52 protein-coding genes and 1 pseudogene (1 of these 53 running past the window's edge) are annotated in these 55,502 nt (G+C 71.4%); 27 read left to right on the forward strand and 26 right to left on the reverse strand.

The window, feature by feature from the left end:
• Together ACWD4J_RS32605 and ACWD4J_RS32610 are read left to right on the forward strand one after the other, a co-directional pair.
• Positions 1 to 120, forward strand: a pseudogene (locus ACWD4J_RS32605) (electron transfer flavoprotein subunit alpha/FixB family protein); the annotation flags it as partial.
• A 200-nt stretch (positions 121 to 320) separates the two neighbouring features.
• Entirely contained in the window at positions 321 to 1,619 is a 1,299-nt protein-coding gene (locus ACWD4J_RS32610) for a DUF6986 family protein (protein ID WP_451399077.1), read from the forward strand.
• A 46-nt stretch (positions 1,620 to 1,665) separates the two neighbouring features.
• Here ACWD4J_RS32610 and ACWD4J_RS32615 read toward each other — a convergent pair whose 3' ends face one another.
• Complete coding sequence (locus ACWD4J_RS32615; protein ID WP_451399078.1) at positions 1,666 to 2,703, reverse strand: LacI family DNA-binding transcriptional regulator; 1,038 nt, start codon at positions 2,701 to 2,703, stop codon at positions 1,666 to 1,668.
• A gap of 236 nt (positions 2,704 to 2,939) precedes the next feature.
• Here ACWD4J_RS32615 and ACWD4J_RS32620 point away from each other — a divergent pair, with 236 nt between their 5' ends.
• On the forward strand, positions 2,940 to 3,917 hold the full coding sequence (locus tag ACWD4J_RS32620) for an ROK family protein (RefSeq protein ID WP_451399079.1): 978 nt from the start codon (positions 2,940 to 2,942) through the stop codon (positions 3,915 to 3,917).
• A 100-nt stretch (positions 3,918 to 4,017) separates the two neighbouring features.
• On the opposite strand, the gene ACWD4J_RS32625 is transcribed toward ACWD4J_RS32620, so the two are convergent.
• Together ACWD4J_RS32625 and ACWD4J_RS32630 are read right to left on the reverse strand one after the other, a co-directional pair.
• Complete coding sequence (locus ACWD4J_RS32625) at positions 4,018 to 4,362, reverse strand: hypothetical protein (RefSeq protein WP_451399080.1); 345 nt, start codon at positions 4,360 to 4,362, stop codon at positions 4,018 to 4,020.
• Positions 4,363 to 4,385: 23 nt separating this feature from the next.
• Positions 4,386 to 4,565, reverse strand: a complete 180-nt coding sequence (locus ACWD4J_RS32630) for a hypothetical protein (RefSeq protein ID WP_451399081.1) — start codon at positions 4,563 to 4,565, stop codon at positions 4,386 to 4,388.
• A gap of 156 nt (positions 4,566 to 4,721) precedes the next feature.
• On the opposite strand from ACWD4J_RS32630, the gene ACWD4J_RS32635 reads away from it, so the two are divergent.
• Entirely contained in the window at positions 4,722 to 5,762 is a 1,041-nt protein-coding gene (locus ACWD4J_RS32635) for an NUDIX hydrolase (RefSeq protein WP_451399082.1), read from the forward strand.
• A gap of 152 nt (positions 5,763 to 5,914) precedes the next feature.
• Here ACWD4J_RS32635 and ACWD4J_RS32640 read toward each other — a convergent pair whose 3' ends face one another.
• Positions 5,915 to 7,270, reverse strand: a complete 1,356-nt coding sequence (locus ACWD4J_RS32640; protein ID WP_451399083.1) for a M20/M25/M40 family metallo-hydrolase — start codon at positions 7,268 to 7,270, stop codon at positions 5,915 to 5,917.
• Positions 7,271 to 7,504: 234 nt separating this feature from the next.
• Here ACWD4J_RS32640 and ACWD4J_RS32645 point away from each other — a divergent pair, with 234 nt between their 5' ends.
• On the forward strand, positions 7,505 to 8,725 hold the full coding sequence (locus ACWD4J_RS32645) for a geranylgeranyl reductase family protein (RefSeq protein WP_451399084.1): 1,221 nt from the start codon (positions 7,505 to 7,507) through the stop codon (positions 8,723 to 8,725).
• Between the two features lie 54 nt (positions 8,726 to 8,779).
• On the opposite strand, the gene ACWD4J_RS32650 is transcribed toward ACWD4J_RS32645, so the two are convergent.
• Positions 8,780 to 9,229: a nitroreductase family deazaflavin-dependent oxidoreductase gene (locus ACWD4J_RS32650; RefSeq protein WP_451399085.1), complete on the reverse strand. Its 450-nt coding sequence runs from the start codon at positions 9,227 to 9,229 to the stop codon at positions 8,780 to 8,782.
• Positions 9,230 to 9,433: 204 nt separating this feature from the next.
• Between ACWD4J_RS32650 and ACWD4J_RS32655 the strand changes: the two genes are divergently transcribed.
• On the forward strand, positions 9,434 to 10,210 hold the full coding sequence (locus ACWD4J_RS32655) for a TetR/AcrR family transcriptional regulator (RefSeq protein ID WP_451399086.1): 777 nt from the start codon (positions 9,434 to 9,436) through the stop codon (positions 10,208 to 10,210).
• On the opposite strand, the gene ACWD4J_RS32660 is transcribed toward ACWD4J_RS32655, so the two are convergent.
• Complete coding sequence (locus ACWD4J_RS32660) at positions 10,103 to 10,423, reverse strand: BTAD domain-containing putative transcriptional regulator (RefSeq protein WP_451399087.1); 321 nt, start codon at positions 10,421 to 10,423, stop codon at positions 10,103 to 10,105. The genes ACWD4J_RS32655 and ACWD4J_RS32660 overlap by 108 nt on opposite strands.
• Positions 10,424 to 10,465: 42 nt before the next feature.
• Between ACWD4J_RS32660 and ACWD4J_RS32665 the strand changes: the two genes are divergently transcribed.
• Together ACWD4J_RS32665 and ACWD4J_RS32670 are read left to right on the forward strand one after the other, a co-directional pair.
• Positions 10,466 to 11,761: a sensor histidine kinase gene (locus ACWD4J_RS32665; RefSeq protein ID WP_451399088.1), complete on the forward strand. Its 1,296-nt coding sequence runs from the start codon at positions 10,466 to 10,468 to the stop codon at positions 11,759 to 11,761.
• Positions 11,758 to 12,423, forward strand: coding sequence for a response regulator (locus ACWD4J_RS32670; protein WP_451399089.1), 666 nt, complete (start codon positions 11,758 to 11,760; stop codon positions 12,421 to 12,423). Before ACWD4J_RS32665 ends, ACWD4J_RS32670 begins: the two co-directional genes overlap by 4 nt.
• 151 nt (positions 12,424 to 12,574) lie before the next feature.
• Here ACWD4J_RS32670 and ACWD4J_RS32675 read toward each other — a convergent pair whose 3' ends face one another.
• A complete protein-coding gene (locus ACWD4J_RS32675; RefSeq protein WP_451399090.1) occupies positions 12,575 to 14,080 on the reverse strand; it encodes an MFS transporter in 1,506 nt (501 codons plus the stop codon).
• Positions 14,081 to 14,166: 86 nt separating this feature from the next.
• Between ACWD4J_RS32675 and ACWD4J_RS32680 the strand changes: the two genes are divergently transcribed.
• Positions 14,167 to 14,571: a MarR family winged helix-turn-helix transcriptional regulator gene (locus ACWD4J_RS32680; RefSeq protein ID WP_451399091.1), complete on the forward strand. Its 405-nt coding sequence runs from the start codon at positions 14,167 to 14,169 to the stop codon at positions 14,569 to 14,571.
• 45 nt (positions 14,572 to 14,616) lie between these two features.
• On the opposite strand, the gene ACWD4J_RS32685 is transcribed toward ACWD4J_RS32680, so the two are convergent.
• From ACWD4J_RS32685 to ACWD4J_RS32705, 5 genes are all read right to left on the reverse strand, one after another.
• Positions 14,617 to 15,348, reverse strand: a complete 732-nt coding sequence (locus ACWD4J_RS32685) for a maleylpyruvate isomerase family mycothiol-dependent enzyme (RefSeq protein WP_451399092.1) — start codon at positions 15,346 to 15,348, stop codon at positions 14,617 to 14,619.
• 48 nt (positions 15,349 to 15,396) lie between these two features.
• A complete protein-coding gene (locus tag ACWD4J_RS32690) occupies positions 15,397 to 16,248 on the reverse strand; it encodes a carbohydrate ABC transporter permease (protein ID WP_451399093.1) in 852 nt (283 codons plus the stop codon).
• The gene (locus tag ACWD4J_RS32695) at positions 16,245 to 17,219 is read right to left on the reverse strand and encodes a carbohydrate ABC transporter permease (RefSeq protein ID WP_451399094.1); all 975 of its coding nucleotides are present in this window, start codon (positions 17,217 to 17,219) and stop codon (positions 16,245 to 16,247) included. Before ACWD4J_RS32695 ends, ACWD4J_RS32690 begins: the two co-directional genes overlap by 4 nt.
• Before the next feature lie 82 nt (positions 17,220 to 17,301).
• Positions 17,302 to 18,549 (reverse strand): sugar ABC transporter substrate-binding protein, encoded by a 1,248-nt coding sequence (locus tag ACWD4J_RS32700; protein WP_451399095.1) that lies wholly within the window; start codon positions 18,547 to 18,549, stop codon positions 17,302 to 17,304.
• Positions 18,550 to 18,686: 137 nt separating this feature from the next.
• The gene (locus ACWD4J_RS32705) at positions 18,687 to 20,678 is read right to left on the reverse strand and encodes a glycoside hydrolase family 127 protein (RefSeq protein ID WP_451399096.1); all 1,992 of its coding nucleotides are present in this window, start codon (positions 20,676 to 20,678) and stop codon (positions 18,687 to 18,689) included.
• 309 nt (positions 20,679 to 20,987) lie between these two features.
• Here ACWD4J_RS32705 and ACWD4J_RS32710 point away from each other — a divergent pair, with 309 nt between their 5' ends.
• The 5 genes from ACWD4J_RS32710 (at position 20,988) to ACWD4J_RS32730 (ending at position 26,109) form a co-directional block, all read left to right on the forward strand.
• A complete protein-coding gene (locus ACWD4J_RS32710) occupies positions 20,988 to 22,010 on the forward strand; it encodes a LacI family DNA-binding transcriptional regulator (protein WP_451399097.1) in 1,023 nt (340 codons plus the stop codon).
• Between the two features lie 214 nt (positions 22,011 to 22,224).
• On the forward strand, positions 22,225 to 23,115 hold the full coding sequence (locus tag ACWD4J_RS32715; protein ID WP_451399098.1) for an SIS domain-containing protein: 891 nt from the start codon (positions 22,225 to 22,227) through the stop codon (positions 23,113 to 23,115).
• A 49-nt stretch (positions 23,116 to 23,164) separates the two neighbouring features.
• Positions 23,165 to 24,064, forward strand: coding sequence for a class II fructose-bisphosphate aldolase (locus ACWD4J_RS32720; protein WP_451399157.1), 900 nt, complete (start codon positions 23,165 to 23,167; stop codon positions 24,062 to 24,064).
• Between the two features lie 64 nt (positions 24,065 to 24,128).
• Positions 24,129 to 24,791, forward strand: a complete 663-nt coding sequence (locus ACWD4J_RS32725; RefSeq protein WP_451399099.1) for an alpha-ketoglutarate-dependent dioxygenase AlkB family protein — start codon at positions 24,129 to 24,131, stop codon at positions 24,789 to 24,791.
• Positions 24,792 to 24,864: 73 nt separating this feature from the next.
• Positions 24,865 to 26,109: an ROK family protein gene (locus ACWD4J_RS32730; protein ID WP_451399100.1), complete on the forward strand. Its 1,245-nt coding sequence runs from the start codon at positions 24,865 to 24,867 to the stop codon at positions 26,107 to 26,109.
• Between the two features lie 44 nt (positions 26,110 to 26,153).
• On the opposite strand, the gene ACWD4J_RS32735 is transcribed toward ACWD4J_RS32730, so the two are convergent.
• Together ACWD4J_RS32735 and ACWD4J_RS32740 are read right to left on the reverse strand one after the other, a co-directional pair.
• Positions 26,154 to 26,738 carry a DUF4865 family protein gene (locus ACWD4J_RS32735; protein WP_451399101.1) on the reverse strand — a complete coding sequence of 195 codons (585 nt, stop codon included), beginning with the start codon at positions 26,736 to 26,738 and terminating at the stop codon, positions 26,154 to 26,156.
• A gap of 19 nt (positions 26,739 to 26,757) precedes the next feature.
• On the reverse strand, positions 26,758 to 27,339 hold the full coding sequence (locus ACWD4J_RS32740; RefSeq protein ID WP_451399102.1) for a TetR/AcrR family transcriptional regulator: 582 nt from the start codon (positions 27,337 to 27,339) through the stop codon (positions 26,758 to 26,760).
• A gap of 193 nt (positions 27,340 to 27,532) precedes the next feature.
• Between ACWD4J_RS32740 and ACWD4J_RS32745 the strand changes: the two genes are divergently transcribed.
• Genes ACWD4J_RS32745 through ACWD4J_RS32755 form a run of 3 tightly spaced genes read left to right on the forward strand, consistent with a single transcriptional unit; the run spans position 27,533 to position 31,205 of the window.
• Positions 27,533 to 27,850 (forward strand): SHOCT domain-containing protein, encoded by a 318-nt coding sequence (locus ACWD4J_RS32745; protein WP_451399103.1) that lies wholly within the window; start codon positions 27,533 to 27,535, stop codon positions 27,848 to 27,850.
• On the forward strand, positions 27,847 to 28,644 hold the full coding sequence (locus tag ACWD4J_RS32750; RefSeq protein WP_451399104.1) for an ABC transporter ATP-binding protein: 798 nt from the start codon (positions 27,847 to 27,849) through the stop codon (positions 28,642 to 28,644). The genes ACWD4J_RS32745 and ACWD4J_RS32750 overlap by 4 nt, the downstream gene beginning before the upstream one ends.
• A complete protein-coding gene (locus tag ACWD4J_RS32755) occupies positions 28,641 to 31,205 on the forward strand; it encodes an ABC transporter permease (RefSeq protein ID WP_451399105.1) in 2,565 nt (854 codons plus the stop codon). Before ACWD4J_RS32750 ends, ACWD4J_RS32755 begins: the two co-directional genes overlap by 4 nt.
• Before the next feature lie 108 nt (positions 31,206 to 31,313).
• Here the strand turns inward: ACWD4J_RS32755 and ACWD4J_RS32760 are convergent, their stop codons facing one another.
• The gene (locus ACWD4J_RS32760) at positions 31,314 to 31,877 is read right to left on the reverse strand and encodes an ATP-binding protein (protein WP_451399106.1); all 564 of its coding nucleotides are present in this window, start codon (positions 31,875 to 31,877) and stop codon (positions 31,314 to 31,316) included.
• A gap of 211 nt (positions 31,878 to 32,088) precedes the next feature.
• The gene (locus tag ACWD4J_RS32765; protein WP_451399107.1) at positions 32,089 to 32,412 is read right to left on the reverse strand and encodes a hypothetical protein; all 324 of its coding nucleotides are present in this window, start codon (positions 32,410 to 32,412) and stop codon (positions 32,089 to 32,091) included.
• A 311-nt stretch (positions 32,413 to 32,723) separates the two neighbouring features.
• Here ACWD4J_RS32765 and ACWD4J_RS32770 point away from each other — a divergent pair, with 311 nt between their 5' ends.
• On the forward strand, positions 32,724 to 33,857 hold the full coding sequence (locus ACWD4J_RS32770; RefSeq protein ID WP_451399108.1) for a PLP-dependent cysteine synthase family protein: 1,134 nt from the start codon (positions 32,724 to 32,726) through the stop codon (positions 33,855 to 33,857).
• Positions 33,858 to 33,910: 53 nt separating this feature from the next.
• Here ACWD4J_RS32770 and ACWD4J_RS32775 read toward each other — a convergent pair whose 3' ends face one another.
• Positions 33,911 to 34,390, reverse strand: a complete 480-nt coding sequence (locus ACWD4J_RS32775; protein WP_451399109.1) for an SRPBCC family protein — start codon at positions 34,388 to 34,390, stop codon at positions 33,911 to 33,913.
• 187 nt (positions 34,391 to 34,577) lie between these two features.
• On the reverse strand, positions 34,578 to 35,408 hold the full coding sequence (locus tag ACWD4J_RS32780; RefSeq protein WP_451399110.1) for a DeoR/GlpR family DNA-binding transcription regulator: 831 nt from the start codon (positions 35,406 to 35,408) through the stop codon (positions 34,578 to 34,580).
• Positions 35,409 to 35,862: 454 nt separating this feature from the next.
• Here ACWD4J_RS32780 and ACWD4J_RS32785 point away from each other — a divergent pair, with 454 nt between their 5' ends.
• A complete protein-coding gene (locus ACWD4J_RS32785) occupies positions 35,863 to 38,118 on the forward strand; it encodes a hypothetical protein (RefSeq protein WP_451399158.1) in 2,256 nt (751 codons plus the stop codon).
• On the opposite strand, the gene ACWD4J_RS32790 is transcribed toward ACWD4J_RS32785, so the two are convergent.
• The 5 genes from ACWD4J_RS32790 to ACWD4J_RS32810 form a co-directional block, all read right to left on the reverse strand.
• Positions 38,088 to 40,526 carry a right-handed parallel beta-helix repeat-containing protein gene (locus ACWD4J_RS32790; protein ID WP_451399111.1) on the reverse strand — a complete coding sequence of 813 codons (2,439 nt, stop codon included), beginning with the start codon at positions 40,524 to 40,526 and terminating at the stop codon, positions 38,088 to 38,090. The genes ACWD4J_RS32785 and ACWD4J_RS32790 overlap by 31 nt on opposite strands.
• Positions 40,527 to 40,641: 115 nt before the next feature.
• Entirely contained in the window at positions 40,642 to 41,247 is a 606-nt protein-coding gene (locus tag ACWD4J_RS32795) for an Rv1733c family protein (RefSeq protein ID WP_451399112.1), read from the reverse strand.
• A 160-nt stretch (positions 41,248 to 41,407) separates the two neighbouring features.
• Positions 41,408 to 42,232, reverse strand: a complete 825-nt coding sequence (locus ACWD4J_RS32800; RefSeq protein WP_451399113.1) for an MOSC domain-containing protein — start codon at positions 42,230 to 42,232, stop codon at positions 41,408 to 41,410.
• A 46-nt stretch (positions 42,233 to 42,278) separates the two neighbouring features.
• Positions 42,279 to 42,710 carry a DUF6643 family protein gene (locus tag ACWD4J_RS32805; protein WP_451399114.1) on the reverse strand — a complete coding sequence of 144 codons (432 nt, stop codon included), beginning with the start codon at positions 42,708 to 42,710 and terminating at the stop codon, positions 42,279 to 42,281.
• Between the two features lie 335 nt (positions 42,711 to 43,045).
• Positions 43,046 to 44,233 carry a glycosyltransferase gene (locus ACWD4J_RS32810; protein ID WP_451399115.1) on the reverse strand — a complete coding sequence of 396 codons (1,188 nt, stop codon included), beginning with the start codon at positions 44,231 to 44,233 and terminating at the stop codon, positions 43,046 to 43,048.
• 58 nt (positions 44,234 to 44,291) lie between these two features.
• On the opposite strand from ACWD4J_RS32810, the gene ACWD4J_RS32815 reads away from it, so the two are divergent.
• Together ACWD4J_RS32815 and ACWD4J_RS32820 are read left to right on the forward strand one after the other, a co-directional pair.
• Positions 44,292 to 45,077, forward strand: coding sequence for a glutamate racemase (locus ACWD4J_RS32815; RefSeq protein WP_451399116.1), 786 nt, complete (start codon positions 44,292 to 44,294; stop codon positions 45,075 to 45,077).
• A gap of 68 nt (positions 45,078 to 45,145) precedes the next feature.
• The gene (locus tag ACWD4J_RS32820) at positions 45,146 to 45,700 is read left to right on the forward strand and encodes a hypothetical protein (RefSeq protein ID WP_451399117.1); all 555 of its coding nucleotides are present in this window, start codon (positions 45,146 to 45,148) and stop codon (positions 45,698 to 45,700) included.
• Between the two features lie 5 nt (positions 45,701 to 45,705).
• Here ACWD4J_RS32820 and ACWD4J_RS32825 read toward each other — a convergent pair whose 3' ends face one another.
• Positions 45,706 to 46,788: an O-antigen ligase family protein gene (locus tag ACWD4J_RS32825; RefSeq protein ID WP_451399159.1), complete on the reverse strand. Its 1,083-nt coding sequence runs from the start codon at positions 46,786 to 46,788 to the stop codon at positions 45,706 to 45,708.
• A 220-nt stretch (positions 46,789 to 47,008) separates the two neighbouring features.
• Between ACWD4J_RS32825 and lnt the strand changes: the two genes are divergently transcribed.
• From lnt to ACWD4J_RS32845, 4 genes are all read left to right on the forward strand, one after another.
• Positions 47,009 to 48,625 carry an apolipoprotein N-acyltransferase gene (gene lnt, locus ACWD4J_RS32830; protein WP_451399118.1) on the forward strand — a complete coding sequence of 539 codons (1,617 nt, stop codon included), beginning with the start codon at positions 47,009 to 47,011 and terminating at the stop codon, positions 48,623 to 48,625.
• A gap of 48 nt (positions 48,626 to 48,673) precedes the next feature.
• Positions 48,674 to 49,147 (forward strand): NUDIX hydrolase, encoded by a 474-nt coding sequence (locus tag ACWD4J_RS32835; RefSeq protein WP_451399119.1) that lies wholly within the window; start codon positions 48,674 to 48,676, stop codon positions 49,145 to 49,147.
• Between the two features lie 60 nt (positions 49,148 to 49,207).
• Entirely contained in the window at positions 49,208 to 50,020 is an 813-nt protein-coding gene (locus ACWD4J_RS32840) for a 3-hydroxybutyrate dehydrogenase (protein WP_451399120.1), read from the forward strand.
• Between the two features lie 225 nt (positions 50,021 to 50,245).
• The gene (locus ACWD4J_RS32845) at positions 50,246 to 52,171 is read left to right on the forward strand and encodes a helix-turn-helix domain-containing protein (protein ID WP_451399121.1); all 1,926 of its coding nucleotides are present in this window, start codon (positions 50,246 to 50,248) and stop codon (positions 52,169 to 52,171) included.
• A 65-nt stretch (positions 52,172 to 52,236) separates the two neighbouring features.
• Here the strand turns inward: ACWD4J_RS32845 and ACWD4J_RS32850 are convergent, their stop codons facing one another.
• A complete protein-coding gene (locus tag ACWD4J_RS32850; RefSeq protein WP_451399122.1) occupies positions 52,237 to 53,622 on the reverse strand; it encodes an MFS transporter in 1,386 nt (461 codons plus the stop codon).
• Positions 53,623 to 53,874: 252 nt separating this feature from the next.
• Here ACWD4J_RS32850 and ACWD4J_RS32855 point away from each other — a divergent pair, with 252 nt between their 5' ends.
• Both ACWD4J_RS32855 and ACWD4J_RS32860 read left to right on the forward strand, forming a co-directional pair.
• Positions 53,875 to 55,014 (forward strand): anion permease, encoded by a 1,140-nt coding sequence (locus tag ACWD4J_RS32855; RefSeq protein ID WP_451399123.1) that lies wholly within the window; start codon positions 53,875 to 53,877, stop codon positions 55,012 to 55,014.
• Between the two features lie 45 nt (positions 55,015 to 55,059).
• Positions 55,060 to 55,287, forward strand: coding sequence for a hypothetical protein (locus ACWD4J_RS32860; protein WP_451399124.1), 228 nt, complete (start codon positions 55,060 to 55,062; stop codon positions 55,285 to 55,287).
• A gap of 91 nt (positions 55,288 to 55,378) precedes the next feature.
• Here ACWD4J_RS32860 and ACWD4J_RS32865 read toward each other — a convergent pair whose 3' ends face one another.
• Positions 55,379 to 55,502: the end of an FCD domain-containing protein gene (locus tag ACWD4J_RS32865; RefSeq protein WP_451399125.1), read on the reverse strand. 278 nt of this gene lie beyond the right edge of the window; 124 of the gene's 402 nt are visible here — the last part of the coding sequence; its start codon lies off the right edge, out of view; the stop codon is at positions 55,379 to 55,381.

A 55,502-nucleotide genomic window follows, 5' to 3' on the forward strand; every position in this document is an offset into this window, starting at 1 on the left:
GTGGCGATCAACAAGGACGCCGAGGCCCCGATCTTCGACCTGGTCGACTACGGCGTGGTCGGCGACCTCTTCGAGGTCGTCCCGCAGCTGACCGAGGAGATCAACACCCGCAAGGGCTGATCAGTTCGGACCTCGCGAGGCCCCTGCGACCGCGTTCGTCGGTCGCGGGGGCCTCGTCGCATGCCGGGCCTGTGGCCCACTCGCTCAGCCCGTCCGGACGAGCGGAAGATGGTGTTGACCAGCGGGAAGTGCCCTGGATAGCTTCGCTCTACGGATTGTTGATTCCGTGACTCGGAAAAGTGTCGACGGAGGGTGTGGACATGGGGCAGCAGGAGAAGGTGGCCACGAGCCTCGCCGGCGCGGTCAGCGAGGCGATCAGCGCCTCCCTCGCCCCGGTGGATGCGGAGCTGCAGCGCCGCTACCCCGGCGACCCCGGCACCCGCCAGCCCGTCCACACGGTCTACGTGCCCGCTGACGTCTTCGCCGCCGACACCATCCGCTCCTGGGGCGACCAGGCGCTGAAGGCCCTCGACGAACATGCCCCGGACGCCGCCGCGTTCGCCGCAGTCCTCGGTCTGAGCGACGAGCTCGCCGTCCCCGTGTACGACCGCGTCCGCGCCAAGCTCCAGTGCGAGCCCATCGAGGACCTGCGCATCGACTTCGAGGACGGCTACGGGCCGCGCCCCGGTACGGAGGAGGACGAGGATGCCGCCCGCGCGGCACGGCTGGTCGCCGACGCGTATGAGAACGGCACCGCAGCGCCGTACATGGGCATCCGCATGAAGTGCATGGAGGCCGCCGTGCGCGACCGCGGCATCCGCACGCTCGACATCTTTCTCACCGGCCTGATGGAGGCCGGCGGCCTGCCCGACGGGCTCGTCCTGACGCTGCCCAAGGTGACGTACCCCGAGCAGGTCACCGCCATGGTCCGGCTGCTGGAGGAGTTCGAGAAGGCCCGCGGCCTGGAGCCCGGCCGGATCGGCTTCGAGATACAGATCGAGACCAGCCAGGCCATCCTCGCCCCCGACGGGACCGCCACCGTCGCCCGGATGATCGACGCCGCCGAGGGCCGCGCCACCGGCCTGCACTACGGCACCTTCGACTACAGCGCGTGCCTCGGCGTCAGCGCCGCCTACCAGGCCAGCGACCACCCGGCCGCCGACCACGCCAAGGCGATCATGCAGGTCGCAGCCGCGGGCACCGGCGTCCGCGTCTCGGACGGCTCCACCAACCTGCTGCCGGTCGGCCCGACCGAGAAGGTCCACGACGCCTGGCGGCTGCACTACGGCCTCACCCGCCGCGCCCTGGCCCGCGCCTACTACCAGGGCTGGGACATGCACCCGGGCCACATTCCGACTCGCTACGCCGCCGTGTTCGCCTTCTACCGGGAGGGTTTCGCGCAGGCCGCGGCGCGCCTCGCCGCGTACGCCAACCGGGCGGGCGGGGACGTCATGGACGAACCCGCGACGGCCAAGGCCCTCAGCGGGTATCTGCTGCGCGGTCTGGATTGCGGCGCCCTCGACACCGACGAGGTGGCCCGGCTGACCGGTCTGACCCGCGCCGATCTGGAGGGGTACGCGGCGCCGCGGCGCGGCGATCTGACGGAGTCCGGCCGGTAGTACCCCTGCCGGTGCGGCCGCGCGGGCGCCGACCTGGCGTCAGCGATCAGCCGGCCGGCGGCAGTTCGCCCGAGCCGCGTGCTACCAGCCGGGTCGGGAGCACGGTGCGCTCGGGGGCGAGGAGCACACCGTCCAGCTGCTGGAACAACCGCTCCGCGGCCGTCCGCCCGAGCTGCGCGGGGTCCTGCGCCACGACGGTCACGCCCGGCTGCAGCAGATCGGCGAGCTCGAAGTCGTCGAAACCGACGAGGGCCACCGGACGGGGCCGTTCGGAGAGTACGCGCACCACCGTCACCGTGACGCGGTTGTTGCCCGCGAAGACCGCGGTCACCGGCTCCGGGCCGTCGAGCATCTCGTCGGCGGCGAGCCGGACCCGCTGCGGATCGGTGGCACCCAGCGATATCCAGGTGTCCTCGACCGGGATCCCCGCGTCCGCCATGGCCGCGTGGTAGCCGCGCAGCCGCTCGGCCGCGGTGTGGATGCCCGGACGGTCGCCGATGAAGCCGATCCGACGGTGTCCGTGTGCGATGAGGTGGGCGACGCCGTTCCGCGCGCCGCCGAAGTTGTCGGAGAGCACGGCATCCGCGTCGATCTTCCCCGCGGGCCGGTCCACGAACACGATGGCGACGCCCGCCTTGATCTCGGGCTCGAGATAGCGGTGGTCGTCGCCTGCCGGGATGACCACCAGCCCGTCGACGCGGCGCGCGCACAGAGCCAGGGCCAGCTCTTGCTCGCGGTCCGGGTCCTCGGCGCTCGAACCGTTGACGAGCAGCGCGCCGTGGGCCCGGGCGACCTCCTCGACGGCGCGGCTGAGCGGGCCGTAGAACGGGTCGGCGAGGTCCTCCAGGACGAGGCCGATGCTGGCGGTACGGCCCTTGCGCAGGACGCGCGCGCTGTCGTTGCGCCGGAAGCCCAGCGCGTTGATCGCCTCCTGGACGCGGCGTTCGGTGTCGGGCGTGACGCCCGGCTCGCCGTTGACCACACGCGAGACCGTCTTCAGACCGACTCCGGCGCGCGCGGCGACGTCCTTCATGGTCGGACGGGAGCCGTAGCGGCTGTCGGGTCGTCGGGCGGTGTGGGCCACGTCTGCGCTGTCCTGTCCTGTCGTCCACGAGGAGCACGGGTATGTCGTATGCGGGGATGGGTGTCGTACGCGGGGATGCGTACTGCGGTCGGATGCATCCTGCACGATGGTGTGCCGCACAAAGATGTGCCGACGAGCATAGGCCCTGGACAACGTTGTCAGAAGCGGTAGAGACTATCCGTCGCCGCATATCGTTCACTCTCTGCTCCCCGTCCTTCACAGGAGACCTCACACAGATGCAGACCGACCTCGCCGCCGCCCTCGACATCGGCGGAACCAAGATCGCCGGAGCCCTGGTGGACGGCGACGGCCGGATCCTTGTGCGCGCGCAGCGCCCGACGCCGGCGCAGGAGGACGGCGAGACGGTGATGCGGGCCGTGGCAGAGGTGTTCGGCGAGCTCACGGCCTCCCCGCTGTGGGCCCGGGCAGGGGCCGTGGGCATCGGCAGCGCGGGCCCGGTCGACGCCTCCGCCGGCACGGTGAGTCCCGTCAACGTCCCGGGCTGGCGCGGTTTTCCGCTCGTCGAAAGGGTGCGGGCGGCTGCCGGCGGACTGCCCGTCGAACTCGTCGGGGACGGGGTCGCCATCGCTGCCGCCGAGCACTGGCAGGGTGCCGCCCGCGGTCACGACAACGCGCTCTGCATGGTCGTCTCCACCGGGGTCGGCGGAGGCCTCATCCTCGGCGGCAGACTCCACTCCGGCCCGACGGGCAATGCGGGCCACATCGGGCACATCAGCGTGGATCTCGACGGTGATCCCTGTCCTTGCGGGGCGCGCGGTTGCGTGGAGCGGATCGCGAGCGGCCCGAACATCGCACGGCGGGCGCTGGAGTCGGGCTGGCGGCCCGGTCCCGACGGCGACACCTCGGCCGCCGCCGTGGCCGAGGCCGCGCGCACCGGTGATCCGGTGGCCCTCGCGTCGTTCGAGCGCGCGGCCCAGGCACTGGCCGCCGGAATCGCCGCCACCGCCACCCTCGTCGAGATCGACATCGCGGTGATCGGCGGCGGAGTGGCGAAGTCCGGCGAACTCCTCCTCGATCCCCTCCGCAAGGCCCTTCGGGACTACGCGACCCTCTCGTTCGTACAGCAGCTGACGGTGGTGCCCGCGCTGATGGGCACCGACGCCGGTCTGGTGGGCGCGGCCGCGGCGGTCCTCGGCTCGAGGGCCGGGGCGGCTGTGCAGGGGTCGGCGGCTGAGGCGCTCCGGCCCGGGTGAACGGGCTGACCGATTCACCACCTGCGAGAACACGCACGCGCCTGCTGCCCGGCACTGAAGTGCAGCAGGCGAGGTCCGGGCGCGAGGAACCCGGCGGCCGTCAGTCGAAGGCGTCCGTCATGCAGTCCCGGCGACAGCCTCCCGCCTCGTAGCGCCGGCGGAGCGCGGCGGCCGCCTGTTCGCGCGGTACGGAGGCGTGACCGAAGTGGCGGGTCGCGACGCCGATCACGTCGTCGATGCGGACGATGACCGGCTCGCCGCGAGCGGCCTGGCGGCGTGCCGCCGAGATCGCCATGTCGGCGGAACGGAGTAGATGCTTCCGGTAGTCGCGTGCCAGCGCCTCACGGGCCCGTCTGCGGGACAAGGGGCGGACGGCGCGTCCCCTCCAGAAAGCCCCCGCTGCGATGAGCACCATGCCCAGCGCGACGAAGCCCAGACCGCTCATGGCCGCACGCGATCCGGGCGCGGCTACGCGGCCTCGCCGACCCTCACGCGGACGGCTGCGGCCCATTCGACGACCAACTGTTCGTACTCCACGCGCTCCTCGGCGGACAGCGTGCCGCCTGCGCGCAGCCACAACTCGCGGATCTGCTCGTTCACCGCGGCGGCAGACCGCACGGAACCAGAAGGCTGTGGGCTCGGGAACATGGAGCAAGCCTAAGGCCAACGACCGGCTTCGGGAACACTCAGCTACCGGCCGGATCCGGGAAGTGATCGCGCGGCCCCGCAGTCCTCATCAGGCGCTGGTTTCCGTGGCAGGGTTGAGCGGGCAAGCCACAGGGGGCCAACAGAAGAGGGGGAAACGTGATCGTCTGGATCAACGGCGCGTTCGGTGCGGGAAAGACCACCACCGCACGGGAACTGATCGACCTGATCCCGAACAGCACGCTCTTCGACCCCGAGCTCATCGGCGGGGAACTGTCGTATCTCCTGCCGCCCAAACGCCTCGCCGAGGTCACCGACTTCCAGGATCTGCCGATCTGGCGGCGGCTCGTCGTCGACACGGCGGCGGCGCTGCTCGCCGAACTGGGCGGGGTCCTCGTGGTCCCCATGACCCTGCTGCGCCAGGAGTACCGCGACGAGATCTTCGGCGGGCTCGCCTCCCGCAGGATTCCGGTGCGCCATGTGCTGCTCTCACCGGCCGAAACGATCCTTCGTACGCGCATAGCCAGCCGTGACGTACCGCCCGACATACCCGACGGCGAGATACGCATACGCCAGTGGTCCTACGACCACATCGAGCCGTACCAGGCGGCGCTCGGCTCCTGGCTCACCTCCGACGCGCATCTCGTCGACAACGGCCCGCTCACCCCGTACGAAACCGCAGTCCGCATAGCCGATGCCGTGCGCACCGGGGACGCGCCCGTCTGCGACATCGTGCAGACCCCCGAGCCGACCGCCGAGACCGTGGCATCGGGCGTACTGCTCTTCGACGAGGAGGACCGTGTGCTGCTCGTCGACCCCACGTACAAGCCCGGTTGGGAGTTCCCCGGAGGCGTCGTGGAATCCGGTGAGGCGCCCGCGCGCGCGGGCATGCGCGAGGTCGCCGAAGAGACCGGCATCCGGCTGCAGGAGGTGCCGCGACTGCTGGTCGTGGACTGGGAGCCGCCCGCCCCGCCCGGGTACGGCGGGCTCCGACTGCTCTACGACGGCGGCCGACTCGACAGCGAAGAGGCCCGGCAGGTGCTCCTGCCGGGCCCCGAACTGCGTGACTGGCGGTTCGTCACCGAAGAGGAAGCGGCTTCACTCCTGCCGCCCGTCCGCTATGAGCGACTGCGCTGGGCCCTGCGGGCGCGGGAACGCGGCGCCGCCCTCTACTTGGAGGCCGGGGTGCCGGTGGGCTGACGCTGACGCGCGGGGCGGTCGGGGCGACCCCTTGCGCGCCGCGGGACCGCGGGCGCTGCCGAGGGACGCCCGCGGCCGCGAGGGCCCCGGCTGCCGAGGGGCCCCATCGGCAAGTCGCCTCGCCGTGCCCTCACGCGGACCCGCCGTTCATCTCAACTCGCCGCGTAGTTGCGCAGGAACAGCGCCTCCGCGACCGACAGCCGCTCCAGCTCCTCCGGCGCCACGCTCTCGTTGACCGCGTGGATCTGCGCCTCCGGCTCGCTCAGGCCGATCAGCAGGATCTCCGCCTCCGGGTAGAGCCCGGCCAGCGTGTTGCAGAGCGGAATGGAGCCGCCCTGGCCCGCGTACTGCATCTCCTCGCCCGGGTACGCGACGCTCATCGCCTCCGCCATCGCCCTGTAGGCGGGGCTGGCGGTGTTCGCGCGGAACGCCTGGCCCTGGCCGATCTGCTCCGTCTGCACGCGTGCACCCCACGGCGTGTGCGCCTCGATGTGGGCCCGCAGCAGCTTCGTCGCCTCGGCCGCGTCCACGCCCGGCGGTACGCGCAGGCTGATCAGCGCCTGCGCGCTCGCCTGCACGGACGGCGTGGCACCGACGACCGGCGGGCAGTCGATGCCCAGGACGGTGACGGCCGGCCGCGCCCAGATCCGGTCGGCGACCGTGCCGGAACCGATCAGCGCGACGCCGTCCAGCACCTTGGCGTCCTTGCGGAAGTCGGCCTCCGCGTACTGCAGTCCGTCCCACGAGGCGTCGGCCTTGAGCCCGTCGACCGTCGTCGACCCGTCCGCCGCGCGCAGCGAGTCCAGTACCCGCACGAGCGCGGCCAGCGCGTCGGGTGCCGCGCCGCCGAACTGGCCGGAGTGCAGGTTGCCTTCGAGGGTGTCGACGCGGACGCGGACCATGGTCATGCCGCGCAGCGTGGAGGTGACCGTGGGCAGGCCCACGCGGAAGTTGCCCGAGTCGCCGATGACGATCGTGTCGGCCGCCAGCAGCTCCGGGTGCTCCTCGGCGTACCGCTCCAGGCCGCCCGTGCCCTGCTCCTCCGAGCCCTCTGCGATCACCTTGACGTTGACGGGGATGCCGCCGTTCGCCTTGAGCGCCCGCAGCGCCAGCAGATGCATGATCACGCCGCCCTTGCAGTCGGCGGCTCCGCGTCCGTACCAGCGGCCGTCCCGCTCGGTCAGGACGAAGGGCGGCGTGGTCCACGCGGCCTCGTCGAGCGGCGGCTGCACGTCGTAGTGCGCGTACAGGAGAACGGTCGGCGCGCCCTCGGGGCCGGGCAGGAAGCCGTACACCGACTGCGTGCCGTCGGGGGTGTCCAGCAGTGCCACGTCCTGGAAGCCCTCGGCGCGCAGTGCGTCCGCCACCCAGCTCGCGGCCTTCTCGCTCTCGCTCCTCGGGAACTGCTCGAAGTCCGCCACCGACTTGAAGGCCACCAGTTCGGTGAGCTCCTCCTTCGCTCGCGGCATCAGCGCGGCGACGGTCTCGGCGATCGGATTCGGCGACATGGGCACGCTCCTCGTAGGTGCGACATTGCGTGCATGGAGCTGCAGGCATCTACGACGTCTGCAGGCACGCATGCATTTGTGTGCGTATTCGGTGTGGTTCGTTCTGGGTGGTTCGCGCGTGCTGGGTGTACGGCGAACGCATTGCCGATCCTCCCACAGCGGTTGTCGGCGGTGTCGGCCGTAGGATGCGGGGGAAAGTGCGGCAGACAGCTGGATCGGGAGCGGCAGACCATCGTGAGCAGCGAGAACTCGGGCGAGAACTCAGCGGACGACGCTCGGCAGGTATGGGACGTCGTGGTGGTCGGGGCCGGGCCCGCGGGCGCCTCCGCGGCCTATGCGGCAGCGGTCGCGGGCCGCCGCGTGCTGATCGTGGAGAAGGCCGAGCTGCCCCGCTACAAGACGTGCGGCGGTGGCATCATCGGCCCCTCGCGCGACGCGCTGCCGCCCGGTTTCGAACTGCCCTTCAGGGACCGGGTGCATGCGGTGACGTTCTCCCTGGACGGCAGGTTCACCCGTACCCGCCGCTCACGGCACATGCTGTTCGGCCTGATCAACCGCCCCGAGTTCGACCAGCAGCTGGTCGAGCACGCGCAGAAGGCGGGCGCCGAGCTGCGCACGGGCGTCACGGTGTCCCGGGTCGAGCAGCACGGGCCGGCCGTACCGGACCGGCGCACCGTCGCCGTCGTGCTGCAGGGCGGCGAGACGCTGTTCGCGCGTGCCGTCGTCGGCGCAGACGGCAGCGCCAGCCGCATAGGAGCCCATGTCGGCGTGAAGCTCGACCAGGTCGATCTGGGGCTCGAGGCGGAGATCCCCGTTCCGCCCACCGTCGCCGAGGACTGGAAGGGCCGCGTCCTCATCGACTGGGGGCCGCTGCCCGGGAGTTACGGCTGGGTCTTCCCCAAGGACGACACGCTGACCGTCGGCGTCATCTCCGCGCGCGGTGAGGGCGCCGCGACGAAGCGGTACCTGGAGGACTTCATCGCGCGCCTCGGGCTCGCCGGCTTCGAACCCGCCATCTCCTCCGGGCATCTGACCCGCTGCCGAAGCGACGACTCCCCGCTCTCCCGCGGGCGCGTCCTGGTGTGCGGCGACGCGGCGGGACTCCTTGAACCGTGGACCCGTGAGGGCATCTCGTTCGCACTGCGCTCCGGGCGGCTCGCGGGGGAGTGGGCGGTACGCATCGCCGAGGCGCACGACGCGGTCGACACCCGGCGCCAGGCGCTCAACTACGCCTTCGCCGTGAAGGCGGGGCTCGGCGTCGAGATGAACGTCGGCAGGCGCCTGCTGACCGTCTTCGAGCGCCGGCCCGGTCTGTTCCACGCGGCGATCACCGGGTTCAGGCCCGCCTGGAAGGCGTTCGCGGGCATCACCCGGGGATCGACCTCGCTGGCCGAGCTCGTGCGGACCCATCCGATGGCAGGACGCGCCCTGACCGCGCTGGACCCGTCCGCGTAGGCGTCCGCGTAGGCCCTGTCCGGCTCGGCTGTCGTTGGCCGCGGCCCTTCCTCGTCAGCTCTTGACCGTGATGCGGAAGACGGGGTGCTTGTGCGCCGCCGCGAGCAGTTCCTCGTCGGTGGAGTCGGCGTTGACGTCGCCGAAGAAGCGGCCGACCTCCCAGCCCCACTTCTTCAGATAGGTGCGGAGGATCAGGGGCTTCTCCTCGTCGGGAAGCTCCACCGCGGTGAACTCCTGGGTCCGGCGGCCGACCTGGAGGAGGCCGCCCCCCGCTGCCCTCATGTTGCGCACCCACTCGGAGTGGCCGCGGGCCGAGATCAGGTAGGGGCCACCCTCGTACGGCAGCGGGTTGACCGGGACGCGGCGCCACTCACCGCTCTTGCGGCCGCGTACGGACAGCTCGGCGTGGCCGAGGAGGCTGATGCCGCGCCGGGCGATCCAGCCGATGAAGCGGTTCATGCCTGCTTCGAAGGCGCCGGGCTTGATGTAGTGCTGCTGTGCCATGGTGACCTCCACCCGTTTAGAGAGCACTGCTCTCGCTTGAGAGCAGTGTGCACGGGATCGGTGATCCAAGGCAAGAGCGGCGCTCTCTTTTTGGTTCGGCGATCTCGAATCAGTGGATCGCTCTCATGAGGAAGCGCTGCTCGCGGAAGTGAGCGCTGCTCTCGTACGTGTGCAGTGCTCCGAAAACGTGGCACACTGCCGTCCATGAGCACCGCACGTGGGGCCCGTGCCCGGGCGCGTACCGAGATCACCGCCGCCATCAAGGACGAGGCGCGCAGACAGCTCGCCGCCGAAGGCGCCGCCAGGCTGTCGCTCCGCGCCGTGGCCCGTGAGCTGGGAATGGTGTCCTCCGCCCTCTACCGCTACTTCCCCAGCCGTGACGATCTGCTGACCGCCCTCATCATCGATGCCTACGACTCCCTCGGTGAGGCGGCGGAGTCGGCGCACGCCAAGGCCGCAGACGCCGAGCCGGTGCAGCAGTGGACCGCCGTCTGCGAGGCGGTGCGCGCCTGGGCGCTGGCCCGTCCGCACGAGTACGCGCTCATCTACGGCTCACCCGTGCCCGGCTATTCCGCGCCAGACTCCACCGTTCCCGCCGCGTCGCGCGTCGGGCTGCTGCTCATCGGTGTCGTCCGCGACGCCCTGGAGGGCCGCGGCATCGCCCGCCCTCCGCTCCCCGCCGAACTGCGGCCCGAGGCCGAACGCATGACGGCGGACCTGGCGCCCGACCTGCCGCCGGAGGTGGTTGCCGCGCTGGTGGCCGCGTGGGCGCAGCTGTACGGGCTGATCGGGTTCGAGGTCTTCGGGCAGTTCCACCGGGTCGTCGAGGACCGTGCGGTGTTCTTCGCGCACGCCGTCACCCAGCTCGCCCATTCAGTCGGTCTGTTGAACCACGGGCGGGCCTCCGGAGCCCCCGCGTCTCGTCGCTCTCCGGCAAAAGGGACGGGGACGGCATCCGGTGGCAGGAGGGCCGGATCCTGACACAGGATTCGCGCATGCAGCATGCAGTGAGCGCAGCGCGGGCCCCGGATCCGCGCCCATCGCGTCGGCGTCGCGCCGCCGCGCCTCCTCGTAGGCGAGCAGCGCGTCCGAGGAGCGGCCGCTGCGCCGTCTGCACCGGCGGTTCGGGATGCGCGAGGCCGCGGTACCCGAGCCGGAGGTACTCCGGCGGGAGTACGTGTGATCACCTCGCATGGCTGACGCCCCGGGCCGCTGTCGGCGTCTAGCGTGGCAGGCATGGAGGAGCAGCGCGCAGGGCGATCCGGCGGCCCGCCGTGGGCGAGCGACGGGCCCGCGCGGTGGTACCGGAACGGGCCACCGGCGTGGTGGCGGCAGGGCCCGCCGTGGTGGAACCCCCATGCCCCCGCCAGCGAGGACGAGGACGTACGCCGCACGCGGTGGCCCTGGCGCTCGACGCTGCTCCTCACCGTGTTCGTGCTCGTCGGATCCCACTTCGCGGCGCGCGAACAGGCAGGCGAACGCGCCGGCCTGGACGCCCTCGCCCTGGTGCTGCTGATCGGGGCGACGGGCCTGTTGCTCTGGCGGCAGCGGCGCCCGGTGCTGGTGACCTTCGGTACGGCGGCGGTCGCGATGGTCTATGTGGGCGCCGGATATCCGTACGGGCCGATCTTCCTGGCCGTGGCCGTGGGCTGCTTCAGCGCGATCGTCTCCGGGCACCGCCGGGCGGCGTGGACGGCGCTCGGCATGCTGTGGGCGGTGCGTCTGCTGGTGGGGCACTGGCTCTACCGCTGGCTGCCCCCGGAGCACGACGGGCCCACCACATGGGGGCAGGAACTGGCCGTGTTCACCTGGACGGTGGCCGTCCTGGCGATCTCCGAGCTCGCCCGAGTGCGCCGTGAGCAGTGGGAGAGCGAGCGTGCCGAGCGCCGGCTGGCCGCCAAGCGGCGGGCGGACGAGGAGCGGCTGCGGATCGCCCGCGAGCTGCACGACGTACTGGCCCACAGCATCTCCGTGATCAACGTCCAGGCGGGCGTGGGCCTGGCGCTGCTCGACTCCGACCCGGAGCAGGCCCGCACCGCGCTGACCACCATCAAGGCCGCGAGCAAGGAGGCGCTGGGCGAGGTGCGCCAGGTCCTCGACACCCTGCGGACGCCCGGAGACGCGCCCCGCGCCCCGGCTCCGGGGCTCGATCGCCTCACCGAACTGGTCGAGCAGGCAGCGGGCGCAGGTCTCACCGTCGGCGTCGCAGCGGAGGGACGGCGCGTTCCGCTGCCGCCCGGCACGGATCTCGCCGCCTTCCGCATCGTCCAGGAGGCGCTGACGAACGTCGTACGGCACTCGGGATCCCGGCACGCGCGCGTGCTCGTACGGTACGAGGACCGGGCACTTCAGCTGTGCGTCGACGACGACGGACCCGCCACCGGTGCGGACGCCGGCGGAAGCGGCAACGGCCTCGCCGGAATGCGGGAGCGTGCGGCAGGGCTCGGTGGCACGATCGAAGCCGGAAGGCGCCCCGACGGCGGTTTCCGGGTGTCCGCCGTTCTGCCGATGCCGCTCAAGGAGGACCGGTGATCCGCGTACTGCTCGCCGACGACCAGTCACTGGTCAGGGCCGGTTTCAGGGCGCTGCTCGACGCGCAGCCGGACATCGAGGTGGCGGGGGAGGCGGCGGACGGCGAGGAGGCGCTGTGCATGGTGCGCGAGCTGCGCCCCGACGTCGCCCTCATGGACATCCGCATGCCTCTGGCCGACGGGCTCGCGTCGACCCGCCGCATCACCGGCGATCCGGACCTCGCGGCGGTGAAGGTGGTCATGCTCACCACGTTCGAACTGGACGAGTACGTCTTCGAGGCGATCCGGGCCGGTGCCTCCGGCTTCCTGGTCAAGGACACCGAGCCGGAGGAGTTGCTGCGTGCGGTCCGCGCGGTGGTGCACGGCGACGCGCTGCTGTCGCCGAGTGTGACGCGACGGCTGATCGGGGAGTTCGCGGCCCGTTCCAAGGAACCCGCCGCCGCCGAGTCGCTGTCCCCGCTCACCGAGCGCGAACGGGAGGTGATGGCGCTGGTCGGCATCGGCCTGTCGAACGAGGAGATCGCCCGTCGTCTCGTTGTCAGCCCGCTCACCGCCAAGACCCACGTCAGCCGCACCATGGTCAAGCTGGGCGCCCGGGATCGCGCCCAACTCGTCGTATTGGCCTATGAGTCGGGTCTGGTACGGCCCGGGTGGCTGGGCTGACCACACGGCACGTACGGCAGTTACGCCATGTACGGCATGTGCGGCAGACGGGCACGCGCGCGTGCCTGGCGCACAGGGACGTTGAGCGCCGGGCACGCGCGCGTGCTGGTGGATGACGGTGTGCCGGTGACGGGCGGTCTGCCCGTGGATGTCAGTCGCGGACGGGGACGCGTTCCTCCGCCGCCTCCCGCTCCTCCCGCTCAAAGTTCCCCTCCTGTACGGACGTCGCGACGAGCACCGTCTGCTGCGAGCGCCGTACACGGAGCCCCGTGAGCGTGATCAGCAGTCCGCCGAGCGCGATCGCGGTCACGACCACCAGGCCCGGGCGGAAGCTGTCCAGTACGGCCTGCGGAGATGAGCCCCCGTGGCCGTTCGCCGCCACCACGGCCGTCACCACGGCGAGGAAGATCGCGCCGCCCACCTGGACCGAGGTGTTGAGCAGTCCGGACACCATGCCCTGCTCGTCGTCGTGCACGCCGTTGGTCGCCTGGATGTTGAGCGAGGGGAAGACCAGCGCGCACGCCGCGCCGAGCAGCAGCATCGACGGCAGGATCACCGCGGCGTACTGCGGCGTCAGGCTGATCCGCAGGAAGAGGGCGTACCCGACGACCAGCAGGGTGAAGCCGGTGGCGATGACCCGTGGGGTGCCGAACCGGTCGACCACCGCGCCGATCTTCGTCGCCGACAGCGCGACCAGCGCCCCGGCCGGCAGGAAGGCCAGCGCGGTCTGCAGCGCCGACCAGCCGAGCAGCGACTGCATGTACAGCGTGACCAGGAACTGGAACCCGACGTACGAGCCGAAGAAGGCCATCGCGCCCAGCTGCGCCCTGATCTGGCTGCCCGAGCGCAGCACCCCGAGCCGGATCAGCGGGCTTGCGCTGCGCCGCTCGATCGACACGAAGAGCGCGAGGAGCACGGCGACGGCGAGGAACGAGAGCAGGGTGCGGGCGGACGCCCAGCCCGCCTCCGGCGCCTGGACGACGGTGAACACGAGCAGCAGCATCGACGCCGTGCCGACGATGGCGCCCGGGACGTCGTAGCCGCCGTGCTTCTCCTCGCGCTCGCTGTGCGGGATCAGCCTGAGCCCGGCCAGCAGGGCGAGGACCGCGATGGGGGCGGGCAGCAGCATGGTCAGGCGCCAGCTCGCCTCGGTGAGCAGACCGGACAGGACGAGGCCCATGGAGAAGCCGGTCGCGGCGCAGGTCGTGTAGATGGAGAGGGCGCGGTTGCGCACCGGGCCCTCGGCGAAGGTGGTGGTGATGATCGACAGTCCCGCGGGCGCCGTGAAAGCGGCGCTCAGGCCCTTGATGAACCGGCTGGCGATCAGCAGCGGACCGGAGTCGACGAGCCCGCCGAGCAGCGAGGCCAGTGCGAAGACGCCCAGCGCGACGAGGAAGACGCGGCGCCGTCCCAGCAGGTCGGCGGTGCGTCCGCCGAGGAGGAGCAGTCCGCCGTACCCCAGGATGTAGCCGCTGACGATCCACTGGAGGGTCGAGGTGGACAGATCGAGTTCGGAGCCGATGGACGGCAGAGCGACGCCGACCATCGAGACGTCGAGGGCGTCCAGGAACATCGCGGCGCAGAGCACCAGCAGGGTTCCCCACAGGCGTGGGGTCCAGCGCTCCTGCGCCGCGGAAGCTGTGAGCGGAGAGGTCATACGCAGCACAGTACATGCACATGCATCTGATGCAAGTGCATTTAATTCCGATGCAACAAACGCCTCTGTTCTGCTACGGTGCGGTCATGGCGGCGAAGAAGGCCGAGCTGGGGCTCGTGGATCAGTGGCGGGACATACTCGCCGTGCACGCACGCACCATGTGCGAACTCGACCGCGAACTCCATCAGTACGGCCTGGGCGCCAGTGACTTCGAGGTCCTCGACATACTCGCGGAGGGCGCGGCCGAGGACGGCGGCTGCTCGTACCGTGTGCAGGAGATCGCCGGGCGGGTCCATCTCAGCCAGAGCGCCCTGTCGCGGCTCATCGGCCGCCTGGAGAAGGACGGCCTGGTCGAGCGAGGAATGTGCGTGGAGGACCGGCGCGGGGTGCGCGTCGCGCTGACCGCAAAGGGGCGCGACCTGCACACCCAGGTGCGCCCGCTGCAGCGGGCGGTGCTGACGCGCATGCTGACGGAGGGCCGGTCCGCCTGACCTCTCGCCTGATCCCTGGCGACTCCGACCCCGCGTCCGTCAGTTTCAGGTGACGGCCGACCTCTCGCGCCACAGCGTCGCGAGAGAGCCGTCGCCGACGACGCGGGGGAACGGCAGCCGGTTCCACAACGACAGATAGAGGCGCGCGGCAGGACCCGAGATCTCGCAGTCGGCTTCGCCCACGTCGTCCGTCTCGGTCACCGGGGGCTCGGCCGAGAGCCGCACGGTCCACACCGCGTCCGTGTCGGTGGCACGCAACCGCAGCACGCGCGGTTCGTCCGTGCGGACCGCGCTCTTGCGACGGGCGTGGAAGCCGCGCAGCAGTTCGTCGATGCCGTCAGTGGCGAAGTCGGTCCCGATCTCCGCGGGCGTCCCGCCCCGCGCCGCCTCCGCGTCGAACCGGTGCACCGCCGTCTCGTGCGCCTGCCTCCGGGCCCAGAAGGCCAGCGGCGACGGGGCGGGCAGAAAGCTCCAGCAGGCCACGTCGGGCGGAGCGGTCGCAAGCGTCTCGACCAGCGCTCGATGGCCTGCGCGGAACCATGCCAGCAGCTCATCGCCGTCGAGATCCGGCAGGTCGCCGTCGGGCCGGTACGCGGTGTGCCCCTCGGCGACGAACGCGGTGGCCCAGCGGTGCACCATCCCCGTGTGCCGCAGCAGATCGCGTACCTGCCAGCCTGGGCAGGTGGGCACCTTGGCGTCAGGTCCGGCCTCTTCCGCGGCGAGGGCCAGCAACCGCCCGTCCGCCTCCAGCGTCTTGATGTGCTCGAAGGTCTCCATGCGGGTGAGTGTGCCTCATGGAGTGCGGTCGACGGCGGTCGAAGGGAGTCAGTCCTTGACCGCGCCCGCGGTGACCCCGGCGGCCACGTACCGCTGCGCGAGGACGAGCAGGACGGCGGCGGGGATGGACGCGACGACGGCGGTGGCCATGATCGCGTTCCATTCCTGGTTGTTGTTGCCGATGTAGTGGTAGATGCCGAGGGTGATCGGGCGCAGCTCGCCGCCGCCGTCGAGGGTGTTGGCGAAGACGAAGTCGGACCAGGCCCACAAGAAGCTGAACAGTGAGACGGTGACCAGGGCGTTGCGGCTCACCGGCAGGATGACGGACCAGAAGGTGCGCCACGTGCTCGCGCCGTCGATGCGGGCGGCGGCGGTGAGCTCGTCGGGGATGCCCGACATGAACGCCGTGAAGATCATGACGCCGAAGGGCACCGCGATGGTGGAGTCCGCGATGATCAGCCCCCACCAGGAGTTCAGCAGGCCCAGATTGAGGAAGATCCCGTAGAAGCCCATCGCCATGACGATGCCGGGGATCATCTGGGCGATCAGCAGGCCCAGGCTGAGGATGCCGCCGCCGCTCGGACGCAGTTTGGCCAGTGAGTAGCCGGCCGGGGCGGCGAGGACGAGGGTGACCGCGACCGTGCCGAGGCCGATGAGCAGACTCGTGCCCAGGTACGGCATCTGGTCGTCCAGGACAGCCCGGTAGCCCTCGAACGTGGGGTGCAGCGGGAACAGGTCGGGCGGGGTCTTGCGCATGTCCTGCTGCGGGGTGAGGGACACGTTCAGCATCCAGTACACCGGGAACAGCATCAGCGCGGTCAGCACAACGCCGATGACGGTGTTGCGGCGCGAGCGCCGGACGACGCGGATCCCCCCTGCTTGGGGGAGGGCGGAGGTCATGCTTCCTGCCTCCTCTGGACGCGGATGTAGAGCAGGCCGAAGACGAGGGCGATGAGGATGAGGATGTTGCCGACCGCTGCTCCGGGTCCGAACTTCGGGAGCAGCGTGCCGAATCCGAGCCGGTAGGACCAGGTCGCGAGGGTGGACGAGGAGTCGCCAGGACCGCCCTTGGTCATGATCCAGATCAGGTCGAACACCTTGAGCGTGTAGACCAGGCCGAGCAGCAGCGTGATCGCCGAGACCGGCCGCAGCAGCGGGAAGGTGATGCGCCGGAACTGCTGCCAGCCGCTTGCCCCGTCCAGCGCGGCCGCCTCGTACAGCTCCGTGGGGATGTTCTGCAGGCCGCTGTAGAGGATGACCAGGTTGAACGGGATGCCGATCCAGACGTTGGCGATGATGACCGAGGTCAGCGCCCAGTGCGGCGAGGTGAGCCAGTCGACCGGCGAGACGCCGACGATGTGGAGGGCGTAGTTGACGACGCCGGACTCGCTGTTCAGCATCCACGACCAGGTCGACGCCGACACGATGAGCGGCAGCAGCCACGGGACGAGGAACAGTGCCCTGAGGGTCGCGGCCAGCCGGAAGTGCCGGTTGAAGAAGACCGCGAGGGCCAGGCCGGCCGTGTACTGGAACGCGATCGACACGAAGGTGAAGACCATCGTGTTGCGCAGCGCGGGGTCGAAGGTCGGATCGTTCAGGACCTGCGAGAAGTTGTCCCAGCCGGAGAACGGAGCGTCGCCCGCCACGAACGACCGGACGGTGTAGTTGCGCAGGCTCAGATCGAGATTGCGGTAGAGCGGATAGAGGTAGAAGGCGGCCAGGTAGGCGACGAGCGGGGCGACGAACGCCAGCGCCGTCCACTGGCTCCTGCGGCGCCTACGGCGTGACGCGGGGTCCCGCCGGCCGGCGGTGCCCGTCGTGCCGGACACGGCCGGGGACCGCTTCGGGCGGTCGACTCGGGCGATGGTCATGCGAACTCCTGGATACGGATGGCGGTGTCCGGAACGGTGCCTGAGGCAGCGGCGCCGCGCCGCTGCCTCAGACCCATAGCGCCTAGCCCTTGCCGGCCGCCGTCTGCGCCGCGTCGAGAGCGGCCTGCGGGCTCTTGCCGCCGGACAGGGCCGCCTGCACCGCCGTCCACATCTGCTGCGAGATGGTGGGGTACTTCGTGCCCAGGCCGCCGCTGGTGCGTCCGCGCGCCGCGGCCACGGCGTCCACCCACGGCTTGAGCTTCGGGTTCGCCTTGACCTGCTCCTCCTGCACCGCTGTCGTGGGGGCGACGTACATGAGCGTGTTGTCGGTGGGCAGCAGGTTCTTGTCGCTGGTCAGACAGGTGACGATCTTCTTGCTGACGTCGTAGCGCGAGGTGTCCTGCTGCACGGGGACCGTGACGAACTCGCCACCGGTCGGCACCGGGGCCGAACCGCCTTTCTGCGCCGGGATGTTGACGATCCCGTACGGGAAACCGGCCTTCTCGGCGTTGCCCAGCTGCCAGGTTCCGTTCTCGCCGAAGGCGTAGTCCCCGGTGGCGAACTCCTGCCAGCTGGTGGTCTGCGTGTTCTGCAGGACGTCCTTGGGCGCGTAGCCCTTGTCGACCCACTGCTTCCACAGCGACAGCGCGGCAGCACCCTTGGGGGAGTTGAGCTTGGTGAGATCGCCGCCTCCGCCCCAGAACCACGGCAGGAACTGGAAGCTGCCCTCCTCCGTGCCGATCGCGGAGAACGTGATGCCCTTCTTGCCCGCCGCCTTGACCTTCTTCAGAGCGGCGGTCAGCGACGCCCAGTCCTTGATCGAGGCGGCGTCGACCCCCGCGGCCGACAGGACCTTCTTGTTGTAGTAGAGAGCCAGGGTGTTGGCGCCGATCGGTACGCCGTAGGACGTCCCGTCGAGCGTGCCCGCGCCGATGATGTTCTTCTGTATCGAGGCCGTGTCCAGGCCGAGGTCGCTCGTCTTGGTCAGGATCCCGGCCTCCACCAGCGTGGAGACGACAGGGTTGTCCACGAGCATCACGTCGGGGGCGTTGCCCTGCTGGGCGGCCAGCAGCGCCTTGTTGCCCAGGTCCGTGGTGTCGTACCCGGTGCGCTTGAGCTTGACGCCGGCCTCGGTGCCGCACGCCGCGACGCGCTTGCCCCAGTCGGAGGACGCGTCGAACTGCGGGTACGGGTCCCAGAACGTGTACGTCGCGGACTTGCCGGCGGAGGAGCCGGAGGAGCCCGAACCGCCGCCACCGCAGGCGGTGAGGGAGGCGAGGGTGCCGACGGCGAGACAGGCGGCGAGGAGAGTACGGCGGGTGCTTCTCATCGGGGTGACCTCGTTGTCATGGGTGGGCCTGAGGGATGACGGGCGGAGGCGCGCGGGCGCCGAGCCCCCGGAAAGCTGTGGTAGAGAGCGGGGAGCGAAGAGCCGGAAGCAGGAGCGGGTGCAGGCCGAGGCCGGGTTCAGGAGGTCGGCAGCCAGACGCGCATGCTGCCGTCCTGGCGGTTGGCCCAGGTGTGGTACGGGATCGCGGTCAGTTCGACGGGTTCGCCGGACGAGGACGTGCGGTCGGCGGTGTCTGCGGTGTCTGCGGTGGGCCGGTAGGGCCACCAGCCGGCGTCGGGGATCGCTCGGCGGTGGCCGGCGGCCACGACGGTGGTGACGCCGCCGAGCAGGTCGGGGCGGTGCTTCACGCCGAGCGGCTGCGTGGTGTCGATGACGACGTCGTCCAGTCCGCCGCCGGGGTGGTCGACCTGCTCCAGGCAGTACACCAGCGGCCCGCGCTCGATGGCCACGCACCCTCGGACGGCGTCCACCCGGGGGTCGGCCGCGGTGAGCCGGGGTTCCATGCCGAGCTCCAGGACGACCTGGTCGCCGGGTGCCCACGGCTGCTCCAGGCGCAGCCAGCCGTCGGTGACGGGGGCGTCGGTCTGGTCGTACGTCCGCGTGCCGCACCGGACCCGGAAATCACGGCACCACTGGGGGATGCGCAGAGACAGGGTCCAGGGCCGGTCCTGCGGGGTCTCCTCGACGGTCAATGTGATCGTGCCGTGCCAGGGGTAGTCGGTCTCGGCGGCCACGGCGACGGGGGTGCCGCCGAGGTCGCCGCGGTAGCGGCCGGTGACGTACTGGTGAATCTGCAGGCCCTGCCCGTCGGCGTCGGTCGAGGACAGGTAGTGCTCGAGGCCGGCCAGGAGGCGCATGGCGTTCGGCGGGCAGCAGGCGCAGCGGAACCAGCGGGTGCGGCGGGCGGACTGGTCGCCGCCGGTGTCGGTGTGGCCGTCGCGGACCTGCAGCGGGTTGACGTAGAGCCAGCGTTCGCCGTCCAGGGAGACGCCGGCGAGGAAGCCGTTGAACAGGGTGCGTTCGATCAGGTCGCTGTAGCGGGCCTCGCCGGTGAGCAGGGCCATGCGCCAGCTCCACTGGACCGAGGCGATGGCGGCGCAGGTCTCGCAGTAGGCGCGTTCGTTGGGCAGCTCGAAGGGATCGCCGAAGTCCTCCTTGTCGTGGTGGGCGCCGAGGCCGCCGGTCAGATGGGTCTTGGTTGCGGTCATCGCCTGCCACAACCGCTCGGTGGCGGCGCGCAGTCCGGCGTCGCCCGTCTCCGTGGCCAGGTCCGTCGCGGCGGCCAGGAGGTAGAGCTGGCGTACGGAGTGTCCTTCGACCGTGGTCGCCTCGCGCAGCGGCACGCGGTCCTGGCAGTAGGCGGCGCCACCGAGCAGGCCGTGGCCGTAGCGGTCGACGAAGTAGCCCGCCAGGTCCAGGTAACGCTGCTCTCCGGTCTCCCGGTACAGCTCGACCAGGGCGGTCTCGACCTCGGGGTGGCCGTCGATGCCGTCGATGGGCTTGCCGCTGCCGACGGGACCGAAGACCGAGTCGATCTGGTCGGCGAAGCGGCGCGCGACGTCGAGGAGTTCGTCGCGGCCGGTGGCCCGGTGGTGGGCCACCGCCGCCTGGATCAGGTGTCCCGCGCAGTACAGCTCGTGGCCCCAGCGCAGGTCCTGGTAGCGCTCGCCGCCCTTGCGGATCTGGAACCAGGTGTTGAGGTAGCCGTCGGGCTGCTGGGCGCCGGCGACCAAAGAGATGATCCGGTCCACGTCGGCGGCCAGCCGGTGGGTCTCGGGATCGCCCCCGCCGCCGTCATACTCCGTCTCCTGCTGGGCGAGTTGCCAGGATGCGGCCTCCAGCCACTTGTAGACGTCGGAGTCCACGAACGGGAAGTCGCCCCGGTGCTCGCCCTGCGCGGTGCCCGCGACCAGGCGCAGGTTGTGCAGGTTACCCGCGGACTCCAGCAGCCCGGGGCCCTGCGGAATGGAGGTGCGTGCGTTCACCTCGCGTCGCGCGTGCCAGAAGCCGGAGTTCACCTCGGCAGCGGCGGGACGCAGTGCGGCACGGGCGTCGGGGCCGAGGCGGACCGGGCCCGTGGAGGGCAGGGCGGAGCGTGTGCGGGGCATGGCTCTCCGGGTGATCAAGGGCGGGTACGTGGATGAGGGAGCGGCCGTCGCGCGGGCGGTGGCCGAGGCCCGTTGCGCGGAGGTGGCGTACCGCCTCAGAAGTGCGTGTTGGGCAACCAATTGAGCAATCGTTTTCCTGCCGGGAAAGTAGAGGGCAGGCGGAGGAGCCGGGTCAAGGGGCGTGCGCGAAATTTTTCCGGTTGCTCAAGGGCTGGCACTCGACGCCGGTGACTGCGACCATGTACGGCGCCGGTGCCGTCCTCGGTGAGGTCGGTGCCGTCGAGGCTGACATTGAGAAAAGGATTGCCCGTGACCGATGCTCCTCCGCGTTCTCCCTCCGCAGGCCGGGCGAAGCTCTCCGACGTCGCCGCCCTGGCCGGCGTCAGTGTGGGCACCGCGTCCAAGGCGCTGAACGGCAGCGGCCGGATGCGGCCCGAGACCCGGCAGAGGGTGCTGGATGCTGTGGAGGCGCTCGGCTTCCGGCCCAACCAGCACGCGCAGAGCCTGCACACCGGCCGCAGTTGGACGGTCGGGCTGATGACGACGGACGGCATCGGCCGCTTCAGTACGCCCGTGCTGCTGGGCGCCGAGGACGCGCTCGGCGCCGGGAAGATCTCGGTGCTGCTGTGCGACACCCGCGGCGACTCGATCCGGGAGCAGCACCACCTGCGCAATCTCGTCGACCGTCGCGTCGACGGCGTCATCGTCACCGGCCGCCGGACGGATCCGCGTACTCCCCTGAAGGGCATCGAGTCGATCCCCACCGTGTACGCGCTCTCACCCTCCACGGACCCGTCGGACATCTCGGTGGTCTCGGACGACCGAGGCGGCGCCGTCCTCGCCGTCGAACATCTGCTGGCGACCGGCCGTACCCGGATAGCCCACGTCACCGGACCCGAACACCACGCGGCCGCCCGCGACCGCGCCCGCCACGCGGTCGAACAGCTGGAGTGCTCCTCGCTCGCTCTCGCCACCGGCCGGGTCCACTTCGGTGAGTGGAGCGAGGCATGGGGACGGCGCGCCGCCGACGCGGTGCTGCGAACGGCGCCGGACACGGACGCCTTCTTCTGCGGCAACGACCAGATCGCCCGGGGCGTGGCCGACGCCCTGCGCGAGCGGGGCCTGGACGTGCCCGGCGAGATCGCCGTCGTGGGGTACGACAACTGGGACACCATGGCCCTGGCCAGCCGCCCGCCCCTCACCACGATCGACATGGACCTGACCGAGATCGGCCGGATCGCCGCACTGAAGCTCCTTGAGGCCATCGACTCCGGTCCGGCCCCGGGCGTGCACACCGTCCCCTGCCGCCTTGTCGTCCGCGAGTCCACCTGAGCGAAGAGGTGTCCTGCGCGGTGGCCTCCGTCGGCGTCGTTGCGGGCCAAGCCGGGCTGACGCCGCTTCAGACGCCGCCGCGCGGGGCCGCCGACCGTCGGCGCCGCCCTGTTCGACGGACAGGACGCGGGCGGCATGCTTGATGACGCCCGGAACTCGTCGATATGTTGCGGAACCAGGTCCCGTGCAGGATTCGCTGGGGAGGGCGGACGGCGTGAGCCACGTCGAGAACGAGCTCAACAGCCAGCCCGAGTGCTGGCAGCGCGCCGCCGAACTGGCCGTCCGCGAAGGCCCGGTGCTGCCGGCCTCCGGCGAGCGGGTCGCGATCGTCGGCTGCGGAACCTCGTGGTTCATGGCGCAGTCCGCGGCGGCGCTGCGCGAGCAGGCGGGCCAGGGCGAGACCGACGCCTTCGCCGCCTCCGAGTTTCCGGCCGCCCGCGCCCGCGCCTACGACAGGGTCGTCGCCCTGACGCGGTCCGGCACCACGACCGAGGTACTCGACCTCCTCGCGCGGCTGCGGGGACGCACCCGCACGACCGCGATCACCGCGGACCCGCGGACGCCCGTGACGCAGGCGGCCGACGACGTCGTCGTACTCGACTTCGCCGACGAACAGTCCGTCGTGCAGACCCGGTTCGCCACCACGGCGCTCACGCTGCTCCGCGCCCACCACGGCCTGCACACCGAAGCAGTGATCGGCGACGCGCGCACCGCGCTCGCCGAGCCGCTGCCCGAAGGGCTCGTCGACTGCACCCAGTTCACCTTCCTCGGGTGCGGCTGGACCGTCGGGCTCGCCCTGGAAGCCGCCCTCAAGATGCGCGAGGCCTCACTGTCGTGGACCGAGGCCTACCCGGCCATGGAGTACCGGCACGGCCCGATCGCCGTCACCACCAAGGGCACCGCGACCTGGATGCTCGGTGCGGCCCCCGAAGGCCTCGAAGAGCAGGTGCGCGCCACCGGCGGGACCTGGGTGGCGGGCGGCCTCGACCCGCTCGCCGAGCTGGTACGCGCCCAGCGGCTCGCCGTCGCGGTCGCGTCCGCCCGCGCTCTGGACCCGGACCGGCCGCGTCATCTCTCCCGCTCGGTGATCCTCACGGCCCCCTGACGCCCGCGACCGCTACCGCACCACAGGTACCCGAGAGGAGCGAGCAGCCATTCCCCTTGCCGCAACAGGTGCACTGGTCGCGTCGGCGTCCGCCGCGCGCACCGCCGTCGCCGCCTTCAACGTCATCACGCTCGAACACGTCGAAGCCGTCATCGCCGGAGCCGAAGCCGTGCAAGCGCCCGTCGTCCTGCAGATCAGCGAGAACGCCGTGACGTTCCGCCAGGGGCAGGTGCTTCCGCTGGCCCGCGCCGCGACCGCCGCCGCCGAGCGCTCGCCGGTTCCCGTGGCGCTCCACCTCGACCACGTCCAGAGCGACGACCTGTTGCGGCAGGCCCCCGCAGCGGGCTTCAGCTCCGTGATGTACGACGCGGCGCGCCTGCCGTACGAGGAGAACCTCGCCGCGACGCGCGCCGCCGCCCACTGGGGCCATGCCCATGGGCTCTGGGTCGAGGCGGAGTTGGGGGAGGTGGGCGGGAAGGACGGGAGGGCGCCGCTCGACGCCCACGCCCCGGGAGTCCGTACGGACCCTGCCGAGGCACGGGCCTTCGTGGCCGGCTCCGGCGTCGACGCGCTCGCCGTCGCCATCGGAAGCTCGCACGCCATGACCACCCGCACCGCGATCCTCGACCACGATTTGCTCAAGCGCCTCGCCGCGTCCGCGGGTGTGCCGCTCGTCCTGCACGGCTCCTCCGGAGTGCGCGCCGAGGAACTGTCGGCGGCCGTCGCCGGCGGCATCGCGAAGGTCAACGTGGGCACGGCGCTGAACCTCACGATGACCAGGGCCATCCGCGAGTACCTCGCCGTCCGCCCCGACGCGGTGGATGCGCGGAAATATCTGGCTGTGGCTCGTGAGGCCATGGTGCGTACCGTGACGCAGCTGATCACCGTCGTACGCGGCGGCCCCGGCACCGACCGGCCGGAACAGCGGACCGGGACAGAGGATCGGTAACCGGGGCAGAGGATCGGTACAGCCACCCGGGAGCGAGCCCTGCGCGGTGCCATGATGGCTGGTGATGAGCGCTGAGCTGTTCCCCCGGACCCGCTCCGAGGTGGCCCCCGGTGCCGTGCACGTCCCGGACTGGCTGCCTCCGGAGCGCCAGCGCGAGCTGCTCGAGGCCTGCCGCGCGTGGGCGCGCCCGCCCGCGGGGCTGCGCACCGTACACACTCCGGGCGGCGGCACGATGAGCGCCAGGCAGGTGTGCCTGGGCTGGCACTGGTACCCGTACGGCTACGCCCGCACCGTCGAGGACGGGGACGGCGCGCCCGTGAAGCCGTTCCCGCCATGGCTCGGGGACCTCGCCCGCCAGGGCGTGAAGGAGGCACTCGGTGTCGGCGAATGCTCATCGCCGTACGACATCGCTCTGATCAACTTCTACGACGAGGGCGCGCGGATGGGGATGCACCGGGACAGCGACGAGGACGCCGACGACCCGGTGGTGTCCCTGAGCCTCGGTGATGCGTGCGTCTTCCGCTTCGGCAACGCGGAGTCGCGAGGGCGGCCGTACGCGGACGTCGAGCTGCGCAGCGGGGACCTGTTCGTCTTCGGCGGGCCCGCGCGGCTCGCGTACCACGGGGTGCCGCGTGTCGAGCCCGGCAGCGGCCCCTTGGAACTCGGGCTGCACGGGCGGCTCAACATCACCCTGCGGGTGAGCGGGCGCGAGATGCCGCCGGCGTGACAGTCCTGTTGCGAGGGGATGACCGCGGCGCCCGATGGCTGCTGCATCCACTGATCATGGGAGACTCGCCCTCATGAACGGCAACGAGGCCCATTCAGAGGCGGGAGAAACATCGACGCGCAACAGGCTGGAGCGAGGGCGCGGCGCGCTCGGTCCCGCGTTGGAACTCGTCCACACCGGCCGTGCCCCGACCCGGGCCGTGCTCACCGCCGAACTCGGCGTCACCCGCGCCACGGCCGGCGCGGTCGCCGCGGAACTCGAAGCCCTCGGCCTGATCCGCGTCGACGCCCGCCCCACCGCGGCCACCGGATCGCAGGGCAGGCCCTCGCACCGGCTGGAGATCGCCGAAGAGGGGCCCGTCGCTCTCGCCGCGCAGGTGCACGCCGACGGGTTCCGGGCGGCGCTCGTCGGGCTCGGCGGCCGCATCGTCGCGACCGCCCCCGGCTGCGAGATCATCGACCCGGACCCGGCGAAGGTCCTCGGCTCCGTCGTCGAAGCGGGCGCCCAACTGCTGCGCGAGACCGGCCGTCGCTGTGTCGGCTCCGGGCTCGCCGTGCCGTCCGCCGTCGCCGAACCCGAGGGCACCGCGCTCAATCCCCTGCACCTCGCCTGGCCTCCGGGCTCCCCGGTCCGGGACATCTTCACCACGAAGATCCGCGAAGCGGACATCCCCGGGCCGGTGTTCGCCGGGAACGACGTCAACCTCGCCGCGCTCGCCGAGCACCGGCACGGGGCGGGCCGCGGCGCCCGCGATCTGCTGTGCGTGGCCACCGGGCACCGCGGCGTCGGCGGTGCGCTCGTCCTCGACGGGCGGCTGCACACCGGCAGTTCGGGCCTCGCGCTGGAGGTCGGCCATCTGACCGTGAACCCCGAGGGCCGTCCCTGCCACTGCGGAAGCCGCGGCTGCCTCGACGTCGAGGCCGACCCGCTCGCGTTCCTCAACGCGGCCGGCCGCACGCCCGGCCCCGAGGTGTCGCTGCTGCAGCAGTCGCTCGACCTGATCCGCACGCAGTACGCCGACCTGACGGTCCGCATGGCCACGGAGGCGCTGATCGACCGGCTCGGCCTGGGACTCGCAGGCCTGGTCAACATCCTCAACCCCGACCGCATCATCCTCGGCGGGCTGCACCGCGCCCTGCTGGACGCGGACCCGGAGCGCCTGCGCGCCGTGGTGGCCGACCGCAGCCTGTGGGGCCGCAGCGGCGGCGTACCGATCCTGCCGTGCACGCTGGACCACAACAGCCTGGTGGGAGCGGCCGAACTGGCGTGGCAGCCGGTGCTCGACGATCCGCTGGCGGCGCTGGGGCAGCAGGGCTGAGGCGCGACCGTCCGCGCCGAGTGTGCACCGCTCAACGGGGGCGCTCACCACTGCCGTCCCCTCGGCAGCAGGTGCAGCTCCGGCGCGGAGAGGTGCAGCACCTGGAACACCTCGCCCGGCGCCTTCGGCGTGTCGTGCTCCCAGAGCGAGAAGTGCACCAGTTCCCAGTGGCGCGGGTCGACGGCCGCCGCCGCGCACACCGCGCCGTCCAGCCGGGCCAGCCGCTCGGTCTCCCGTACGGCCTCGTCGATCAGGCCGGCGATCGGTTCCGCGTCGGGAAGGTGCTGCCGCCGGCGTACGGCGACCTGCGCGGCGGAGCCGTCGGCCGCTCCCGGCTCGAACGCGAGGCCGGTCCAGTGCTGCACCACCGGCCGGCCGAAGTCGTCGACGAGGCCCTGGAATCCGGGTCCCCAGAGGAAGGAGTTCATGCCTTCGGGGGTGTTCCAGAGGTAGAACGGCGCGTACTGGTTGACCGGCGAATCTGCGACCCCGCGCTCGCGCATCAGAAACGCCTTCAGGCCAAGGCCGGGGTAGTCGTCCATGTGCGGGCCCTTGCCGGTCCCCCGGGTGCGGATGATGTCCATGTCGTAGTCCGCGGGCAGCGTGAGTTCGTACTGCATGGCGTGCATCGCGTGCCTCCTGAGGGGATCAGCCGGTGGAGCCGGGTGCGAGCAGTGAGAGCAGCCCGCGGACGCCCGCGTCGAAGGCCGCGGGGGAGCCGGAGGCGCGGGCCAGGACGTATCCGCCCTGGACCGTCGCCACGATCGTCGCGGCGACCGCCTCAGGGTCGAGCGAAGGCGCGAACTCGCCCCGCCCCCTGCCCTCTTCGACGATCCCGGCCAGCCGCCCGCGCAGCCAGTCGAGCGTCTCGTCGACGGGCGCGCGCAGCTCATCGCTGGCGATCACGTCCGGGTCCATCGTCAGCCGCCCGACGGGGCAGCCGCGCAGGACATCGCGCTCGCGCCGCAGATACGCCTCGATGCGCTGGTACGCCGACCCCGGAGTGCTCAGTACACCCTCGGCAGTAGCCCGCATCTCGTCGGCGGTGCGCCGGATCGCGGCGCGGGCCAGGTCCGGCTTGCCCTTGAAGTGGTGGTACATGCTGCCCTGGCCGGCACCCGCGTGCTGCTGGATGGCCTTCGGGCTGGTCCCCACATAGCCGCGCTCCCACAGCAGCTCACGGGTGGACTCGATCAGCCGGTCCTGAGTGCTCATACAGCGACTGTACATACCAGTAGGTACAGAGGAAAGCCGTTCGGTGGAAGCCCGGGGGAGGAGCGGACCGAGCTCCGTCTACTCCCGCAGAGGTACGCGTACTGCCGCTGGCCGTACGACGACTTGATGCCCCTTCCGGAGGGAGTCTCGAAGAGTCGCAGCGACGGCTCACGCAGCGACAGCACCGCTACCGAGGAGATGAGTTCGTATGCAGACCCTGGCGCACTGGGGCGGCGGGCCCGGCCCGTTGGTCCTGTTCTTCCCGCTGATCTGGGCGGTCGTCGTGATCGGCGTGGTCACCGTCCTGCGCCGCACCGTGTGGCGCGGTCGCCGCCGACCGTGGCAGCCCATGGACGGACGCGGCCCGTGGGCTCCCGCCGGTCCTGCCGACGAAAACTCGCCCATCGCGCTGCTGGGCCGCCGCTTCGCCTCCGGCGAGATCGACGAGGAGGAGTACTGGCGCCGCCTGTCGGTTCTGGACGAGCAGTTCGGGCGCAGCAGCGGTGGCAAGGGCGGTGCGGTATGACGACCACCGTGACCGAGACGCGGACCGCTGCCCGGGTCCTCGACGCCGTGAAGGTCTACGGCTCGGGCGACACCGCCGTCAGGGCCCTGGACGAGGTGAGCGTCGGCTTTCCGGCCGGGCGCTTCACCGCGATCATGGGGCCCTCCGGCTCCGGCAAGTCCACGCTCATGCACTGCGCGGCCGGGCTCGACACGCTCACCTCGGGCTCCGCCTTCATCGGCGACACCGACCTGAGCACGCTCGACGACCGCCGTCTGACGCTGCTGCGGCGGGACCGGATCGGCTTTGTGTTCCAGGCGTTCAACCTGGTGCCGACGCTGACCGTCGCCGAGAACATCACGCTGCCGATGGACCTCGCGGGCAGGAGGGCGGACGAACGCGACGAGGAGTGGATCGACGCGCTCGTCGACGTCGTCGGGCTGCGCGACCGGCTGCACCACCGGCCCGCCGAGCTGTCCGGCGGGCAACAGCAACGCGTCGCTGTCGCACGCGCGTTCGCCGGGCAGCCCGACGTCGTCTTCGCCGACGAACCGACCGGCAACCTCGACTCGCGCGCCGGCGAGGAGGTGCTCGGCCTCCTCGGGCGGGCGGTGCGCCTGATGGACCGTACGGTCGTGATGGTCACCCACGACCCGGTGGCCGCGGCGCACGCCGACGAGGTCGTCTTCCTGGCCGACGGCCGCCTCGTCGACCGGATGGAGGACCCCACTGCGGACCGGGTCCTCGACCGTATGAAGGCCTTCGACACCAGGGCGCTCGAAGCGAGCGGCTCCCCGGAAGGGGTGCCGTCATGAGTGCCACGTCCGCCGCGGTACGGATCAGCCTGTCCTCGGTGCGCGCCCACAAGCGGCGGTTCGCCGGGACCTTCTTCGCCGTGCTGCTCGGTGTCGCCTTTCTGACGGGCACGCTCGTCATGGGCGACACCCTGCGCGCCAGTTTCGGCACGATGTTCGTCAACGCGGCGAGCGGCACCGACGCGGTCGTCCGCGGCGCCGACACCATCACGGCACCCGGCCGGGGCCAGGGCGTGCGCCGGCCGGTCGACACCTCGCTCGTCGCGAAGGTGGAGAAGACGCCCGGTGTCGCGGCCGCCGCGGCCGACATCCAGGGCGCAGGTCAGCTCGTCGGCTCCGACGGCAAACCGATCGGCGGTCAGGGGCCGCCCACCCTCGCGGGCAACTGGATCGACGACGCGAAGCTCAATCCGTACCGACTCGCCGAAGGGCGTGCACCGTCGAAGCCCGGAGAGGTGGTCGTCAACCGCGGCGCCGCCAAGGCGGGCGGCCTGAAGATCGGTGACACGACGACCCTGAGGACCCCCGACCCCGTCCCGGTGAAGATCGTCGGCCTGGCGACGTTCGGCGGCGCGGACGGCATGGGGCAGGTCACCTTCACCGCCATGACCCAGGCCGATGCGGAGAAGTACCTCACGCCGAAGCCCGGAGAGGCCGCGAGCATCCTGGTGCGGGCCGGACCCGGCACCAGCCAGCAGCAGCTGGTCGACGCCCTCACCCCCGTACTCCCCCAGGGAGTCGAGGCCATCACGGGACAGGAGTCGGCGCAGGAGAACACGGACCTGGCCTCCGGACAGTTCCTGAACCTCTTCACCACCTTCCTGCTGGTGTTCTCCGGCATCGCGCTGCTGGTCGCGACCTTCTCCATCCACAACACCTTCGCGATCGTCGTCGCCCAGCGCACCCGCGAGAACGCGCTGCTGCGCGCCCTCGGCGCCGCGCGCCGCCAGGTCACCGTCTCGACGCTCGCCGAGGCGACGGTCGTGGCCGTCGTCGCGTCCGCCGCCGGGCTGGCGGGCGGCATCGGCATCGCCGCCGGGCTGCAGGCGCTGTTCCCGGCCCTCGGATTCCCGTTCCCGGACGGCTCCTTGGTGATCAGCGGCCTGTCCATGCTGCTGCCGCTCGCGGTCGGCATCGTGGTCTGCCTCGCCTCCGCGGTACTGCCCGCCGTGCGCGCCGGACGAACCGCGCCGCTCGCCGCGCTCCGCGAGACCGCCGTCGACCACTCGGGGGCCTCACGAGGACGGGCCATCGTCGGTGCGCGCATCGCACTGGCCGCGGTCGCCCTCGCACTCGTCGGGGTGTGGGCATCGCCGTGGCTCGCCGGTATCGGTGCGGTCCTGGCGCTCGTCGCGTTCGTGGTCCTCGGGCCTGTCGCGGCCTCGGCGGCGGTGCGCATCCTGGGCGGCCCGCTCGACCGGTTGCGCGGCGTTCCGGGCCGCCTGGCCAGGCGCAACGCGCTGCGCAGTCCCAAGCGGACCGCCGCCACCGCCAGCGCGCTGATGATCGGCGTCGCGGTCGTCTCGCTGTTCACCGTCTTCGGCGCCTCGCTGAAGGCCACCATGGACCAGACGGTCTCCCGGTCCTTCGCGGGCGACGTGGCCGTCAGCATGCCCTCGTTCGGTGCGGGCGGCAGCGGACTCAGCCCCGAGCTCGCCCCCGCGATCGCGAGGCAGCCGCAGGTAGCCACGGCGGTCGGCCTCGGCCGCGGCGTCGCCGAGGTCGACGGCAAGGGCCGCGCCCTCACCGTCACCGACCCGGCCGCACTCGGCAAGGTCTTCGACCTCGGCACGGTCCACGGCTCGCTGGACGGACTCGGTACGGACGGCATCGCCATCACCGAGAAGGAGGCGGGCAAGCAGCATCTGGGCCTGGGTGATAGGGCCGAACTCACCTTCGCCGACGGCAAGAAGCAGGCCTTCACCGTCCGCGCCCTCTACGGCCAGTCGGAGCTCGCCGGCGACTACGTCATCACCCGCCAGGCCTGGGCGCCACACCGCGCACAGGACTCCGACACCCTGATCGCCGTCTCCTTCAAGCACGGCGTGAGCAGGGCCGAGGGCACGGCCGCGGTGAAGAAGGTCGCCGCGGAGTACGGGAATCCCCAGGTGCAGACCCGGGACGAGTACGCGCAGTCGTCGGCCGGCGGCATCGACATGATGCTCACCCTGGTCTACGCACTGCTCGCCCTCGCCGTACTCATCGCACTGCTCGGCATCGCCAACACCCTCACGCTCGCCCTGCACGAGCGCACCCGCGAACTCGGACTGCTACGGGCCGTCGGCCAGACCCGGGCCCAGTTGCGCTCCATGGTCCGCTGGGAGTCGGTGCTCGTCGCCGCGTTCGGCACCGTGGGCGGGCTGGCGCTCGGCGGCTTCCTCGGCTGGGTCCTCGTCGAGGCGTCAGACGGGGCGAGCGACAGCACGTTCACCTTCGCAGTGCCGCCGCTGCGGCTGGCGATCGTGGCGCTGGTGGGGATCGGGGCCGGAGCCCTCGCGGGCCTGCGGCCGGCGCGCCGGGCGGCACGGCTGGATGTGCTGCGGGCCATCGCCACGCAGTGACGGCGCCGCCCGCCCTCCGGCTCGGCCGGAGGGCGGGCGGACCGACGGCCTCGGGCCCCGCGGCACCGCCTGGCCGGCCCACGACCTTGCGCCCGGGTCACCGCCCGGTCAGCCGACAACGGCCGACCGGGCGGGAGCATGTTCCGGTACGCGCTCCTCGTCGGGCACCGGCTCCAGGTCCGCCAGCAACGGATCTGTCGTGGTGGCTTCGTACAGGGGGCAGGTGGTGGCTTCGTACAGGGGAGAGGGAGGCACGAGCACCGACGGGGTGGACGGGGAGGCGGCGGGAAGCGTGAACCACACGACTTTGCCCTGCTCGCCGTGCGGGCGAGCGCCCCAGCTGTCGCTCACCGCGGCGACCATGGCGAGGCCGCGGCCGCTGGTGGCGAAGGACTCCGCGTCATGGATCTGCGGGAGTCTCGGATCGTGGTCATGGACGGAGACGGTGAGGCGGTCGAGCAGCAGCTCGAGCTCCACGGTGCACATCTTGTCCGGCTGTGCATGCCGGTGGACGTTGGTCAGCAGCTCGGTCACACCGAGCGCCGCCCGGTCGATCAGGGCGTCCAGATGCCAGTAGCGCAACTGCGCCGAGACGATTCTGCGGACCTGGCCGATCCGCGACGGCAGGGCCTGGAGCTCCACCGTGCAGTGCCTGCTTGGCTGACTGATCACGGCTGCGACTCCCCGAATTGAGGTCCGGAAGAAGACGAAGAACGGATCCAGCAAGGCGGCTGCGGATCACGGTCGCCTGCTGTGTTGCCGACGGCTGGTTCGGAGCGTAGTCGCCGGTAAACCCTGAGTGAGCATTGAGACTGAGACCAGAGTGACTCAGGGGGTGCCTGCTTGCAACTCGCGCCGTGCCCGCCTGCTTCGGCGACAGGCCCTACGCCCGGCCGCCACCGGCCCTGCGTACCGCCTCGATGAACCGGCGTGCGGCGGGCGGCCCGCCCTTGCCGGTGGCCGGGTCGTCCTCGGCGAGCGTCAGGTGGTAGCGCGTGCCGTTGATGTCGGCCAACGCGCGGTCGTCGTCGCCCAGCCAGGGCTTGCCGGCGCGCACGGCCTGCACCGGTGCGCTGTCGATCTCGCTGCCGTAGCTGGTGAGCAACTCGAGCCTGCCGTCGGTGATCCGGATCCGCCCCGCTCGCGTGAGCGAGCGCAGCCCCTTGCCGATCCGCACGCCCGTGGCCGTGAACTCGGGCTCTGCCATGCTCCCCGCCCCCTCGTGTGCTTCGGCCGTGTCGACCCGTGCCGCCGTGCAGTCTGCACGCGCCTGTCGTCGAGCACCAGTGCTCGCGGAGCGTGGGAATTCTTCGCCGGGAGCATTCGGCGGATGCGCCCCCGCTGCCCGGGGCCCGTCCGTGAGCCCGTCCGCACAGCCGTCCGGCATCCCGTTCCAGGCCTCCCTTTGGGCTCCCCAAAGTCGCGTTTATGCAGGTGAGAAGCGTACGGAAGGTGCCTATGATCGAACCGTGCAGCCGGCGCGAACCGGGGTCGGCACGAGGTGAAGGAGGCCCCGCGGTGAGCACCACCCAGCAGCACCTGACCGGCAGCCCACGCGCCACACTCGACGTGGACCGCAGCGACACGGCGTACCGCACCTGGCTGAAAGAGGCCGTACGCAAGGTGCAGGCAGATGCAAACAGGTCGGCTGATACGCATCTGTTGCGCTTCCCGCTGCCCGAGCAGTGGGGCATCGACCTTTATCTGAAGGACGAGTCGACGCATCCGACGGGCAGCCTCAAGCACCGCCTCGCGCGCTCGCTGTTCCTGTACGGGCTGTGCAACGGCTGGATCCGGCCGGGCCGCCCGGTCATCGAGGCGTCCAGCGGCTCGACCGCGGTCTCCGAGGCCTACTTCGCCAAGCTGATCGGCATCCCCTTCATCGCGGTGATGCCACGCACGACCAGCGCCGAGAAGTGCCGCCTGATCGAGTTCCACGGCGGCCAGTGCCACTTCGTCGACGACCCCCGGACGATGTACGAGGAGTCGGCCGCCCTCGCGGTGGAGACCGGCGGCCACTACATGGACCAGTTCACCTACGCGGAGCGGGCCACGGACTGGCGCGGCAACAACAATATCGCCGAGTCGATCTACCGTCAGCTGCGCCTGGAGCGGTATCCGGAGCCGGCGTGGATCGTCGCGACGGCCGGCACCGGCGGCACCTCCGCGACCCTCGCGCGCTACGTGCACTACATGCAGCACGACACGCGCATCTGCGTCGCCGACCCGGAGAACTCCTGTTTCTTCGAGGGCTGGACGACCGGTGAAACCGGTGTCACCTGCGAATCCGGGTCCCGGATAGAGGGCATCGGCAGGCCCCGCATGGAGCCGAGCTTCGTGCCCGGCGCCATCGACCGGATGATGAAGGTGCCGGACGCGGCCAGCGTCGCCGCCGTAAGGGCGCTGGAGCGCGCCATCGGCCGCAAGGCGGGCGGTTCGACCGGCACCGGCCTGTGGAGTGCGCTGAAGATCGTGTCCGAGATGGTGGCGGAGGGCCGGACCGGCAGCGTCGTCACTCTGCTGTGCGACCCGGGCGACCGCTACCTCGACAAGTACTACTCGGACGCGTGGCTCGCGGCGCAGGGCCTGGACATCGAGCCATACGTGACGGCGATCGATTCGCTGCTCGAGACCGGGGTCTGGCCGGACTGAACCGGAGGGGGCTGGCGCGGGGACGGGGTCGACGCTCCTCGACCATCTGGCGCTCAGGTGTTCGCAGCCGCCAGCCGGCGGTCGAGTGCCGTTACCGCGTCACGGAACGCACGCGCGAGTCCGGGCCGACCCAGCCTCAGAGCGAACCGGAAGGGTGCGTTGCCCTCCGCGGCGAACGTCCACTGCACACGCGTACCGGTCCCGGCCGGAGCGAGCCGCCACTCCTCGAGCAGGGCGCGCACCGCGGGCGCGTTCGTCTCGTCGACGCGGTACGCGTACACCTCGGGTGCTTTCGCCGCGACGACCGTCTCCTGGAAGCGTGTGCCGCCCTTGAGCCGGACCTCGCGTCCCGAGCTGTCCTCGGTGGGCCGGGCGTACGTGACCGCCGTGAACCACTCGGGCCAGCCCGCGACGTCTTCGGCCAGTGCGCGGAACACCACGTCAGGCGGCGCGGAGATCTCACGGGCGAACACCAGACGCAGCGGAGCGGACTCGATGAACTCGAGGTTCACGGCGGTGAGGCATCGTGCCATGAGACGAACCCCCAAGCGGAGACGGAGCCCCGGCGGTAGCCGATCGCCCCGTCGCGCGCGGGTGGCCGGCAGGGCTGGGCCACCATAGCTGACGGCGCGTCAGATGTCTGCAGTAATCCTCAAGGGAGCGCAGCTTTCAGGGGTCCGCGGTTCCCAGCGGCCGGCGGCTCCCAGGAGCCCGCGGCTCTCAGAAGTCCGCGGCGAGGTCTGTCTCGCCGGCCACCAAGAGCCGGTTCAGATGCTCGGAGATCTCTGCGCGCGCCTCGGGCGGCAGTCCCGAGTCCGTCACGAGTGTGTCCACCTGCTCGAGCTCGGCGAACGAGCTCAGGCCCACCGTGCCCCACTTCGTGTGGTCCGCGACCACGATGACGCGCCGTGCGGAGTGGACGAGCCGCCGGTTCGTCTCCGCCTCCGCGAGGTTCGGCGTCGACAGACCCGCTTCGACCGATATGCCGTGCACGCCCAGGAACAGCATGTCGAAGTGGAGCGTGGCGATGGCCTGGTCGGCGACCGGGCCCACCAGCGAGTCGGACGGAGTGCGCACACCCCCGGTCAGGACCACGGTCGCCGCGCCCTGGGTCTGGCCGGAACTGCGCTGCGCCGAGTGGAAGACATCGGCCACCCGCACGGAGTTGGTCACCACCGTCAGATCCGGCACCTCCAGCAGGTGCTGGGCCAGCGCATACGTCGTCGTGCCGCCTGACAGTGCGATCGCCGAGCCCGGCGAGACAAGGGTGGCGGCCGTCCGTGCGATGTCCTCCTTGGCGGTCGGCTCCAGGCCCGACTTCGCCTCGAAACCCGGCTCGTGCGTACTCGCCTCGACGATCGGGACCGCGCCGCCGTGGACCTTCTCGATCACGCCCTGGCGGGCCAGGGTGTCGAGGTCGCGGCGGACCGTCATGTCCGAAACACCCAGTTTGCGGGTGAGTTCGTTGACGCGTACACCGCCACGTCGGCGCACCTCGTCAAGGATCAGGGCGCGGCGCTGCTCCGCGAGGAGGTTCTGGTTCTCACTCACGCCCGCTCCGGTCCTTTCGTCTCGTCGATCCCCATATCAGGACGCCCCATCCTTGCACGAGCCACTGACAGCCATGCCACTGCCTGCGTGATTGCCGTACATCAAGGTCACCGGATGGGGGAGATTCCGTGACGAGGCGTGCGCAAGCGTTCCCGAACCGGGATCCTTCAATCCGCACATGGCATAACCCGGTACATGACACAAGCCCTGCGGCGGACATACGTCTGCCCCGGGCGCACGTCTGCCCGGGGGATACGCGCAGGATGGGGGAAGCGGAACAGTGGAGCGTGCCACACAGGGTCCCGCGGCGGAGGAGACCGCCGCCGGACAGGGCATCACGGCGGACGAGCGGACCGCGACAGACGATCGCATCAGACCCGGCGATCGCACCACACAGGGCGAGACCGCCCTTGAGCTGCTGGTGCACGGAGTCGGGGGCACCACCCCCGAGGCGATGCTCGACGATCCGCGCACCGTGCGCATCACCGGCGACGAGACCGCCGCGGTCTACCGGCGCAGCGACGACGCGGACGCCGAACAGCGCCCCGAGGACTACCGCGGCAAGCCGGTCCCCGAGGCGTACGTCTGGTGCAACCTCACCTCCGGCAACGGTTCGCGGGCCCTGTGGCTTCTGCTGCTGCCGTTCATGGTCGTCAACCTCGCGCACTGGATGCGCCCCACCGCCCACCACCACAAGCGGACCGTGCGCCTGTACGGCCTGCTCGTGCGCCTGACCGGCCTGACCCTGACCGTGCTCCTGGTCGCCGCCGCCTGTGAGGTCGCCCTCGATCTGACGGCGTGGCAGTGCGCGGGCACGCGCGCGTGCGCCGCGGACCGCTCATGGCTCGGTTTCCTGTCACCCGAGGTGTCCGGCCACGGCTGGTGGAGTCAGCCGGGGCGGCGTCTGGCACTCGCGGCCGTGGCACCCGCGGCGCTCACCGGACTCCTCTGGTACCTCTCCCACCGCACCTGGAGTGCGTACGAGTCCCAGCAGCCGCTGCCCCACCAGCCGGACCCGGAGGAGGACACCGGCCGTACCGCTCTCGGCCGGCCGGGCTTCTGGTACGGGCGCCGCCTGGTGGCCCGGCTGCGCGCGGCGCACACCGCGGCGGGTCTGCTCACCGTGGCGGCGGCCGTCGGCACGTCCGCCGCGCGCTTCGACCGGCAGTCCGGCGGGCCGGCACTGCTCGACGTACTCGGGCGCGTCCTCGACGCAACCCTCCTCGTGGGAGCGGCAGTCGTGGTGTGGGTGGTGTGCCGAAGGGGCCGCAGCGAGCACCGGGCCGACGAGCACCTGGACAAGGCCCTGATCCGCTGGCTGCCCGGCGGCGCGCTCGCCCTGCTGCTCCTCGCGGCGCTGTACGCGGGGTGGTCGCGGCCCGGCTGGCGGTCCGCAGGCCGTCTGCCCGGCGACGCGACGTTCGGCGGCATCGTCCTGGTCCAGGGACTCCTCGTCGTCGCCCTGGCCGTGGTGGCCCACGCACTCTTCCGCGCCGCACCGGACACACGCACCGCCATGCGGGGACTGGGCGGACCGGCGGTGGCCATGCTGGCCTGCGCCCTGGGCGGGGTGATGACCGGTGGAGTGGCCCAGCGGGTCGGCGACTGGCTGGACGGCGCGGGAACGCCCGGCGCCGGCGGCACCATCGACGGCCCGCCCGTGCTGCTCACCTGGCAGGCCTCCGTGATCCCGCCGCTGCTGGTCGTGCTCGCCGTGCTGTGCGGCTGGCTGGCCGTGCTCACCTGGCGCCGCACACGCCGGGACATCCCCATGGTGACCCGCGACTACCCGGGCGAGCCGGGGGACGCGGCACGCACCCGGCGTATCGCGGGGACACGCGCGCGTGCCGCCCTCACCGACCGCGTGCCCGTCGTCGTCGGCATCACCTCCGCCGTGACCCTGCTGCTCGGCGCGGGCGCGCTCGCCGGAGCCTGGACCGCCGGCGAGGTACCCGGCGAGGCGGCGAAGGGCCATGGCGCCTTCGTCGCGGGTGCCGCACAGACCGCGCAGGCACTCGGCTCCTGGCTGATCGGCCTCGGCTTCATCCTGTTCGTCACCTGGGGCCGCCGCGCCTACCGTGACGCCTCGGCCCGCCGCACCATCGGCATCCTGTGGGACGTGGGTACGTTCTGGCCGCGCGCCGCCCACCCCTTCGCGCCGCCGTGCTACGCCGAGCGCGCCGTGCCGGACCTGACCTGGCGCATGGCCACCTGGACACGCACCACCGGCGGCAGGCTCGTCATCTCGGGCCACTCGCAGGGCAGCGTCCTCGCGGCCGCGGCCGCCTGGCAGTTGACGCCCGCGGTACGCAAACGGGTCGCCCTCCTCACCTACGGTTCACCGCTGGAGCGGCTCTACGGACGCTGGTTCCCCGCCCACTTCGGCCCGGCAGCGCTGACCAGCCTGCACCGCGAGGTCGACTGCTGGCGCAACCTCTACCGGGCCACCGATCCGATCGGCGGTCCGGTCCGGGTGCACACCGCAGGCGCCCCCCAGGTTGACCGCGACGCCCTCAAGGACCCGCTCGCCTACGGACGCACCGAGCAGCATCCGCTTCCGGCGCCCATCCTGGGGCACTCCGACTACCAGGCCGATCCGGCGTTCGCGGAGGAACGCGCGCGGCTGCTGGCCCGGCTCAAGCCGGGCGTCCCCGCTCAGGCCATCGCCGCCGACGACCCTCACGGGAGCTCGGGCAGGTCCTCCGGATAGAGCAGGGTGAGGTCGTCCGTGCTCGGCTCCGCGAGCTGGGCGACCCGTCCCGCGTGCCGCTCCACCATCGCCTCGAAGGTCTGCCGCGCCGTGCGGCCGTTGCCGAACGCCGGCCCCTTCGGGATCGCCGTGAAGTACTTCAGCAGCGCCTCGGCCGCACCCGGGGCGAGCTGGTACTCGTGCTCCTCGGCCTGCTGCTCCACGATGTGCAGCAGCTCCTCGGGAACGTAGTCGCTGAAGGTGATCGTCCGTGAGAAGCGGGAGGCCACACCCGGGTTGACGGAGAGGAAGCGCTCCATCTCCGCCGTGTAGCCCGCGACGATCACCACCACCGCGTCGCGATGGTCCTCCATCAGCTTCACGAGTGTGTCGATGGCCTCGCGGCCGAAGTCGCGGCCCGAGTCCTCGGGGGAGAGTGCGTAGGCCTCGTCGATGAACAGCACGCCGCCGCGGGCCCGATCGAACGCCTCCTGCGTGCGGATGGCCGTCGATCCGATGTGCTCCCCGACGAGGTCCACGCGCGACACCTCGACGAGGTGGCCCTTCTCCAGAACGCCGAGCGACGCGAGGATCTCGCCGTAGAGCCGGGCGACCGTCGTCTTGCCGGTGCCGGGGGACCCCGTGAAGACGAGATGGCGTCTGGCCGATGCCGCCTTCAGACCTGCCTGCTGCCGGCGCCTGCCCACCTCGATCATGTCGGTGAGGGCACGCACCTCGCGCTTGACGCTCTCCAGGCCGACCAGTGCGTCCAGTTCACCCAGTACCGCCTTCGACTCCCGTGCGGTGACGGGCTGTTCCGGGGCGGCCGGCCGCTGTTCGGTGGTGCGCTGGCCTGGGATCGGAGAGAGAAGGCCGCTGCCCGGCTGCGTCGCCGTCTGCACGGCGGCCTCCCGGGCCGCGCGCCGCAGGCTTCTGCTCTCGTCGCTCGTGCACTCCTCGACCAGCGGCCCTCCCGTGCCGCCTGACGCGTGGGAAGCACCCCCGTCCGCGAACTCGTAACCTCCGCGCGAGCAGCGCTCGGTACGGCATTTCCGCAGCGTCGTACGGCATCCGTCGATCACGTGGAAGCCGTAGCCGCCGCTGTCGCTGACCCGGCAGCCGTCGAAGGTGCCGCGGCCCCCGGCGGAGACGTAGAAGCCGGCCTCGGCGGGTGATGTGACCGCGCACCGCTCGATGGTCGGGTCGGCGCCCTTGGTGACGATCACGCCGGTCTGCGTGGTGTCGAGGGTGCACCCCGAAAGGGTGCCGCCGCTGCCGTGGTCGCGGAACCACGCGCCTGTGGCGGCCTCGCGGATACGGCAGTCGTCCAACTGCGCACTCGCCCCGTCGCTCACCGACACCGCCGTGTTGCGCACCTGCGACAGGTCGCTGTCGACGACGTCCACGCGCGAGCCGCGGTCGAGGACGAACAGCGCGTCCGGTACGTCGTGCACCCGGCAGGAGTCCAGGACGGCGGTCGCGCCGTCGCTGACCCAGACGGCCGGGTAGTCGCCCGTACTGTCGTGGATCTCGCACTGGTTGGCGTCCACGCGCGTGCCCGGGTCCCATACGGACAGGCCGTTGCGGCCGAACCGGCGCACGCTGGAACGCGTCAGAGTCAGCACGGAGCGGGAGCGCAAGTCGATCGCGTTCTCGGGGATCTCGTGGATCCGGCAGTCGGCGAGCGTGAGGACGGCGTCGGTGTCGATCGTGATGCCGTCGGCGGTCGTACGGTGCACATCGCACTCCGTCAGACTGGCCGTCGCATGCCCCGTGACCTGGACGCCGGAGCCCTTGATCTCGTAGACCTCGCAGCCCACGGCGTCGAGACCGGTGTCCTCACCCGTCACCGAGAGACCCGCGCCCGAGGCGTGGTGCACCCGGCAGCGCTCAAGGCGTGGATAGGCCCCCCCGCGCACCGCGACGCCCGACTGGCCCGCCGAGACGACCTCGCACTCCTCGAAGACGCCACCGCCGCCGTCCAGCACGGCGATGCCGATGCCCGCAGGATTGTCGACCGTGCAGCGGCGCACGGCCGGGCGCGCGCCCCCGCGCACCTCGATGCCACTGGCCGATCGCGTCACAACGCGGACGTCCGAGAGCTCCGGGGCGCCGTCCTCGACGAGCAGGGCGGGCGCGGCGGAGTCCTGGCCCTCCACGTGCAGGTGCTGCACCACGGCGGAGGCACGCACCGTCAACGGCACACCGTCGGCCGGCGCGATGCGCACCGAGCCGGGGGACCCCTCGGGGCCGCGCAGCGTCACGGCGCGCAGGACGACGAGATTCTCCCGGTAGGTGCCGGGAGCCACGGTGAGGACGTCGCCGTCCCCGGCGGCCTCCAGGGCGGCGGCGAGGGATGCGTACTCGCCTGTGCGGCGCCGCCACCGCGACGTGCCGGTGTGCGTCACCTGGACCGTGCCCTGTGCCATGGGTCTGCTCTGCCCCCACCTCGTCGTACGCGGGTCCTTGCGAAGGGTGCCGAAGTGTTCGGCCGGTCCACCGTAGCGTGCGCGGGGAGGGCGAGTTGACCCAAGACCGGCTCTGTCAGCTGCCGGTGCCCGTCCTGCCCCAGTCCGGACCGGTCTTCTCCCACGCCTTGTCCCAGCGTGCATACCGACGCAGGACCATGCGCCACACGATCAGGCGCCTCGTGCCCTCGACCAGGCCGGCCGCCGCCGCGGCCGCGCCGAATCCGGCGAGCACCCCGTGTGTCGTGGCGGTCGCGGTGTCCAGGGGGCGGCCTACGACCGCGCCGTGGACATCGGTCCACAAGGGGAACCGGTCGCCGACGTGCGGCTCCTTGAGGTCGGCCAGGACGGTGCCGTGGTGTGCAGTGCCGTCCGGGGCCGTCCAGTCGGCGATCACCCGGCTCTGGTAGCCACGGCCCTGCGCCGTTTCCGGGTCGGGGTCGAAAGGCGGCTGCGCCACCTTTTTCACCACGGTCGCCGATATCCGGTGGCGCTCGAGCTGCTGCTCCTGAACCGACTGCAGCAGAGCGCGGCGGGAGAGATCTCCGGTCACGACACCGATGACCGGCACGGCGACGGTGATCAGCACTGCGGCCGCGAGCGCCACCCACGCCTCGACGAGGTCGGTCCTGCGGCGCAGCGGATTGTGTCGCCAACGCCAGAAGCCTGCGATTGCCCGCACAGTCCTGCACCCCCTTCCCCGTCCGTGATAACCCCGAACGGCACGGACCACGTGCCCATGCTGCGAAAGAGAGAGCGAGATCACCCCGTCCCTCTCAACGACGCCTTTACACAGGGCTAACGACCGTGGCCCGCAGGTGGGTTCCCCGTACCGGAGCCGGTCAGTCGAGGATCTCGACCGCGTCCCCGACGCGGATCGTGCCGGCGGACTCGGGCACCAGGTTCTGTCCGAAGACCAGTTGGTCGCCGAAGCGGCGGTGGCGGGCGAGGGTGCGCAGCGGCTCCTTGCCCCGTTCGGCGGTGGTCTGGTCCGTGGTGGTCACGACGCAGCGCCCGCACATCTTGGCCACCCGGAACGGGACATCGCCGATGGCTACGCGCGACCAGTCGTCCTCGGCCCAGGGAGCCGTGCCGCGTACCACGACGTTCGGCCGGAAGCGGTTCATGGGCAGGGGGCCCTCGTCGGCGTGATCTCCCTGCGCGATGAGGGAGTTGAGGGCGTCCAGCGACGAGAGCGCGGTGAGCAGCAGGGGATAGCCGTCGGCGAAGCTCACCATCTCGCCGGGCCGGGCGTACTCGGGGTCGATGGGACGGCGCGTGGCCGGGGCGTCGAGGTGGACGAGGCGCACGTCCGCTTCCAGGTAATCGCTGAACCATGCGTGCGCCGAGGCGTCGGCGGGTACCGCCTCGACCTTGTCCCGCCAGATCTCCACCAGGCTCGTGCTGCCGGCCGGCTCCGGGGCGGGGACGGTCAGCGGCTCCCGTCCGGGTGCGGACAGCCGTATGCCGCCGGGCAGCAGCTCGGCGGCGGCCAGCGCCATGCGCGGATGCTGGCGCTGCGTGACGAACTTGCCCGCTTCGTCGACCAGCATCCACCGCCGGTCGCCGCGGAGCCCCCACGGCTCCACGACCGCCTCACGCGCCGCGTGTCCCCGGGCGGCCTTCAGCGGGTGGATGTGGATCGAGTCGAGTACCCAGTTCACCATGGGGCCATCTTGTCAGCCGGCACGGACAACCCCACGTGTGCGCGGATCAGTAGCCGCGCTGCTGGGGGTTGTACGGATCCTGGTACTGCGCCGGGGCCGGGCGGGGTTGCGCGGGCCGCATCGCCTCGTAACCCGCGCCCTGCACGGGGCGCTGCGGGGCCTGCGGTCCCGGGTAGCTGCGCGGACCGCTCGGCTGCTGCGGGATGTACGGCGCGGGGGCCTGCTGCAGCGGGGCGGCGGGCTGCTGGGCCGCGTAGCCGTACGGCGGAGCCGGCTGCGGAGAGGGGGCGGACGGCAGCGCGGGCAGCGCTGCCGGCAGCGCGGGCAGATGGCTGCCCGTGTCGTACGCGGAGGGAACACGGATCGGCGCGATCTGCGGTGTGCCCCGCTCTGCGACGAGCGAGTCGTAGATGGGAGTGTCCGGGAAGGACGGCGCGGAGTAGTAACCGCCGCCATAAGTGGAGCGGGGGGAGGTCATGGCACATAAGTTAAGCCCACGATGTGCTGGTTGGGGAGACCGATAAGAGGGTTGTTTTCCGTGTCGGCAGTGGCCGCTGATCCCCAATGCGAGCGAACTTGCCAAAAACGGTCGCCTTTCGGGGTTGGAATCGTGTAACGGCCCAGTTCCCGGTGGGTTACCGGCGGTTGACCCCATGGAACCTCGTGCGAGTTCATGTGAACGCCTAGAGGTTCGAATCCGCAGGCGCAGGCGCAGGCGCAGGCGTCGGTTGTCGGGATGGGAATTGGGCCCGTGTTCCGGCCGGGGCCGCCCTGCGGGTGCCTCCGCTTCACGAATGGTTCAGCGTGAATCGTTCAGCGCTGCTCGGGCGCGGCTTCGGGCGCCGTCCCGGGACGCGCGTAGGTGCGGCCCTTCCAGGCCGCTCCTCGCCCCCGGTAGTGCTGCACTGCGGAGTCGACGGTCATCAGGAGATAGAGGGAGGCGACGGCGGGCAGCAGCGGCGCGAGCCACAGCGGCTGGGCGTAGTGGCGCAGCATCGGCGCGTACGTCGTGGCCATCAGCAGCCACGCCGTGCCGCCGGCCGCGATCGCCGCCGCGTCGTCGCCGAGGATCCCCGCGACGAGCGCAACAGGCGGCATCAGATACACCAGTGCCAGACCGGCGACGGTTCCGAGCAGCAGCAGCGGATTGTGCCGAAGCTGCGCGTAGGCGCTGCGCGAGATCATCCGCCAGAGGTCGGCGAGGCGCGGGTATGGGCGCACGCTGTCAACCCGGTCGGCCAGACCGAGCCAGACATGGCCGCCACTGCCCTTGACCGCCTTGGCGAGCGAGACGTCGTCGATGACGGCATGCCGTATGGAGTCCGGCACCTGTGCCCGCTCGGCGGCGTCGAGCCGCAACAGCACACATCCGCCGGCCGCGGCCGCCGTCCGGGAGTTCTTTCTGCCGATCCGGCGGAACGGATAGAGCTGGGCGAAGAAGTATACGAACGCCGGAACCACGAGCCGCTCCCAGAGGCTCTGCGCGCGCAGCCGGGCCATGAGGGACACCAGATCGAACCCGCCCGTGCGCGCCGCAGCCACGAGCTCCCGCAGACTGTCGGGCCGATGCGCGATGTCGGCGTCGGTGAGCAGCAGGTACTCCGGTGCACGCGCGCGTGCCAGCCCGATGCCGTGCCGTACGGCCCAGAGCTTGCCCGTCCAGCCGGGCGGCGGCTCGCCGGGCGACGACACGGTGAGCGGCAGCCCGCCGAGCCGCTCCGCCAGGGCACGCGCGAGCTCTCCGGTTCCGTCCGAGCTGCCGTCGTCGACGAGGAACACCTCCGCGCGCCCCGGATAGTCCTGGGCGAGCAGCGACGGCAGGCTTTCGGGCAGTACGGCGGCCTCGTCCCGCGCGGGTACGACGATGCCCACCGCGGGCCACTCCCGAGGGCCCTCACGGGGCGGCAGCCGCACGTCCGTACGCCAGAAGAAGCCCTGCCCGAGCAGCAGCCACAGCCAGGCGGCCAGTGATCCGACGGCGGTCCACACAAGGGCGGTCACGCGCCGCAGTCTGCCCCACCACAGCGGGTATCGGGACCCGATCGTCTAAGGTGACCGGATGAAGATCGCGCTTGTGGACTCGGGACTCGGACTGCTCGCGGCAGCTGCGGCGGTACGCCGTCTGCGGCCCGACGCCGATCTCGTGCTGTCCACGGACCCCGACGGAATGCCCTGGGGACCGCGCACACCCGATGGCGTCGCGGACCGCGCCTTGGCCGCCGCGGAGGCGGCCGCTGCACACCGTCCGGACGCGCTGATCGTGGCCTGCAACACCGCCTCCGTGCACGCTCTGCCCGTTCTTCGCGCACGCCTTGAGCCGGATCTTCCCGTTATCGGAACCGTTCCGGCGATCAAGCCGGCGGCCGCCGGTGGTGGCCCCGTAGCCATCTGGGCGACGCCCGCCACCACGGGAAGCCCCTATCAGGGGGGCCTGATCAACGACTTCGCCTCCGGCGTCGAGGTCGCCGAGGTACCGTGCCCCGGCCTCGCCGACGCCGTGGAGGAGGCCGACGAGGCCGCGATCGAGAAGGCGATCGCCGCGGCCGCGGCGCTCACCCCTACCGATGTAACGACCGTCGTCCTGGGCTGCACCCATTACGAACTCCTCGAGGACCTCATCCGTGAGGCCCTCCAGCAACCGGACATGCCGCCGCTCGTCCTGTACGGCTCCGCAGACGCCGTCGCCGCCCAGGCGTTGCGCAGGATCGATGAGCGTCCCGCCCTCTCATCGACCGCAAGCGGCAGTCTGACCGTGTTGCTCAGCGGCCGCGAGGGGCCACTGCCCGCGACCGCCCTGACCTACGCCGAAGGCAGGCTGCTCGCGGCCGTCAGCCCCGCCTCCTGACGGAGACCGGCGACGGTCACGCTCCGCAACCCTGTGCCTTCCTTCCGGAACATGAGTAGTCTCATGCCATGAGGGACCACCCCCACGGCAAGCGGGGCAGCGCAGGCCCCCCGCCCGAGATCTGGACCGGCCGCGCAACCAACCGAGCACAGTGGCTACTCGCGACAGCGGGCCTCGCCTGTGTGGCACTGGGTATCCAGCTGGCCGTCGCCTCCCCGTGGACGTCGGGTGTCACCGCCCTGGTCATGTCCGTCGTCGGCTGCATCGCCGTGGGACTCCTCGTACTCTTCGGCACCGTGGCGTTCGTCCATGTGGCCGTGAAGGTCGACCAGGACTTCCTCGAGGTGCGGTGCGGCCACATCGGCGTCCCCCGCCGGCGCATTCCGCTTGCCGACGTGGAGCGGGCCGACTTCGTACCCAGGGTGACCCCACGGCACTGGGGCGGCTGGGGCTATCGATGGCGCCCGGAGAAGGGCACCGGTGTCATCGTGCGGCGTGGTGAGGCCGTGGTGCTCAGGCTGGGTGACGGGCACACCTTCACGATCACCGTCGACAACGCGGAGGCGGCGGTGCGGGTCATCCGCGCCCGGCTGCGCCCGACCCCCTCCGGCCCCACGCTCTGACCGACTCAGCGACTCTCCGTACAGCTGCTGTCGCTTCCGGAACGTTCCTGCACGTCGTTGAAGCCGTGCGCCAGCTCATCGCCCCACGGCCGGGACGTCGCGAGCCCGGCGAGCAGCCCCCCGCCCGCCGTCACCGTCGTGAAGCTCAGTGCGTTGCCGGCGAGGGCCGTGAGGGCCAGGGCCGTCAGAGCGGCACCGGCCGTGAGGGCGACCGGTGTGGCACGCGGCGACCACCACAACGCGTAGAGCACCCAGCAGAACACCGCGGCCAGCAGACCCAGCCCCACCACTCCCTGCTCGGCCGCCTGCTGCAGAGGCGCAGAGTGCGGCGTGCCGTCCGCGGCCAGCGTCTGGGCGAGCGTGGGGCTGAGTTCGCCGAAGCGGCCCGGCCCCACACCCAGGACCGGTTGCCGGCCGGCGAGGTCGAGCGCGTCCCGCCAGAGCAGAACCCGGTGCGGGGTGAGCTGCCCCTCCAGGGAGGCGGTGAGCCCATCCGGCAGGACGTCCTCGGTGACGGCCAAGAACAGGCCTGCCACCACGGCCGTGGCGGCCCCGAGACCCACGAGACCCAGCCCCCTGCGCCGCATCCGGCCGGCAGCGAGCGAGTACAGCAGTACACCGGCACAGGCCGCGACCCCGGCCGTCGACCCCAGCGCCGCAGCGGACACCATGATCCCGGCCGCGAGCGACCGCAGAGCCATGCGCAGCACAGGTGGCTCGGCGGCCCAGGCCGCTGAGCAGGCGGCGCCGGTGGACAGCGCGAGCAGTGCGGCGGTGGCACCGGCATCACCGAGCGGCGATGCGAGGTCCGGGGCCGGGGCGGCCTGAGGAACGGTTGCGGCGAGAAGCAGACCGGCGAGAGCAGCGGCACAGGGCGCGGCGACCGGCAGGAGCGCCCCCGTGATGCGACCGCACGCATACCCGGCGGTCACGGCGAGTACGGCGAGAAGCACACCTTCGGGCCTGCCCTGCCTGATGGCCGCGGTGACCAGGGACCACACCGCGCACGCCGCCAGCAGGACGATGCCGGCCGCGTCCGAGACATTGCGGCGCTCGCGCACACCGGGCGGACCACCGGCCGCCGCCATCCCCGTAGCACCCACCCGTCGCCCCCCGACATGTGACGGGCCCCGGCTGCCACGGCCGGAATCGGCCACGTGCCGGGGACTGGCGAACACGGTAACGGCTGAGGCACTCCTTTGTGGACACGTTGCGCAGGAACGATGCATCAATAGGGCGGAAGTGGGCCGCGGAGGCCGGTACGCCCGCATTGCGGGGGCCGAGGTCACGCGCCGTAGACTCGCCCGCGTGACCGTCACCGCCACCTCCATAGACGAGCCGGACCAGCTCGAACCGCGAGTTGAGCCCGCCTCGCGCGCATCGCGCATCGTGCGTCGGCTCGTCCCGGCCGCTACGGCAGCACTCTCCGGAGTGCTGCTGTACGTCAGCTTCCCGCCCCGAACGCTGTGGTGGCTGGCCCTGCCGGCCTTCGCCGTGTTCGGCTGGTGCCTGCGGGGCCGCACCTGGAAGGCGGGGCTCGGGCTCGGTTACCTCTTCGGGCTGGGCTTCCTGCTTCCGCTGCTCGTATGGACCGGTGTGGAGGTCGGCTCCGGACCGTGGCTGGCGCTCGTCGCCGCGGAGGCGGTCTTCGTCGCTCTGGTGGGTGCCGGCATCGCAGCGGTGTCGCGGCTGCCCCTCTGGCCGGTGTGGGCGGCCGCCCTGTGGATCGCCGGTGAGGCGGCACGCGCGCGGGTACCGTTCGGCGGCTTTCCCTGGGGCAAGATCGCATTCGGGCAGGCGGACGGGGTGTTCCTGCCCCTCGCCGCCGTGGGCGGCACGCCGGTGCTCGGCTTCGGGGTCGTACTGTGCGGCTTCGGCCTGTACGAGATGGTCCGTCAGCTGGCCGGGGCCCGCCGGGCCCGGACCGTGCACCGTGGCGCTGCGGCGGCGGCCGTGCTCACCGTGGTCGTACCGGTCGCCGCGGCCTTCGCCGCGCGTCCGCTCGTCAGCGACACGGCTGAGGACGGGTACGCGACCGTCGCCGTGATCCAGGGCAACGTGCCCCGCGCGGGGCTCGACTTCAACTCCCAGCGCCGTGCCGTGCTCGACTACCACGCGCGCGAGACCGAGCGGCTGGCCGAACGGGTCAGGGCGGGCAAGGCCGCACAGCCCGATTTCGTGCTGTGGCCGGAGAACTCCTCCGACATCGACCCCTTCCGCAACGCCGACGCGCGCGCCGTGATCGACGGGGCCGTCAACGCGATCGGCGTGCCCATCTCGGTCGGCGGCGTCGTCGAGACCGACAACGGCAAGCTCTACAACGAGCAGATCCTGTGGGACCCGCAGAAGGGCCCCACCGAGACCTACGACAAGCGGCAGATCCAGCCCTTCGGCGAGTACATACCACTGCGCTCCTTCATCAGGAACTTCAGCAGCGACGTCGACATGGTGCGGCAGGACTTCAGCCGGGGCACCAAGCCGGGCGTGTTCACGATGGCGGGCACCAAGGTGGGCCTGGCCACCTGCTATGAGGCCGCCTTCGACTGGGCGGTGCGCGACACGGTGACTCACGGCGCGCAGATGATCTCAGTGCCCAGCAACAACGCCACGTTCGACCGCAGCGAGATGACCTACCAGCAGCTCGCGATGTCGCGGATCCGCGCGGTGGAACACAGCCGGACCGTCGCGGTGCCGGTGACCAGCGGCGTCAGCGCGGTGATCATGCCGGACGGGCGGATCGTCCGGAAGACGGCGATGTTCACCGCGGACTCGCTCGTCGAGAAGGTTCCGCTGCGCTCCTCGCAGACGCCGGCGACGCGGATGGGCGTGCTCCCCGAGGTCCTGCTGGTGCTGATCGCGGCCGGCGGGCTCGGCTGGGCCGGGGCAACGGCGGTGCGCAGCCGTCGCAGCGAACTCTCGCGGTGAACCGAAGCCGAGGACGGGCATCGGACGGCAGGCCGCTAGGGTCGGCGCATGGCTACTCCTGACTTCATCCGCACGATCCGGGCCACCGCAGGACAACAGCTGCTGTGGCTCCCCGGCGTCACCGCCATCGTCCTCGACGACGAGGAGAGAGTGCTGCTCGGGCGACGCTCCGACACCCGGAAGTGGTCGGTGATCGGCGGCATTCCGGACCCGGGGGAGCAGCCGGCGGCCTGCGCCGTGCGCGAGGTGTACGAGGAGACGGCGGTACGGTGCGTCGCCGAGCGCGTCGTCCTCGTCCAGGCCCTGGAACCGGTCACGTATGCCAACGGCGACACGTGCCAGTACATGGACATCACCTTCCGCTGCCGGGCGGTGGGCGGAGAGGCGCGGGTCAACGACGACGAGTCGCTGGAGGTGGGCTGGTTCGCGGTCGACGCGCTGCCGGAGCTGAACGAGTTCGGGCTGCTGCGGATCAAGCAGGCGCTGGCTGATGACCCCACATGGTTCGACCCTATGACCTAGGGGCGAAGTATGTGGCGAGGTCACATCGGTTGAGGCGGGGGTCCTGCTTAGGGTCGGGGCATGACCGCGCCCCTCGCCCACGGCATCCCCGCTCAGGCCCTCGGAGCCCAGCCCCTCGACCTCGGCGGCCGCACCGCACTCGTCACCGGTGCCGCTGGCGGCATCGGCCGCGCCTGTGCGCTGCGGCTGGCCGCAGCGGGGGCCAAGGTGAGAGCCGTGGACCGCGACGACGCCGGCCTGGCGGAACTCGCAGGTCAGGCCGACGAGCTGCCCGGCGGTATCGAGCCGCGGGTCCTCGATCTCACCGATCTGGACGCAGCAGAGCAGGTCGCCGAGGGCACCGACATCCTCGTCAACAACGCCGGCATCCAGCTCGTCCGGCCGATCGAGGAGTTTCCGCCCGACGTCTTCCATACGGTGCTGACGGTGATGCTGGAGGCACCGTTCCGTCTCATCCGCGGTGCACTGCCCCATATGTACGGCCAAGGATGGGGCCGGATCGTCAACGTCTCCTCTGTTCACGGGCTGCGGGCCTCCGCCTTCAAGGCCGCGTATGTGGCCGCCAAACACGGTCTCGAAGGGCTCTCCAAGACCGCGGCCCTGGAAGGCGCCCCCCACGGTGTCACCTCGAACTGTGTGAACCCCGGCTATGTGCGCACCCCACTGGTCGAGAAGCAGCTCACCGACCAGGCCGCCGCACACGGTGTCCCGGAGGAGCGCGTGCTGACCGAGGTCCTGCTGCAGGACAGCGCCGTCAAGCGGCTCATCGAACCCGCCGAGGTCGCCGAGGCCGTCGCCTATCTGTGCAGCCCGCAGGCGTCCTTCGTCACTGGCGCGTCGCTGGTGATGGACGGCGGGTGGACGGCGCACTGACCGCGGCCTCGGTGGTCCGTGCGGGCGGCCGGTGGCCCTCGGTGGTCGGCGCAGCCGACCGGTGGCGGGGGGCTGAACCGGGCAGCGGCCGGGCCGACCGACACGCTGGTACGCGTCCCGCGGTCGTCCTGTGCACTGATCCGTCCGCGGTTCGAACATCCGAACGCCAGCGGGTTATCCACAGGGCTGGCGGGCCCGGACGTGCGGCAGGTAATCCTTTTGGACATGTCTCGCGATCAACTGCACTCCGCCGAAGGCACCACCGTCGGCGCGGAGGCACCGTTCCTGGAGCTCCTCGCCCGAGGAGCCTCCGCCGATGCGTACGAGCAGCCGGTGCTGCTCGCCCGCGCCGACGGGCTGCCGCCCGAGCGCATCGCCGCCCTGGAGCAGGCCAAACTGCTCGCTCTGCGCGTGCGCTCGGAGATAGAGGGGCGGCGGCGCCGCGAGGCCGAACTGTCCGCGCTCTTCGAGACCGCGCACGACCTCGCGGGTCTGCGTGATCTCGATGCGGTCCTGCAGGCCATCGTGTACCGGGCCCGTTCGCTGCTGGGCACGGACGTCGCCTATCTCAGCCTGAACGACCCGGCCAGAGGCGACACCTACATGCGGGTCACCGAAGGCTCCGTCGCGGCCCGGTTCCAGCAGTTGCGGCTGGGCATGGGGGAGGGGCTCGGCGGCCTCGTGGCCCAGACCGCCCGGCCGTATGTCACCGACGACTACTTCAAGGACGAACGCTTCCAGCACACGCACGCCATCGACACCGGTGTGCGGGACGAGGGCCTCGTGGCCATCCTCGGTGTGCCGCTCATGCTGGGAGCGCACGTCATCGGAGTGCTGTTCGCCGCGGATCGCCGCGCCCGTGTCTTCGAACGGGAACAGATCGCGTTGCTCGGCTCGTTCGCGGCCCTTGCGGCGGCGGCCATCGACACGGCGAACCTGCTGACGGAGACGCGGGAAGCGCTGGGACACCTCGAGCGGGCCAACGAGATCATCCGCGACCGCAGCGGCGTGATCGAGCGCGCCTCCGATGTGCACGACCGGCTCGCCGAACTGGTGCTGCGGGGCGGAGGAGTGCACGACGTGGCCGCGGCGGTCTCCCAGGTCCTGGACGGCACCGTGGACTTCGCCGACACGGGCACCGCTCCGGCCGAGGCCCTCGAGACGTCCCGAGCCGAAGGCCACGCCGTACGCCATGGTGATGACTGGATCGCTGCTGTCGCCGCGGGCGGTGAACTGCTCGGCGCGCTGGTGCTGCGGGGCCACCCCGGGCTCGACCCCGTGGACCAGCGCACCCTGGAACGGGCCGCCATGGTCACGTCACTGCTGATGCTCGCCCGCCGCTCGGCATCCGAAGCCGAACAGCGCGTCCGCGGTGAACTCCTCGACGACCTCCTCGATGCCCGGGATCGGGACCCGCGCGTGCTGCGGGAGCGTGCAGTCCGCCTGCGCGCCGACCTCGACGCAACGCACGTGGTCCTCGCCGCCCGCCTGGAGGCCCCGGCCGCAGATGCCGAAGAGGGGGCCGCCGGGCGCCGTCGGCTGTGGGCCGCGGCCTCCCACCTCGCTGCGACGCGGCACGGACTGGCGGCCGCGCGCGACGGCGGCACGGTTCTCCTGTTGCCACTCCGACACGGCGACACCGCGGCCGAATTGGCCCGGCGCACCGCCAGACACCTCGGCACAGCCGTCCATGAGGCGGTCACGGTCGGTGCCTCCGCCCCGGTCGAGGACCTCGCCGCGCAGCCGGACACGGTCGTGGCCGCGTATGCGGAGGCGCAGCGCTGCCTCGACGCGCTGCGTCTGCTCGACAGACCCGGCGAAGGTGCCGCCGCCGAAGACTTCGGATTCCTGGGCCTGCTGCTCTCCGACAGCCGGGACATCGCCGGTTTCGTCGACCGCACCATCGGCGAGGTCGTCGCCTACGACGCACGGCGCGGCACCGATCTCCTCCGCACCCTCGACGCCTACTTCGCCTCCGGCATGAGCCCGGCCCGTACGAAGGAGGAACTGCACGTCCATGTGAACACCGTCGCGCAGCGCCTGGAGCGCATCGCCCGTCTGCTCGGCCCGGAATGGCAGAACCCGGCCCGTGCTCTCGAGATCCAACTCGCCTTGAAACTACACCGGTTGTCAGCCGCCGTCATACCGTGACCCCCGCACGCGCCGGGGCGTGCGGGGGTCGAACGGAAACCGCGCCTTGATGCGGTCTTCGCGGTCTATGCGGTCCGGGCATCGGCAGGCGATGCCACGGCAGCCTCCTGATCGCTGCCGGGCTCCACCTGCGCCAGGTCACGGTGCCTGGTCTCCTTCGCCACGCCGACCGCGATCAGCGTCAGTACTGCTGCCGCGATCACGTAGAGCGCGATGGGGGTGGAGCTGTCGTAGTCCGCGAGCAGTGCGGTCGCGATGAGCGGTGCGGGGGCGCCGGCGGCAACGGATGCGAACTGCGCGCCGATCGAGGCGCCCGAGTAGCGCATCCGCGTCGCGAACATCTCGGAGAAGAAGGCGGCCTGCGGCGCGTACATGGCGCCGTGCAGCACGAGTCCGACGGTCACGGCGAGAAGGAGGTTCACGAAACCGCCGGTGTCGATCAGCGCGAAGAACGGGAACATCCAGAGCCCGACTCCTGCCGCGCCCAGCAGATAAACGGGCCTGCGGCCGACGCGGTCCGACAGGGCACCCCAGAGCGGAATCACCGCGAAGTGCACGGCGGATCCGATGAGTACGGCGTTGAGCGCGGTCTGCTTGGAGATGCCGGCGGACGTCGTGGCGTACACGAGGATGAAGGCGGTGATGACGTAGTAGCTGATGTTCTCCGCCATGCGTGCGCCCATGGCGACCAGGACGACCCGCCAGTGGTGGCGCAGCACGGCGACCAGCGGCAGCTTCTCCACCTCGGTGGAGTGCGCGGCGTTGCGCGCCTCGGCCTGGGCAAGCGCTGCCTTGAAAACGGGAGATTCATCGACAGAGAGACGAATCCACAGACCGGTGATCACCAGCACACCGGACAGGAGGAACGGGATGCGCCAGCCCCATGACGTGAAGGCGGCGTCCGACAACACCGCGGTCAGCAGCGACAGCACACCGGTGGCCAGCAACTGGCCGGCAGGAGCGCCGGTCTGGGGCCAGGACGCCCAGAACCCACGGCGCCTGGCATCACCGTGCTCGGACACCAGGAGCACGGCGCCGCCCCACTCGCCGCCGAGCGCGAAGCCCTGCACCAGCCGCAGCAGCGTCAGCAGCACCGGCGCCGCGCTGCCCACCGTGGCATGGGTGGGCAGCAGGCCGATCGCACATGTGGCCCCGCCCATCAGCAGCAGACTCAGCACCAGCAGCTTCTTGCGCCCGAGCCGATCCCCGTAGTGCCCGAAGACCAGTGCGCCCAGTGGCCGGGCGGCGAAGCCGACGGCATACGTGAGGAAGGACAGCAGCGTGCCGACGAGGGGATCGCGTTCGGGGAAGAAGACCGTGTTGAAGACGAGAGCGGCGGCGGAGCCGTAGAGGAAGAAGTCGTACCACTCGATGGTGGTGCCGATGAGGCTGGCGGCGACGATGCGCCGAAGGTTCGAAGGTGCTGGCGGAGCGGTTGCAGAGGCGGCCATGGTCACCACTTCCGGGCGAGGTACGGGGACGATTTCGTGTCGCACACCGTAGGAACGCCCAGGTCAGAGGCACATGTGGCGGGACACCATAGTTTCTGGCCGGGGTGTGCGCGCAGTCACCATGAGCGGCGTGTGCCGCCCCTTCCCGGTCGCGACCCCTGAAGGCGCCGCTTAGCGTGGAAGGCAAGGGCGCGTCCAGGCGTGGGACAGCACGGCGGGCGCGGCGTCTGGCGTGCCTTGGGAGGTCTCCCAGTGGGTACGGTCTCGTTCCTCCTTGTCGTGGTCGTTCTGACGGCTCTGGCTTTCGACTTCACCAACGGGTTCCACGACACGGCCAACTCGATGGCGACGTCGATCGCCACCGGGGCCCTCAGACCGCGGGTGGCCGTCGCCGTCGCGGGGGCACTGAACCTGGCGGGCGCGTTCCTGTCCACGGCGGTCGCCAAGACCATCTCCGGCGGTATCGTGGACGACGCAAGAGTGACCCTGGTGATGGTCTTCGCCGGGCTCGTCGGCGCACTCCTCTGGAATCTGCTGACCTGGTTCGCCGGGCTGCCGTCGAGTTCGTCGCACGCGCTGTTCGGTGGGCTGATCGGCGCGGTGTGGGTCGGCGCCGGCGGATCCGCGGTTCAGTTCGGGGTGATCGTAGAGAAGATCTTGATCCCTGCCGTCCTCTCGCCGCTCATCGCCAGCGGTGTGGCCGTACTGGCGACCTACTTCGCGTACGTCATCACCCGGCGGGCGGCCCCTGGCCGGGCGCAGCACGGATTCCGCAGGGGGCAGATCGGTTCGGCGTCGCTGGTGGCGCTCGCCCACGGCACCAACGATGCGCAGAAGACCATGGGTGTCATCACCCTGGCCCTTATCTCCGCCGGGTTGCTCGCCCACGGCTCCGGGCCGCCCTGGTGGGTGGTGCTCACCGCCGGGCTGGCGATCGCGCTCGGCACGTACGTGGGCGGCTGGCGGATCATCCGCACCATGGGCAAGGGGCTCACCGACATCGAGGCGCCACAGGGTTTCGCGGCCGAGACGAGCGCGACGGCCGTGATTCTCGCCTCGTCCCACATGGGATTCCCTCTGTCCACCACGCAGGTGTGCACCGGCAGCATCCTGGGCGCGGGCCTGGGACGCAGGATGGCCCGGGTGCGGTGGGGCGTGGCGGGGCGCATCGTACTGGCCTGGCTGTTCACGCTGCCCGCGGCGGGGGCCGTCGGCGGCGCGTCGGCCTGGATCGCCGGTCAAGGCACCGTAGGGGTGGCCCTGGTGGCGGCCGCCGCGGTCGCCTCGGCGGCCGGGTTCTGGGCCCTGTCGCGCCGCCGCCCCGTGACCCCGGACAACGTCAACGAACTGCCCGCCCGACTGCCCGAGCGGGCGGAGCAGTCCGCGGCGTGAGAGCCGGGCGGCTGTCGCGTCCAGCAGCGAAAGGAGGCGGGAGGCATGGACATCAACTGGGGCGACCTCGGCGGCGTGTTCGGCGTGAGCCTCGGGATCACGCTGCTCACGGTCGTGCTGTTCTCCCTCGGCATCGCCGTCTGGCCCGGTGGCGACGGCGGAGAGCGCGCCCGCGGCGGCAACCGGCCGACCGCCATCGTGGCAGCGGTGCTGTGCTTCGGCGCGTGCCTGGCGGTCGCCGCCTACGGGCTCGCGCTGATCGTCGACGGTTGACGAGATGACCGCCGGGACCGTGGCAGGGCCCGTACTTGCCCCGTCCCTGCAACAATGCGCACGCGCACCCCGACGGGCTGACGTCCGAGCTCTACGGGGTTGCCGGCGTTGCCCCGGTCAGGTCCGTCACCCCCGAGGCCGCCAGCACCGTTGCGAGTGAGGAGCCGGGTTCGACGCGGTAGTCCTCGCCCATCACCAGCCGGTGCGCGGCGAGG

Source organism: Streptomyces sp. NPDC002577 (assembly GCF_053594815.1).

Bases quoted from the DNA above. Each gene is read 5' to 3' on its own strand.
- ACWD4J_RS32610 (WP_451399077.1), top strand. From the start codon at position 321: ATGGGGCAGCAGGAGAAGGTGGCCACGAGCCTCGCCGGCGCGGTCAGC.
- ACWD4J_RS32620 (WP_451399079.1), top strand. From the start codon at position 2,940: ATGCAGACCGACCTCGCCGCCGCCCTCGACATCGGCGGAACCAAGATC.
- ACWD4J_RS32625 (WP_451399080.1), bottom strand. From the start codon at position 4,362: ATGAGCGGTCTGGGCTTCGTCGCGCTGGGCATGGTGCTCATCGCAGCG.
- ACWD4J_RS32630 (WP_451399081.1), bottom strand. From the start codon at position 4,565: ATGTTCCCGAGCCCACAGCCTTCTGGTTCCGTGCGGTCTGCCGCCGCG.
- ACWD4J_RS32640 (WP_451399083.1), bottom strand. From the start codon at position 7,270: ATGTCGCCGAATCCGATCGCCGAGACCGTCGCCGCGCTGATGCCGCGA.
- ACWD4J_RS32650 (WP_451399085.1), bottom strand. From the start codon at position 9,229: ATGGCACAGCAGCACTACATCAAGCCCGGCGCCTTCGAAGCAGGCATG.
- ACWD4J_RS32655 (WP_451399086.1), top strand. From the start codon at position 9,434: ATGAGCACCGCACGTGGGGCCCGTGCCCGGGCGCGTACCGAGATCACC.
- ACWD4J_RS32660 (WP_451399087.1), bottom strand. From the start codon at position 10,423: ATGCGAGGTGATCACACGTACTCCCGCCGGAGTACCTCCGGCTCGGGT.
- ACWD4J_RS32665 (WP_451399088.1), top strand. From the start codon at position 10,466: ATGGAGGAGCAGCGCGCAGGGCGATCCGGCGGCCCGCCGTGGGCGAGC.
- ACWD4J_RS32675 (WP_451399090.1), bottom strand. From the start codon at position 14,080: ATGACCTCTCCGCTCACAGCTTCCGCGGCGCAGGAGCGCTGGACCCCA.
- ACWD4J_RS32680 (WP_451399091.1), top strand. From the start codon at position 14,167: ATGGCGGCGAAGAAGGCCGAGCTGGGGCTCGTGGATCAGTGGCGGGAC.
- ACWD4J_RS32685 (WP_451399092.1), bottom strand. From the start codon at position 15,348: ATGGAGACCTTCGAGCACATCAAGACGCTGGAGGCGGACGGGCGGTTG.
- ACWD4J_RS32690 (WP_451399093.1), bottom strand. From the start codon at position 16,248: ATGACCTCCGCCCTCCCCCAAGCAGGGGGGATCCGCGTCGTCCGGCGC.
- ACWD4J_RS32695 (WP_451399094.1), bottom strand. From the start codon at position 17,219: ATGACCATCGCCCGAGTCGACCGCCCGAAGCGGTCCCCGGCCGTGTCC.
- ACWD4J_RS32700 (WP_451399095.1), bottom strand. From the start codon at position 18,549: ATGAGAAGCACCCGCCGTACTCTCCTCGCCGCCTGTCTCGCCGTCGGC.
- ACWD4J_RS32705 (WP_451399096.1), bottom strand. From the start codon at position 20,678: ATGCCCCGCACACGCTCCGCCCTGCCCTCCACGGGCCCGGTCCGCCTC.
- ACWD4J_RS32725 (WP_451399099.1), top strand. From the start codon at position 24,129: ATGAGCGCTGAGCTGTTCCCCCGGACCCGCTCCGAGGTGGCCCCCGGT.
- ACWD4J_RS32730 (WP_451399100.1), top strand. From the start codon at position 24,865: ATGAACGGCAACGAGGCCCATTCAGAGGCGGGAGAAACATCGACGCGC.
- ACWD4J_RS32735 (WP_451399101.1), bottom strand. From the start codon at position 26,738: ATGCACGCCATGCAGTACGAACTCACGCTGCCCGCGGACTACGACATG.
- ACWD4J_RS32740 (WP_451399102.1), bottom strand. From the start codon at position 27,339: ATGTACAGTCGCTGTATGAGCACTCAGGACCGGCTGATCGAGTCCACC.
- ACWD4J_RS32745 (WP_451399103.1), top strand. From the start codon at position 27,533: ATGCAGACCCTGGCGCACTGGGGCGGCGGGCCCGGCCCGTTGGTCCTG.
- ACWD4J_RS32750 (WP_451399104.1), top strand. From the start codon at position 27,847: ATGACGACCACCGTGACCGAGACGCGGACCGCTGCCCGGGTCCTCGAC.
- ACWD4J_RS32755 (WP_451399105.1), top strand. From the start codon at position 28,641: ATGAGTGCCACGTCCGCCGCGGTACGGATCAGCCTGTCCTCGGTGCGC.
- ACWD4J_RS32765 (WP_451399107.1), bottom strand. From the start codon at position 32,412: ATGGCAGAGCCCGAGTTCACGGCCACGGGCGTGCGGATCGGCAAGGGG.
- ACWD4J_RS32775 (WP_451399109.1), bottom strand. From the start codon at position 34,390: ATGGCACGATGCCTCACCGCCGTGAACCTCGAGTTCATCGAGTCCGCT.
- ACWD4J_RS32785 (WP_451399158.1), top strand. From the start codon at position 35,863: ATGCTCGACGATCCGCGCACCGTGCGCATCACCGGCGACGAGACCGCC.
- ACWD4J_RS32790 (WP_451399111.1), bottom strand. From the start codon at position 40,526: ATGGCACAGGGCACGGTCCAGGTGACGCACACCGGCACGTCGCGGTGG.
- ACWD4J_RS32800 (WP_451399113.1), bottom strand. From the start codon at position 42,232: ATGGTGAACTGGGTACTCGACTCGATCCACATCCACCCGCTGAAGGCC.
- ACWD4J_RS32805 (WP_451399114.1), bottom strand. From the start codon at position 42,710: ATGACCTCCCCCCGCTCCACTTATGGCGGCGGTTACTACTCCGCGCCG.
- ACWD4J_RS32815 (WP_451399116.1), top strand. From the start codon at position 44,292: ATGAAGATCGCGCTTGTGGACTCGGGACTCGGACTGCTCGCGGCAGCT.
- ACWD4J_RS32820 (WP_451399117.1), top strand. From the start codon at position 45,146: ATGAGGGACCACCCCCACGGCAAGCGGGGCAGCGCAGGCCCCCCGCCC.
- ACWD4J_RS32825 (WP_451399159.1), bottom strand. From the start codon at position 46,788: ATGGCGGCGGCCGGTGGTCCGCCCGGTGTGCGCGAGCGCCGCAATGTC.
- ACWD4J_RS32835 (WP_451399119.1), top strand. From the start codon at position 48,674: ATGGCTACTCCTGACTTCATCCGCACGATCCGGGCCACCGCAGGACAA.
- ACWD4J_RS32840 (WP_451399120.1), top strand. From the start codon at position 49,208: ATGACCGCGCCCCTCGCCCACGGCATCCCCGCTCAGGCCCTCGGAGCC.
- ACWD4J_RS32845 (WP_451399121.1), top strand. From the start codon at position 50,246: ATGTCTCGCGATCAACTGCACTCCGCCGAAGGCACCACCGTCGGCGCG.
- ACWD4J_RS32850 (WP_451399122.1), bottom strand. From the start codon at position 53,622: ATGGCCGCCTCTGCAACCGCTCCGCCAGCACCTTCGAACCTTCGGCGC.
- ACWD4J_RS32860 (WP_451399124.1), top strand. From the start codon at position 55,060: ATGGACATCAACTGGGGCGACCTCGGCGGCGTGTTCGGCGTGAGCCTC.